Source organism: Aldersonia sp. NBC_00410 (assembly GCF_026342035.1).
GTDB lineage: Bacteria > Actinomycetota > Actinomycetes > Mycobacteriales > Mycobacteriaceae > Aldersonia.
This window is the reverse complement of the sequence record NZ_JAPENM010000003.1, coordinates 572,835-628,585: the sequence shown is the minus strand read 5'-3', so window position 1 is coordinate 628,585 and position 55,751 is coordinate 572,835. Positions and strand designations below refer to the sequence as shown.

58 protein-coding genes, 4 tRNA genes and 2 pseudogenes (2 of these 64 cut by a window edge) are annotated in these 55,751 nt (G+C 66.0%); 28 read left to right on the top strand and 36 right to left on the bottom strand.

Annotated elements, in window-relative coordinates:
* Positions 1-486, top strand: partial view of an MFS transporter gene (locus OG921_RS10000; RefSeq protein WP_266112231.1) — the end only. 1,122 nt of this gene lie to the left of the window's left edge; only the last 486 of its 1,608 coding nucleotides appear in the window; its start codon lies beyond the left edge, outside the window; it ends in the stop codon at positions 484-486.
* A gap of 5 nt (positions 487-491) precedes the next feature.
* Here OG921_RS10000 and OG921_RS09995 read toward each other — a convergent pair whose 3' ends face one another.
* From OG921_RS09995 to OG921_RS09975, 5 genes are all read right to left on the bottom strand, one after another.
* A complete protein-coding gene (locus tag OG921_RS09995; protein WP_266112230.1) occupies positions 492-1,079 on the bottom strand; it encodes an AAA family ATPase in 588 nt (195 codons plus the stop codon).
* Complete coding sequence (locus tag OG921_RS09990; protein ID WP_266112229.1) at positions 1,076-1,459, bottom strand: hypothetical protein; 384 nt, start codon at positions 1,457-1,459, stop codon at positions 1,076-1,078. Before OG921_RS09990 ends, OG921_RS09995 begins: the two co-directional genes overlap by 4 nt.
* Before the next feature lie 106 nt (positions 1,460-1,565).
* Positions 1,566-2,807, bottom strand: a complete 1,242-nt coding sequence (locus OG921_RS09985) for a sodium:proton antiporter (RefSeq protein ID WP_266112228.1) — start codon at positions 2,805-2,807, stop codon at positions 1,566-1,568.
* Between the two features lie 148 nt (positions 2,808-2,955).
* Entirely contained in the window at positions 2,956-3,522 is a 567-nt protein-coding gene (locus tag OG921_RS09980; RefSeq protein WP_266112226.1) for a hypothetical protein, read from the bottom strand.
* Between the two features lie 178 nt (positions 3,523-3,700).
* Entirely contained in the window at positions 3,701-4,345 is a 645-nt protein-coding gene (locus OG921_RS09975) for a TetR/AcrR family transcriptional regulator (RefSeq protein ID WP_266112225.1), read from the bottom strand.
* 71 nt (positions 4,346-4,416) lie between these two features.
* Here OG921_RS09975 and OG921_RS09970 point away from each other — a divergent pair, with 71 nt between their 5' ends.
* The 4 genes and pseudogenes from OG921_RS09970 (at position 4,417) to OG921_RS09955 (ending at position 6,456) form a co-directional block, all read left to right on the top strand.
* On the top strand, positions 4,417-4,872 hold the full coding sequence (locus tag OG921_RS09970) for a nuclear transport factor 2 family protein (protein ID WP_266112224.1): 456 nt from the start codon (positions 4,417-4,419) through the stop codon (positions 4,870-4,872).
* Positions 4,869-5,756, top strand: coding sequence for an SDR family oxidoreductase (locus OG921_RS09965; protein ID WP_266112223.1), 888 nt, complete (start codon positions 4,869-4,871; stop codon positions 5,754-5,756). The genes OG921_RS09970 and OG921_RS09965 overlap by 4 nt, the downstream gene beginning before the upstream one ends.
* Positions 5,749-5,883, top strand: a pseudogene (locus OG921_RS09960) (amidohydrolase); the annotation flags it as partial. The gene OG921_RS09965 and the pseudogene OG921_RS09960, both read left to right, overlap by 8 nt.
* A 96-nt stretch (positions 5,884-5,979) precedes the next feature.
* The gene (locus OG921_RS09955) at positions 5,980-6,456 is read left to right on the top strand and encodes a hypothetical protein (RefSeq protein WP_266112222.1); all 477 of its coding nucleotides are present in this window, start codon (positions 5,980-5,982) and stop codon (positions 6,454-6,456) included.
* Positions 6,457-6,644: 188 nt separating this feature from the next.
* Here OG921_RS09955 and OG921_RS09950 read toward each other — a convergent pair whose 3' ends face one another.
* On the bottom strand, positions 6,645-7,127 hold the full coding sequence (locus OG921_RS09950; protein ID WP_266112221.1) for a hypothetical protein: 483 nt from the start codon (positions 7,125-7,127) through the stop codon (positions 6,645-6,647).
* Between the two features lie 303 nt (positions 7,128-7,430).
* Here OG921_RS09950 and OG921_RS09945 point away from each other — a divergent pair, with 303 nt between their 5' ends.
* A complete protein-coding gene (locus OG921_RS09945; protein WP_266112220.1) occupies positions 7,431-9,014 on the top strand; it encodes a rhodanese-like domain-containing protein in 1,584 nt (527 codons plus the stop codon).
* 49 nt (positions 9,015-9,063) lie between these two features.
* Complete coding sequence (locus OG921_RS09940; protein ID WP_266112219.1) at positions 9,064-10,260, top strand: acyl-CoA dehydrogenase family protein; 1,197 nt, start codon at positions 9,064-9,066, stop codon at positions 10,258-10,260.
* Between the two features lie 19 nt (positions 10,261-10,279).
* Here the strand turns inward: OG921_RS09940 and OG921_RS09935 are convergent, their stop codons facing one another.
* Positions 10,280-10,834, bottom strand: coding sequence for a DUF1772 domain-containing protein (locus OG921_RS09935; protein WP_266112218.1), 555 nt, complete (start codon positions 10,832-10,834; stop codon positions 10,280-10,282).
* A 126-nt stretch (positions 10,835-10,960) separates the two neighbouring features.
* On the opposite strand from OG921_RS09935, the gene OG921_RS09930 reads away from it, so the two are divergent.
* Positions 10,961-11,896 carry an AraC family transcriptional regulator gene (locus OG921_RS09930; RefSeq protein WP_266112217.1) on the top strand — a complete coding sequence of 312 codons (936 nt, stop codon included), beginning with the start codon at positions 10,961-10,963 and terminating at the stop codon, positions 11,894-11,896.
* 22 nt (positions 11,897-11,918) lie between these two features.
* On the opposite strand, the gene OG921_RS09925 is transcribed toward OG921_RS09930, so the two are convergent.
* Positions 11,919-12,410, bottom strand: a complete 492-nt coding sequence (locus OG921_RS09925; RefSeq protein WP_266112216.1) for a MarR family winged helix-turn-helix transcriptional regulator — start codon at positions 12,408-12,410, stop codon at positions 11,919-11,921.
* Between the two features lie 89 nt (positions 12,411-12,499).
* Between OG921_RS09925 and OG921_RS09920 the strand changes: the two genes are divergently transcribed.
* Positions 12,500-13,075 (top strand): NADPH-dependent F420 reductase, encoded by a 576-nt coding sequence (locus OG921_RS09920; RefSeq protein ID WP_266112215.1) that lies wholly within the window; start codon positions 12,500-12,502, stop codon positions 13,073-13,075.
* A 72-nt stretch (positions 13,076-13,147) separates the two neighbouring features.
* Positions 13,148-13,585, top strand: a complete 438-nt coding sequence (locus OG921_RS09915; RefSeq protein WP_266112214.1) for a DoxX family protein — start codon at positions 13,148-13,150, stop codon at positions 13,583-13,585.
* A 230-nt stretch (positions 13,586-13,815) separates the two neighbouring features.
* Here OG921_RS09915 and OG921_RS09910 read toward each other — a convergent pair whose 3' ends face one another.
* Positions 13,816-14,166: a hypothetical protein gene (locus tag OG921_RS09910; RefSeq protein ID WP_266112213.1), complete on the bottom strand. Its 351-nt coding sequence runs from the start codon at positions 14,164-14,166 to the stop codon at positions 13,816-13,818.
* Between the two features lie 1,301 nt (positions 14,167-15,467).
* On the opposite strand from OG921_RS09910, the gene OG921_RS09905 reads away from it, so the two are divergent.
* Genes OG921_RS09905 through OG921_RS09895 form a run of 3 tightly spaced genes read left to right on the top strand, consistent with a single transcriptional unit; the run spans position 15,468 to position 17,874 of the window.
* Positions 15,468-17,048: an HD domain-containing phosphohydrolase gene (locus OG921_RS09905; RefSeq protein ID WP_266112212.1), complete on the top strand. Its 1,581-nt coding sequence runs from the start codon at positions 15,468-15,470 to the stop codon at positions 17,046-17,048.
* A gap of 29 nt (positions 17,049-17,077) precedes the next feature.
* Positions 17,078-17,506 carry a nuclear transport factor 2 family protein gene (locus OG921_RS09900; RefSeq protein WP_266112211.1) on the top strand — a complete coding sequence of 143 codons (429 nt, stop codon included), beginning with the start codon at positions 17,078-17,080 and terminating at the stop codon, positions 17,504-17,506.
* Positions 17,506-17,874 carry a DsrE family protein gene (locus tag OG921_RS09895; protein ID WP_266112210.1) on the top strand — a complete coding sequence of 123 codons (369 nt, stop codon included), beginning with the start codon at positions 17,506-17,508 and terminating at the stop codon, positions 17,872-17,874. The genes OG921_RS09900 and OG921_RS09895 overlap by 1 nt, the downstream gene beginning before the upstream one ends.
* Positions 17,875-18,180: 306 nt before the next feature.
* Here OG921_RS09895 and OG921_RS09890 read toward each other — a convergent pair whose 3' ends face one another.
* Positions 18,181-19,185, bottom strand: a complete 1,005-nt coding sequence (locus tag OG921_RS09890) for an alpha/beta hydrolase family protein (RefSeq protein ID WP_266112209.1) — start codon at positions 19,183-19,185, stop codon at positions 18,181-18,183.
* Positions 19,186-19,897: 712 nt separating this feature from the next.
* On the opposite strand from OG921_RS09890, the gene OG921_RS09885 reads away from it, so the two are divergent.
* Both OG921_RS09885 and OG921_RS09880 read left to right on the top strand, forming a co-directional pair.
* Positions 19,898-20,374: a DUF2231 domain-containing protein gene (locus tag OG921_RS09885; RefSeq protein ID WP_266112208.1), complete on the top strand. Its 477-nt coding sequence runs from the start codon at positions 19,898-19,900 to the stop codon at positions 20,372-20,374.
* Positions 20,375-20,488: 114 nt separating this feature from the next.
* Entirely contained in the window at positions 20,489-21,019 is a 531-nt protein-coding gene (locus OG921_RS09880) for a hypothetical protein (RefSeq protein WP_266112207.1), read from the top strand.
* Here OG921_RS09880 and OG921_RS09875 read toward each other — a convergent pair.
* The 11 genes from OG921_RS09875 to OG921_RS09825 form a co-directional block, all read right to left on the bottom strand.
* Positions 20,980-21,777, bottom strand: a complete 798-nt coding sequence (locus tag OG921_RS09875; RefSeq protein WP_266112206.1) for an SDR family NAD(P)-dependent oxidoreductase — start codon at positions 21,775-21,777, stop codon at positions 20,980-20,982. The genes OG921_RS09880 and OG921_RS09875 overlap by 40 nt on opposite strands.
* A gap of 151 nt (positions 21,778-21,928) precedes the next feature.
* Complete coding sequence (locus OG921_RS09870; RefSeq protein WP_266112205.1) at positions 21,929-22,819, bottom strand: sugar phosphate isomerase/epimerase; 891 nt, start codon at positions 22,817-22,819, stop codon at positions 21,929-21,931.
* Positions 22,816-23,907, bottom strand: a complete 1,092-nt coding sequence (locus tag OG921_RS09865) for a zinc-binding dehydrogenase (RefSeq protein WP_266112204.1) — start codon at positions 23,905-23,907, stop codon at positions 22,816-22,818. Before OG921_RS09865 ends, OG921_RS09870 begins: the two co-directional genes overlap by 4 nt.
* A gap of 1 nt (position 23,908) precedes the next feature.
* The gene (locus tag OG921_RS09860) at positions 23,909-24,976 is read right to left on the bottom strand and encodes a maleylacetate reductase (RefSeq protein WP_323182725.1); all 1,068 of its coding nucleotides are present in this window, start codon (positions 24,974-24,976) and stop codon (positions 23,909-23,911) included.
* Positions 24,976-25,857, bottom strand: coding sequence for a dioxygenase (locus OG921_RS09855; RefSeq protein ID WP_266112203.1), 882 nt, complete (start codon positions 25,855-25,857; stop codon positions 24,976-24,978). Before OG921_RS09855 ends, OG921_RS09860 begins: the two co-directional genes overlap by 1 nt.
* The gene (locus OG921_RS09850) at positions 25,854-26,258 is read right to left on the bottom strand and encodes a nuclear transport factor 2 family protein (protein ID WP_266112202.1); all 405 of its coding nucleotides are present in this window, start codon (positions 26,256-26,258) and stop codon (positions 25,854-25,856) included. Before OG921_RS09850 ends, OG921_RS09855 begins: the two co-directional genes overlap by 4 nt.
* Positions 26,259-26,317: 59 nt before the next feature.
* The gene (locus OG921_RS09845) at positions 26,318-27,097 is read right to left on the bottom strand and encodes an SDR family NAD(P)-dependent oxidoreductase (protein ID WP_266112201.1); all 780 of its coding nucleotides are present in this window, start codon (positions 27,095-27,097) and stop codon (positions 26,318-26,320) included.
* An 11-nt stretch (positions 27,098-27,108) separates the two neighbouring features.
* Positions 27,109-28,107, bottom strand: coding sequence for a sugar ABC transporter substrate-binding protein (locus tag OG921_RS09840; RefSeq protein ID WP_266112200.1), 999 nt, complete (start codon positions 28,105-28,107; stop codon positions 27,109-27,111).
* A complete protein-coding gene (locus OG921_RS09835; RefSeq protein ID WP_266112300.1) occupies positions 28,094-28,978 on the bottom strand; it encodes an ABC transporter permease in 885 nt (294 codons plus the stop codon). Before OG921_RS09835 ends, OG921_RS09840 begins: the two co-directional genes overlap by 14 nt.
* A 115-nt stretch (positions 28,979-29,093) precedes the next feature.
* Positions 29,094-30,107 (bottom strand): ABC transporter permease, encoded by a 1,014-nt coding sequence (locus tag OG921_RS09830; protein WP_266112199.1) that lies wholly within the window; start codon positions 30,105-30,107, stop codon positions 29,094-29,096.
* Entirely contained in the window at positions 30,104-31,600 is a 1,497-nt protein-coding gene (locus tag OG921_RS09825) for a sugar ABC transporter ATP-binding protein (protein WP_266112198.1), read from the bottom strand. The genes OG921_RS09830 and OG921_RS09825 overlap by 4 nt, the downstream gene beginning before the upstream one ends.
* A 250-nt stretch (positions 31,601-31,850) precedes the next feature.
* Here OG921_RS09825 and OG921_RS09820 point away from each other — a divergent pair, with 250 nt between their 5' ends.
* Positions 31,851-32,903 (top strand): LacI family DNA-binding transcriptional regulator, encoded by a 1,053-nt coding sequence (locus OG921_RS09820; protein WP_266112197.1) that lies wholly within the window; start codon positions 31,851-31,853, stop codon positions 32,901-32,903.
* Here the strand turns inward: OG921_RS09820 and OG921_RS09815 are convergent.
* The 6 genes and pseudogenes from OG921_RS09815 to OG921_RS09790 all read right to left on the bottom strand — a co-directional run.
* Positions 32,890-33,033: pseudogene (locus tag OG921_RS09815) on the bottom strand (VOC family protein); the annotation flags it as partial. The gene OG921_RS09820 and the pseudogene OG921_RS09815 overlap by 14 nt on opposite strands.
* Positions 33,034-33,217: 184 nt before the next feature.
* Positions 33,218-33,294 (bottom strand) — tRNA-Phe (locus tag OG921_RS09810).
* A 62-nt stretch (positions 33,295-33,356) separates the two neighbouring features.
* Positions 33,357-33,430 (bottom strand) — tRNA-Asp (locus OG921_RS09805).
* Between the two features lie 57 nt (positions 33,431-33,487).
* Positions 33,488-33,560 (bottom strand) — tRNA-Glu (locus OG921_RS09800).
* Positions 33,561-33,674: 114 nt separating this feature from the next.
* On the bottom strand, positions 33,675-34,331 hold the full coding sequence (locus OG921_RS09795) for a TetR/AcrR family transcriptional regulator (protein WP_266112196.1): 657 nt from the start codon (positions 34,329-34,331) through the stop codon (positions 33,675-33,677).
* Between the two features lie 232 nt (positions 34,332-34,563).
* Positions 34,564-35,607: a magnesium transporter CorA family protein gene (locus OG921_RS09790; RefSeq protein WP_266112195.1), complete on the bottom strand. Its 1,044-nt coding sequence runs from the start codon at positions 35,605-35,607 to the stop codon at positions 34,564-34,566.
* Positions 35,608-35,750: 143 nt separating this feature from the next.
* Here OG921_RS09790 and OG921_RS09785 point away from each other — a divergent pair.
* Positions 35,751-35,826: transfer RNA gene (locus OG921_RS09785), tRNA-Lys, on the top strand.
* Between the two features lie 16 nt (positions 35,827-35,842).
* On the opposite strand, the gene OG921_RS09780 is transcribed toward OG921_RS09785, so the two are convergent.
* The gene (locus OG921_RS09780) at positions 35,843-36,214 is read right to left on the bottom strand and encodes an MmcQ/YjbR family DNA-binding protein (RefSeq protein ID WP_266112194.1); all 372 of its coding nucleotides are present in this window, start codon (positions 36,212-36,214) and stop codon (positions 35,843-35,845) included.
* A gap of 232 nt (positions 36,215-36,446) precedes the next feature.
* Here OG921_RS09780 and OG921_RS09775 point away from each other — a divergent pair, with 232 nt between their 5' ends.
* The 4 genes from OG921_RS09775 to phoU all read left to right on the top strand — a co-directional run bounded on the left by OG921_RS09775 (position 36,447) and on the right by phoU (position 41,657).
* Entirely contained in the window at positions 36,447-37,403 is a 957-nt protein-coding gene (locus OG921_RS09775) for an acyl-ACP desaturase (protein WP_266112193.1), read from the top strand.
* A gap of 94 nt (positions 37,404-37,497) precedes the next feature.
* Positions 37,498-38,637: a tRNA dihydrouridine synthase DusB gene (dusB, locus tag OG921_RS09770; protein WP_266112192.1), complete on the top strand. Its 1,140-nt coding sequence runs from the start codon at positions 37,498-37,500 to the stop codon at positions 38,635-38,637.
* 139 nt (positions 38,638-38,776) lie between these two features.
* Positions 38,777-40,882 carry an LCP family protein gene (locus tag OG921_RS09765; protein ID WP_266112191.1) on the top strand — a complete coding sequence of 702 codons (2,106 nt, stop codon included), beginning with the start codon at positions 38,777-38,779 and terminating at the stop codon, positions 40,880-40,882.
* A 97-nt stretch (positions 40,883-40,979) separates the two neighbouring features.
* Positions 40,980-41,657 carry a phosphate signaling complex protein PhoU gene (phoU, locus tag OG921_RS09760; protein ID WP_266112190.1) on the top strand — a complete coding sequence of 226 codons (678 nt, stop codon included), beginning with the start codon at positions 40,980-40,982 and terminating at the stop codon, positions 41,655-41,657.
* A gap of 66 nt (positions 41,658-41,723) precedes the next feature.
* Here phoU and pstB read toward each other — a convergent pair whose 3' ends face one another.
* The 6 genes from pstB to OG921_RS09730 form a co-directional block, all read right to left on the bottom strand.
* The gene (gene pstB / locus OG921_RS09755; protein WP_266112189.1) at positions 41,724-42,500 is read right to left on the bottom strand and encodes a phosphate ABC transporter ATP-binding protein PstB; all 777 of its coding nucleotides are present in this window, start codon (positions 42,498-42,500) and stop codon (positions 41,724-41,726) included.
* Between the two features lie 43 nt (positions 42,501-42,543).
* A complete protein-coding gene (pstA, locus tag OG921_RS09750) occupies positions 42,544-43,455 on the bottom strand; it encodes a phosphate ABC transporter permease PstA (protein WP_266112188.1) in 912 nt (303 codons plus the stop codon).
* The gene (gene pstC / locus OG921_RS09745; RefSeq protein WP_266112187.1) at positions 43,452-44,510 is read right to left on the bottom strand and encodes a phosphate ABC transporter permease subunit PstC; all 1,059 of its coding nucleotides are present in this window, start codon (positions 44,508-44,510) and stop codon (positions 43,452-43,454) included. Before pstC ends, pstA begins: the two co-directional genes overlap by 4 nt.
* Before the next feature lie 89 nt (positions 44,511-44,599).
* Positions 44,600-45,721: a phosphate ABC transporter substrate-binding protein PstS gene (gene pstS, locus OG921_RS09740; protein WP_266112186.1), complete on the bottom strand. Its 1,122-nt coding sequence runs from the start codon at positions 45,719-45,721 to the stop codon at positions 44,600-44,602.
* A gap of 181 nt (positions 45,722-45,902) precedes the next feature.
* Positions 45,903-46,844 (bottom strand): mycothiol synthase, encoded by a 942-nt coding sequence (gene mshD, locus OG921_RS09735; protein WP_266112185.1) that lies wholly within the window; start codon positions 46,842-46,844, stop codon positions 45,903-45,905.
* A gap of 2 nt (positions 46,845-46,846) precedes the next feature.
* Positions 46,847-47,665: a response regulator transcription factor gene (locus OG921_RS09730; protein ID WP_266112184.1), complete on the bottom strand. Its 819-nt coding sequence runs from the start codon at positions 47,663-47,665 to the stop codon at positions 46,847-46,849.
* A gap of 218 nt (positions 47,666-47,883) precedes the next feature.
* On the opposite strand from OG921_RS09730, the gene OG921_RS09725 reads away from it, so the two are divergent.
* From OG921_RS09725 to OG921_RS09705, 5 genes are all read left to right on the top strand, one after another.
* Positions 47,884-48,666 (top strand): LmeA family phospholipid-binding protein, encoded by a 783-nt coding sequence (locus OG921_RS09725; RefSeq protein ID WP_266112183.1) that lies wholly within the window; start codon positions 47,884-47,886, stop codon positions 48,664-48,666.
* Positions 48,663-49,100: a thioredoxin family protein gene (locus OG921_RS09720; RefSeq protein WP_266112182.1), complete on the top strand. Its 438-nt coding sequence runs from the start codon at positions 48,663-48,665 to the stop codon at positions 49,098-49,100. Before OG921_RS09725 ends, OG921_RS09720 begins: the two co-directional genes overlap by 4 nt.
* A gap of 311 nt (positions 49,101-49,411) precedes the next feature.
* Entirely contained in the window at positions 49,412-49,888 is a 477-nt protein-coding gene (locus OG921_RS09715; RefSeq protein ID WP_266112181.1) for a DUF4395 domain-containing protein, read from the top strand.
* A 48-nt stretch (positions 49,889-49,936) separates the two neighbouring features.
* Positions 49,937-50,770, top strand: coding sequence for a sulfurtransferase (locus tag OG921_RS09710; RefSeq protein ID WP_266112180.1), 834 nt, complete (start codon positions 49,937-49,939; stop codon positions 50,768-50,770).
* A 3-nt stretch (positions 50,771-50,773) separates the two neighbouring features.
* The gene (locus OG921_RS09705) at positions 50,774-51,079 is read left to right on the top strand and encodes a DUF1416 domain-containing protein (protein ID WP_266112179.1); all 306 of its coding nucleotides are present in this window, start codon (positions 50,774-50,776) and stop codon (positions 51,077-51,079) included.
* Between the two features lie 78 nt (positions 51,080-51,157).
* Here OG921_RS09705 and OG921_RS09700 read toward each other — a convergent pair whose 3' ends face one another.
* On the bottom strand, positions 51,158-52,306 hold the full coding sequence (locus OG921_RS09700) for a cutinase family protein (RefSeq protein ID WP_266112178.1): 1,149 nt from the start codon (positions 52,304-52,306) through the stop codon (positions 51,158-51,160).
* 325 nt (positions 52,307-52,631) lie between these two features.
* Here OG921_RS09700 and OG921_RS09695 point away from each other — a divergent pair, with 325 nt between their 5' ends.
* Both OG921_RS09695 and rox read left to right on the top strand, forming a co-directional pair.
* The gene (locus tag OG921_RS09695; RefSeq protein WP_266112177.1) at positions 52,632-53,297 is read left to right on the top strand and encodes an FABP family protein; all 666 of its coding nucleotides are present in this window, start codon (positions 52,632-52,634) and stop codon (positions 53,295-53,297) included.
* A gap of 85 nt (positions 53,298-53,382) precedes the next feature.
* On the top strand, positions 53,383-54,816 hold the full coding sequence (gene rox, locus OG921_RS09690) for a rifampin monooxygenase (RefSeq protein WP_266112176.1): 1,434 nt from the start codon (positions 53,383-53,385) through the stop codon (positions 54,814-54,816).
* A gap of 286 nt (positions 54,817-55,102) precedes the next feature.
* Here rox and cydC read toward each other — a convergent pair whose 3' ends face one another.
* Positions 55,103-55,751, bottom strand: the 3' end of a protein-coding gene (cydC, locus tag OG921_RS09685) for a thiol reductant ABC exporter subunit CydC (protein WP_266112175.1). 1,043 nt of this gene lie beyond the right edge of the window; 649 of the gene's 1,692 nt are visible here — the last part of the coding sequence; the start codon falls outside the window, past its right edge; it ends in the stop codon at positions 55,103-55,105.

Here is a 55,751-nt window from a genome sequence, read left to right as displayed (position 1 = left end):
GGCATCGCCACAGCACCATCGACGACGGCGATCCTGGTCAACACACCGCAGGACAGGCAGGGCATCGGTTCCGCCATCAACGACACGGCCCGCGAACTCGGCGGCGCGATCGGCATCGCCCTGGCCGGCAGCATTGTCGCGGCCGGCTACAGCGATCGCATCGCGGCGACCGCCGATGCCGCGCGCAATCAGGTCATGCACGCGACCGCACCACTGGCCGGAACCGAGCAGAGCGCGCAGATCGCCGCACAGGCAGATCAACTGCACGAGCATGTCTCCCGCTCGCTCGCCGAGGCGATGGCGGTCGCGGAACAAGTCGGGGCACAGCAGCAACCCGCGCTCGCCGCCCGCATCGCCGAGGGTGCCGAGCACGCGTTCGTCACGCCGATGAACAACGCCATGATCCTGCTCGGCGCGATCATGCTGGTCGGCGCGGCGGTCCTGGCCTGGCGCACGCCGAAGACACTGGTCCCGGAAGCCGACTGACTTCTCTACTCGATCGCCTCGCGCCATGGCGCCCGCAGATCGGGTGGCGTCCACGCGGGCCAGACGGCCGCACCCACGACGTCACCGTCGTTGAACTGCGCGACGATCCGCGGCCCGGTCGCCGAACTGTTGTCGTAGACGGTGGCGCAGTCGCAGCACAAAATCGCGTTCGCGACGAGCGCCCACAAACGGTGGTACCGCTGCCGAATCTTGTCCTCCGGCACCGGATGTCCGCCCGCTTGCACCCGGTAGCGGACGCGCTCGACCGCCAGATCCTCCGGGACGATCAGCGCATGCAGCGCGACCGTGTAACCATGCTCGTGCGCCTGGGCGACGAGTTCGAGTTTCGACGGATGCGAGAAGACGGTTTCGGCGATGAACGACCTACCCGACCCGATCAGCCGTATCCGGGTCTCGGCCGCGATCCGGGCGGCGTCGTAGGAATGTGCTGCCGTGTCGGTTGGCCATCGCTTCTTGGCAATCTCGTCGGCATTCACGAACGCGCAGCCCGGTAACAGCGGCGCGAGGGTGAGCGCGACGAAGGTGGACTTTCCGGCTCCGTTGCAGCCGACGACCAGATCGAGACGCTTCACGTGGGCAGAACGCGGCTGGTCCCGTCGGGTCGGTGCTCGACCATGTTGCCGGCGTCATCGAGTGCCACCGTGGTGACGCCTTGGGCGGCGAGTTCGATGCCGTAGTGGCTGCCGGCGAGCCGCTCCTCGATCGCCGCGGTGATCTCGGCGTTGAAGACCGCGCCTTCCTCCGGGCCGAGTTCCGCCAACGGCAGCCGACCCGAAAGCGCCGATTCCACGCGCCGCCGCGCCGCGGTGTGCGTTCCCGATACCGCCCGGCCGACCCGCGCCCAATGTTCGAGTTGCTGACGCCCGGTCCGGTTCTGTCGCCGCCCCTCGGTCATCGCACTCGCCACCAAATCGGCAGCAAAGCGCGTCACCTTGTCCGGCGTATCGGGCATGAAGATCACCTCTTCGGCGCGCGCAGCTGATTGCTACCGATTGTAGCTACCTGCTACAGGATGCGCCGCCCATTGATCTGCGGTCGCGCAACCTGCTCGGGCATCGTCATCCTCCTGTGTTCGGTGCCTGCCGGTCCTCGAGGTGGGGATGACGCTGGAACCAGCCGGCGTAGCGGTCGGCCAGTGGCGCGGCGCTGAGCCCGTGCGCCAGGACCGAAATCGCGATGGTGATGATCGCGGTGGTCAGCAGCAACCCTTCATGCGGTAGCTCGCCCGGTTCTTCGACAATGAGGATGACGAAGACGATTGTGGCCAGCCCGCGCGGGCCGAACCAGCCGACGAATGCGACGGTCGGCGCGCGCGCATGCGTCCCGATCAGCGACAGCGCGACGGGAAGCATCCGGACCACGGTCAGGCTCAGCACCGCGTAGCCGGCTATCGCCCAGGACAGATTGTCGAGAGCGGGACCGAGCAGGACGGCACCGAAGACGATGAACGTCATGGCGCTGAACACCCCGCCTGCCGCGTCCAGCACGTCGGCCTCGTCCGCATCGTTGTCGCCGGCGCGGCGGCGGATCGCGCCGAAGGTCAGTCCGCCGAAGAACGCGGCGATGAACCCGGAGCCGCCGAGCGGTACGGCGGCGGTATAGGCGAGCAGTGCCGCCGCCACGGGAATTATCCGCGCCCACAACGGGTCGACGAACTGGCTTCGGCCGCCGGTGATCAGGATCGCGGCGCCGATCCCCCCGGCGACGAGTCCGGTGAGGATCCCATACCCGATCTGTTCGATGAGCAGGCGAGCGCCACCTCCGGCGACGCCGGCTTCGGCCTGCGCGATCTCGAGCACGATGAGGAACAGTGGCACGCAGATTCCGTCGTTGAGCCCGCTTTCGACGTTCAATCCCTGTCGCACCCGGGACGGCAGGATCGGGAGCGTTACCACGGCCTGCCCGAGGGCGGCGTCGGTGGGGGCGAGTATTACCGCGAGCAGCAACGCCTCGGGCCAGGTGAGGTCGAGTACGAGCAGCGCGGCACCGAATCCCGCCGCGATCGTCAAGGGCAGTCCGATTCCGAGTAACCGGGCGGGAAGCGCGATCTCGGTACGTAGGGCGGACAGGTCGACCTGGGAGGCATCGGCGAACAGCACCAGCGTGAGGGTCACCTCGGCGAGCAGTTTCACCGCCTCCGCGGAGGCGTGCACGTCGATCAGTCCAACCGCGGTTGCCCCCAGGACGAGGCCCGCGACGGTGAAGATGATCGGGGCGGTGATCGGTGTGCCCGCGCTGCGCCTCGAGATTGCCGAGTAGGCCAGCAACACTGCGGCGATCGCGGGTAGCGCCCACGTCATGTCGCCACCGCCTCATAGTCGGATTGCTGCGCCCCTAGCGATGCCCACGCGACCACACGTGTCGAGGAACGATCGCCGCGCCGACGATCGTCCGAGTCTAGGACTCGCTGTTGGAGGGTCTGCAGCAACTCTGCGTTGCCTGGTCGGCTCAGTTCGGTGCCGGCTGCTGCCCGGCCTGGTAGTGATTGAACATCACCATGCCGGACCCCACCGCCGCGCCGGTACCCGTGCCGACCAATCCGCCGACCGGGCCGCCCACGGTGCCGCCCAAACCCGCACCGGCACCGGCACCGGCCAGGGCGCCCGTGATGCAGGCGCTGGGGGTGAAGACCAACCGGTCGACCGGCGGGAGCGGTACGGAAGGGATCCCCGGGATGGTTACCCCGGGGACGACCTGGATGGGTACGCCGGGGACGATCGGCAGGGTCACGCCGGAGAGCAGACCGGCAGCGGCGCATCCGCCGGCCCCACCGACTCCTGCGCCGACGACCGCACCGACTCCGTTTCCTACGCCCGACCCCACCGTCGTTCCGACCCCGGTCGCCCCATTGATTACTCCGGTATCTCGTTGCTGCTGCACCTCGACGGGGACGTCCGTGGCGGCAGGTTGGGCAACGGCCGCACTTGCGCCCGTCAACTCCACGACTGCGACAGCAAGCCCGGTGAACAATCCCGGCACGACAACCCGACGAAAGATCTCCGTCCGTTCAGCCACGATCCGCACCTTTCCGTCTCACTTCACCCTCGAACGCGCACGACCCCAGCGCGTTGCCGTACCGGACAGCGCGGTTGCAGCAAGCTAAGCATGTGATTGTTACGGATGTGAAGCCTGTTGCTGAAGTGAATAGCGATTGCGGCCCCTGCCGCATGCGGCGTGCGGGCATGAGTCGCGCCTACTTCGGTGAGAGGAGCGCGGCCGCGAGTGCGTCGCCGAGGAAACGTTCGAACCGCGACAGCGTCCAGTTCTGGCGCAGGACGAGCATCTCGTAGAGGCCCGGATCGGTGTACGCCCACATGACGTCACGAGCTTCAATCTCGGTGACGTCGGGGCGCAGATACCCCCGCTCCTGCAGGAAGCGCGCCTGGTGCGCCATGCGAGCCAGTCGATCGGCGTCGAGTTCGGCGCGAAGGTCGGCGATCTCCGGCGAAGTGCCGACGACAGATTGGATCAGCAGGATGACCGGACCGATCCGCGGGGTGACCTCGGACGCGAACTGTGCCCAGTTGCGGACAATGCGGTGCGGGTCGGTCTCGCGGGCCGCCATCTCGTCGGATCGTCGCATAGTGGGGATGGGCCCGGGCCCGGCCATGGCCTCTTCGGCCATGGCGCGAAGGAGTCCCGTCTTGTTGCCGAAGGACTTGTAAACGGTCTCCACCGAGACGCCCGACGCCGCCGCGATCGACCCGATCGTCGTTGCCGCATAGCCCTCGGCGAGGAACATCCGCCGGGCCTCTCGCAGGATCAATTCCCGGCCCTGACTTGCCAGTTCGCGTCGTCGGGTCGAGTCATAGCGGCGGGGAGTCTTTACACTGGCCATAATTCGATATATGCTCCTGTATCTATTACAGGTGACTGTACCACTACCCCTTCCGATTGGAGGTGGGCGAAATGGACGAGCACCGGCCGCTCACTGACTCCCCCACCGTCGTCGAGCGAATCCGCGAGGCGACCAACAACCATGATCTCGACGCGCTAACGGACTGCTTCACCAGCGATTACGAGAGCATCTGGCCGTTACACCCGGCACGTTCGTTCGCCGGGGCCGAGCAAGTACGGCGAAATTGGCAGGAGATCTTCCGCTCGGTTCCCGATGTCCGCACCGAGGTGCTCGATTCGGTCGTCACGGGCGCGACCGAGTGGAGCGAATGGGAGTTCGCCGGCCACCGCCTCGACGCCCAACCGTTCCTCATGCGGGGAGTGATCATCCTGCAGGTCCGGGGCGATCGAGCCGCCTCGGCTCGGTTTTACCTCGAGCCGGTCGAAACCGACACTGCCGACGCCGACGCCGCGGTTCGCCGCCTCGTCGGTTCCCCGGCCGGAAACACAGAGGCTGTGCCGCAATGATTCTCGTGGCCGGTGGCACCGGCACGCTCGGGACGCGCATTGTCCGCGCCCTCGCTACAAGTGGCACACCCGTCCGGATTCTGACGCGCGCTCCATCGCGGGCCGGCCATCTCACCGGCCCGGGAGTCGAGGTCCACCTTGGCGACGTCCGTGATCCCGAGGCGGTTGCCGCGGCCATGAAGGGCGTCACCGCGGTTGTCTCCGCCGTGCAGGGCTTCGCCGGTACAGACCCGGCGGGCGCACAGGCCGTCGATCTCGACGGAAACAGCAACCTCGTGAATGCCGCCATAGACGCAGGGGCGCGCCGTTTCGTCCTGATATCGGCCACGGGCGCCGCATCCGACAGCCCGCTATCGCTCAGGCGCATCAAGTTTCAGGCCGAGCAGGCCCTGATACACAGCGACCTGGAGTGGACCATCATCCGACCCACTGTGTATCTGGAGACGTGGATCGGGCTGCTCGGCGACATGATCACCGCCAAGGGCTCGGTGACACTGTTCGGTCGCGGTCGCAACCCGATCAACTTCGTTGGCGCAGACGATGTTGCGGCACTCGTCGCACATACAGTCGGGGCGCCGGACTTGGTTGGGGAAACACTCGCGATCGGTGGCCCAGAGAACCTCACGCTCAACGACGTGGCGGGGAAACTGCTTGTCCTGCAAGGCCAAAACGAGAGGATCAGGCACGTCGCAATTCCAGTCCTTCGGGTCGTCTCGACGGTGCTGCGTCCGATCAAACCGACAGTGGCAACCCTCGCCGAGTTCGGCATCATCATGGACACCACCGACATGACATTGCCGCGAGACACCGCACGAGCCCGGGTGCCGGGGCTGCCCACGACACGACTCGCCGACCTTCTCGCCCGGGTGAAATACGCTGCGTGACGTGGACATCGTCGATGCTCATCAGCACTTCATCAACTCGACCGACCTCGTCTATCCGTGGATCGCGAATCGCCAACCCGTGCTGACGGCCTTGCTGCCGAACTATTACGACGCCGCGCACCGATACCTCGACTTGCCCTCGAATGGGCATGCCGATTTCTTCGGTGAAACTGCACGTCGGGTGTACGGCCTGCCAACCGGCGGGTAGGGCACAATCCATCCCATGCGGCTGTTCGGCTACTCGGCACCAGAGGTAGACGTCAGCGCCGTGCCCGGGCTCGGCGGGGTGCTCAGCTGGACCGAAGCCACCGTGCGGCAAACCGCGCGCCGCGCCGTCGCATTGGCGTCGCTGATCGACCGGGCCGGCTCCGCGTTGGACGACGTGGCCGAACTGAGGCACGCGGCCGAGATCATCGCCGGCAATCTGTCCGTGCTCAGTGCCAGCGCCGCGGGGATCGACCGGAACGCCGGCAAGATCGCCGAAGAGATTTCCGGCCTGAGCACGGCGGCGCAGGGCATCCACACCCACGCCGAGAACCTGGCGACCGGGATCGATGAACTCGTCGCGATCCTGCCCACCCTGCAGCGACTCACCGAGATCGTCGATCCGCTCGACAACACCGTCGTGCGGCTCGGTCGCTTCGTCGATCGAATCCCGGGCGCAGGCCGCCGCCGCATTCCGCCGTCCGATCTCGCGTAGGCGGTTGTAGCGGCGAAAGATCTTTCGCCGCGAATACGAGGCGACGATGCTGCGTGGAAACCTGGGCCTGCCCGTCGGCCGACGACCGAGGATTTGCCGAACAGGCCGTTGCCAACTTTTTCCGGTCAGGAGCTTTCGGATCACCCAACTCTGCGCCGCCGACCGTGCCATCGACGGACTCGCTGCGGCTAGTGTGCCGTCTTTGCGACCTGTAACCCGCGGCTGCGCAGGTGTACTTCGACGGTACCGAAGACCTCGTCGATCAACACCGGGTCGATACGCGCTGCGAGTTCAGTGGCACCGGCCTCGGCGAGCAACTCGGGAAGCTTGGTGCGCACCCGGTCCGCGATCCATGTGATGAACTCGCCGTCCGCGACGGAATCGAAACCGACCCAGTGATTCTGCACGCCCGGGGTGAGGTAATGATAGTGCTCCTCGCCCGGAAAGGCGTCGAATCTCAAGTGTTCCGAACCAGTTTCGGTCTCGAAGACATGCAGTGTCGGACCGCCCGCCCACGGCGCCTCGTCACCGTCCGCGTACAGAGCACGTCCTTCGACCCCGAACGTAATGGCCCCTGCCGGGTAGTACGTGGTTGCCTCGACGACCACAGGGAGGGGATCCCCCTCGTACAGACGCCCGATTCGTGTCGCCCGATACGTGAAAGTTGTCATTGTTCTTCCCTTCTGGGTCCTCGTCGCACGACCACCGTTGGATGCCCAGAGATTAGGTGCGTCGGGAGCGGACAGCACTGGTTGGAATCGCCTCGACGCAATCCCCCGGCGCGTTATCGGCAACTTCGAATCTCGGTGATCGAAAGGCGGTCTCGGGACAGCTCCTCGAATCACCACGATCGCAAACCTGGATTCATCTGGCGTCCACGAGTCATCGTCTAGACGTATCTGTGTCACCTCGCGTGACAGTCGCTCCGACCCCGCACCGACCGGGAGCGCCCACATTCCTCGTTCAGGAGCCACATGCCCACGCACATCGCCGGCCACACGTTGCTCGCGCTCGACTCCACCCCTCGGACCGAGCTCGCCATCCTGGATCTCCGCAGTCCACTCGAGCGGACCACCGGCCAGATAGCTGTCAGCACGGGGGTTCCGTATCATGATCTCGAACAACGTATCTCCGAACTCGTCCCCCATCTGGACACCACCATCGTGTTGGCCGGAACCCCAGACCTCGACGAGGTCGGCGCCGCAATCCTCGAGCAGTTGGGCTATACCGACGTTCGCGTCGTGGACGACGGGATCCGGGGTTGGACGGCTGCCGGTGGCCGCACGTATACGGGAACCAATGTTCGGAGCAAGACCCTCGGCGAGTGGATCGAGCACACATTCGCCACCCCGACCGTCGACAGCGACACCGTCCAGTCTTGGCTCGACAACGAGGAAGACATCGTCATTCTCGACAGCCGCCCCTCCGGCGAATATCTCCACCACCACATCCCGGGCGGATACAACACCGGTGGCGGTGCCGAAATCGACTACCGCGCCGGGCAGGTCGTCACCACCCCGCACACCAAGGTCGTCATCAATTGCGCGGGCCGTACGCGCGGCATCGTCGGCGCTCAGTCGCTGATCAATACCGGCATACCCAATCAGGTCTTCTCCTTGTACAACGGGACACCGGCCTGGGAACAATCAGGGCGCCCGCTGGCATTCGGGCGCGGAGCGGATCTCGATGCTCCACAGCAGGTCTCGGCCGAGCTCGTCGATTGGGTCGAGAGCACTCTGGCACAGGCCGGCGCCCGTATCGTCGGCGCCGAAGAGGTGCGGCACCAGCTGGACAATCGTTCGGTGACGACATACGTCTTCGACGTACGGTCCCCCGCCGAATTCCGCCAAGGACATCTCGACGCTGCGATCTCTGTTCCCGGCGGGCAACTCGTCCAGACCATCGATGAGCATGTTGCTGTCCACGGTGCCCACATCGTCCTGGTCGACACCGGCGAGTTCGTCCGTGCAGCCAGCACCGTGCAGTGGTTGCGCTACTTGCATTCCGGTCCGATCACCGTGGTTGCTGCGTCAGAAGCAGAGGTCCGACGCGCCGAGGGAAGATTCCCGATTCCCGAGGTTGCGCATGTCACCGTCGCGGATATCGCAGCGTGGCGGTCCGCAGGCAGGGACGTCCGGATCCTCGATCTACGTTCGTCTACGCGCTATGCCGCCGGACACATTGCAGAATCCATTCATGCTCGCCGCGAACATATTCCGCAGATAGTCGAGGGGGCACCCGATGCAACGGTGGTCCTCGTCGGTGATGAGACGTACGCGCCCGAGTACGCCGCGGCGGCCGGCCCGGGAAACATCGCGGTGCTCTCCGGTGGGATCGACGCGGTGGCGGACTCCCTGACCACGGAGGCACCCCGCTACGCCGCCGGTATCGAGGACCACACCGGCCCGCCGCCATTCGGGCCCGATCGCGACCGTTGGTACGCAGCATATTTCGAATGGGAGCTGTCCCTGCTCGACGATACGGCCGGTGATCCGCATTTCGACTTCGAGCAGATCGCGTCGTCGAAGCTCGACCTTCCCTCCAGCGCAACCAGTTAGTTCGCCGCGAGCGCGATTCGCGTGTGAACTTCGACCAAGAGGAGTTGGGATGACCGATCTTGCCGAGGCGGCCGATGCGGTCACTGTCGGGTCACCGAAGTTGCGGGATTTGATTGCCGACATCGGTGCCGGTGCGATCGGGCGTGACGAGCGAGATGAATTGCCCTTCAAGGTGATCGATGCAGTGAAACGTGCCCGGCTGGGCGCGTTGCGACTGCCGGTCGAGCATGGCGGCGGTGGCGCCACCCTGGTCGAGCTGTATGAGGTGTTCATCGAGTTGTCCGCGGCGGACAGCAATGTGGCACATATCTTGCGTAGCCATTTCGGGATTGTGGAGAGCCTGCTCTTGGCCGACCGGCCGGAGGACCAACGCTGGCTCGATTTGGTCGCGCGCGGCGACCTCATCGGCGGCGTCGCGGCCGAGCCGGAAAGCAAGGCGGGGGCCATCGCCGAATCGTTTTCCACCGCGATCACCGAGACGCCGGAAGGGCTGCGCCTGAACGGGACCAAGCACTACACCACCGGTGCCCTGTATATGGATTGGCTGACCGTCGGGGCCACCGATGTCGACGGATCGAAAGCTCGGTTGATCATTCCGACAGACCGCGACGGCCTGGTTCGGCACAATGACTGGGATGGTTTCGGTCAACGCTTCACGGCCAGTGGCACAACCACTTTCGACAACGTTGCGGTCTACCCCGGCGACTATGTTCCGGCCCCGGTGACGCCGAGGTACCCCAGCACGTTCTTTCACATCCAGCTCAGTGCGATGATCGCCGGGATCCTGCGTCGCGTCACCTCCGACGCCGTCGATCAGGTCCGGAACAAGAAGCGGGCTTTTTATCACGCCACCGCCGAAGTTCCAGCCGACGATCCGATCCTGCATTACAGCGTCGGACTGCTGGCCAGTCAGGCATTTGCCGCCGAGGCGATGGTCGGCGCAGCGGCCGCGGCGCTGCAGGAGGCATACGCGGCACACGGCACACCCGAGGAGGACGAACTGTCGTTGCGGGCGTCGCTGCTCAACGCCAAAGCAAAGGTCGTCATCGACGAACTCGCCAACCGTGCGGCCTCTGAGATATTCGACGTCGGCGGAGGATCCCTCACCCACCGCAGCGCTCACCTCGACCGGCATTGGCGCAACATCCGAACGATCGCCGCACACAACCCCAAAACTCTCAAAGCCGTCGCAGTGGGCAATTACCACGTCAACGGAACACCGCTCCCCAATCAGGGCTTTTTCTGAGGGTGCGCATGACCCTGGCTCAGCCCAGATCGGCCGTCGCCGCGACGTGGCCGGACACGCCAACTGCCGTCAGGTCAGCAGTGTGACGCCCGGCCTGGTACAACGCCCAGCACATCACCCCGAACGCCGCGGTGTGCACCCCTGCGCGGACGATGTTCCACCGCACCCAACTGCTTTCGAAATCCTGCCGGGCCGCGGCGAGCGTTGCCGCACTCTCGGTCGGGTCGACCCGGGCAAGGCGATCGTTCAACGGGACGTTGATCCCCATCGTGATAGCAAGGGCGACAACATAGAACGCTCCGGCAACCGCAACCCATAGCAGCACCGTCCGGTGGTCCGCGCCGAGGTGGGTGAGGGCCGCGATGATCGCGAACACCAATCCGCCGCCGAAACAGAACGCGAACCACGGGTTGAGGATCGCAATATTTATCTTGTTGAACACGTCCACGAACGTTCGGTCGTCCACGCTCGCAAGCGCGTTCATCACCGAGTACGCGAATGCCCAGAACAAACCCGCGGTCAGTCCCATGGTGACGATGGCTCCGATCAGGGAACCGGTACGCAGCGCCGACATGGCAGCTCCTCGCTTTCGGCGGTGGATTCTTCGACTCCAGTCAAGCCCGTCCGCGCGAGACGAAACATAGTCCAGCTGCTCATTCACATACGCAAGCGTCTATTTTTTGGGGGTAGTGTCCCAGACATGGATGCGCTGGTCAGCCTGCTCAACGGTCCCCGCGCGCAGGGCGCCTTTCTGCTGCGCTCGATCATGGATGCGCCGTGGTCGATGCGGATCCAGGACGAAGCGCCGCTCACCGTCGTGGCGATCGTGACCGGCAGCGCGTGGATCCGCCCGGACGGCCGCGGCGCCGAACACCTGCAACCGGGCGACGTGGCGGTCGCCCTCGGCCCCACGCCGTACCTGGTGGCCGACGACCCGGACACGCCCGCGCAGGTGATCATCCACCCCGGACAGCGATGCACGACGATTTACGGCGCGGACCTGGCCCAGGAGATGAGCCTGGGCGTGCGCACCTGGGGCAATTCCCCGCACGGCGAGACGACCATGCTCACCGGCACCTACCAGATGGCCGGTGCGGTGAGCCGCCGGATGCTCAGTGCGTTGCCGACGCTGGCGGTGCTGCGGGCGCAGGATTGGGACTGTCCGCTGATCCCATTGCTCGCGGACGAGATCGTCAAGGACGAGCCCGGGCAGGAAGCGGTGCTGGACCGGCTGCTGGATCTGCTGCTTATCGCGGTGCTGCGGTCCTGGTTCGCCCGGCCGGAGGGCGAGGCGCCGGGCTGGTACCGGGCGAACAGCGACCCGGTGACGGGCCGCGCCCTGCGGCTGATCCACAACAACCCGGCGCAGGCATGGACGGTTGCCTCGCTGGCCGCCCAATCCGGCGTCTCCCGAGCGGCACTGGCCCGGCGCTTCACCGAGATGGTCGGGGAACCGCCGATGTCCTATCTCACCGGCTGGCGACTGGCCCTCGCGGCGGACCTGCTGCACGAGCCGGACTCCACCGTCGACTCGGTGGCGCGAAAGGTGGGTTACAGCAACGGGTTTGCGCTCAGTGCGGCGTTCAAGCGGGTGCGCGGGGTGAGTCCGCGCGAGCATCGTAGGCTGGCCGGCTAATGGCCCGAGACAAGCGCACGGACTATTCGTCGTATCGGGTGTAAGTCGCCGCCATCGTCCTGGCGGGATCGAGGTTGGCCAGGATCGCGCCACAGATTTCGGCGAGTTGGTCGACCTGTTCGTCGGTGAGCGCGTCGATGACGTGTTTCCGCACGTTGGCCACATGGCCGGGCGCTGCTTGCGCCACCTTGTTCCACCCCGTTTCGGTGAGCCGGGCATTGGTCGCTCGGCCGTCCTCGGGGCAGCGCTCGCGCTCGACGAGGTCCCGCCCTTCGAGGCGGTGCACCACGTTCGAGAGCCGAGGCAGGGTGGCGTTCGTCTGTCGCGCCAGCTCGGTCATCCGCAGCGTCCGATCGGGCGCCTCGGACAACATCGCCAGCACGTAGTACTCGAATTCGATCAGGTCGGCATCTCGACGCAGCTGCGTGTCCAACACTCCCGGGAGCAACTCGAGCACCGCGACGAGTCGGATCCAGGCGCGCAGCTGCGGCCGTGCCAGCCACTGAGTGGGCATGGTCACCTCCTCTTGCAAAATAGTTGTATCTAAAACTACCATCGCCAATGTCAGTTCAAGAAAAAACTATATTATCCAGGAGCACCACCATGGCACACGTGAGCATCATCGGCACCGGCAACATGGGCCAGGCCATCGCCGCCGTCCTCGGCAAGGGCGGCAACACCGTCGACCTGCTCGGGCGCGCCGACGCGGATACACCGCTCACCGGCGACGTCGTCGTCTTGGCGGTCCCTTACGGCGCGGTCGCCGACATCCTCGCCGAGCGCGCAGCGCAATTCGCCGGCAAGGTCGTCGTCGACATTTCCAACCCGGTCGACTTCGACACCTTCGACTCCCTGGTCGTACCGGCCGACGGTTCCGCCGCTGCCGAGATCGCTGCGGCGCTACCGCAGTCGCGCGTCGTCAAGGCGTTCAACACCACCTTCGCCACCACCTTGTCCACCGGCACGGTCGGCGCGAATCCGACGACGGTGCTGATCGCCGGTGACGATACCGACGCCAAGACACTGCTCGCGTCGATCCTCACCACCGCCGGTCTGCGGGCTCTCGACGCCGGCTCGCTGCGGCGGGCCCGCGAACTCGAAGCGCTCGGCTTCCTGCAGATAAGCCTGGCCGCCGGCGAAAAGATTGCGTGGACCGGCGGATTCGCCGTCGTCGCCTGACGATCGACACAATTCCTCGTCCCGTCAGAGCGCGTCCCCACACCCTCCCCCAACCCAATGACAGGACCTCCCATGACCATTCCCGCTCCCGCCCGTGACCTCGCAGTCCTGATTGCCCGCGTCGCCATCGGCATCGTGTTCTTCGCGCACGGATGGCAGAAGCTGTTCACCAACGGCATCGACGGCACCGCCTCGTTTTTCGACCAGTCCGGTGTGCCCGCCGCATCGGCGTCCGCCTGGTTCGCGGCCGTGATCGAGCTCGCGGGCGGCGCCGCCCTCATCCTCGGACTCGCCGTCCCCCTCGCCGGGCTGCTCCTCCTGATCGACATGATCGGGGCCTTCGTTTTCGTCCACGCCGGCGCCGGAATCTTCGTCGCCGAGGGTGGCTACGAACTCGTCCTCGTACTCGGCGCAGCCGCACTGCTGCTGGTTATCATCGGCGCGGGTCGCTACAGCGTCGACCAGCTGCTCATCAGTCGCCGCCGAACAGCCCAGCGCGTGGACATCTGACTCGACGTGCGCGGGCCTGCCGCACACCTGCTACAACGACCTCGGCGCACTGCCCGTTCGCGGCAATCTCGTTGCGTTGCCGTCGGTCCTGTCACGTTCTTGCGACCGACGCGGTCGGTTGGTGCCGCGGCGGGGACGACCGACTGCGCTGTGCGCTGCGGCTGGGCGGCGACGAACGGCAGCGAGACTCACTCTGCGACATTCATCGGCGCCGATTCTCGGAAGTCGTCTCAACGCTGGAATGTGGCAAAGTTGCCCTGCCACACCAGCGACCCGATGGTGAACACCGCCGGGTTCAACTCGCTCTTGGGCACCTTGTACGCGTACTTGATGGTTTGCCGCGCGCCCGGTGGAATGGACCCCTGCACGCCCCCACCAAAGCCCTCGCTGAGCGACACCGTGTTCTCCGCCGGTGTGCCCGCCGGCCCGTAAACCAGCGTCGGGGTAGGGAAGTTGGAGCCTTCGAACACCGCGTCGCTGTTGTTGACCAACTGAATGCTGAATACCGTCACCGGCCCGTAGTCGGACTCGGCGTCTTCCACGGACAGAATCAGTGCCTCGACGTTGTATGTCTTCGACACCCCCGGCTCCGTCGGCGCCAGCACACCCGACGACTTGCCAGTCGTTGTCGGTGCAGTTGTTGATGGGGACACGGGGGTCGCCGTGCCTGACGAATCACCACCGCCGTCGCTACAACCCGCGACGGCCAACATCGCCGTCGCGGCTGCGGCCATCAAAAGGTTGCGAGTTGCCGCCATCGTTGCTCACCTCTCTGATCTGACAAGAAATCGGGCAATGTGCAGCACGACCCCTGCTCAACAGCCCGGTGACGATGCGGTCGCGATCGCCTCGCAGGCCACTTAAGACTTACATGAACTGCCCGACAGGTGTGCCGGATTCTTCCGCACGGGATGGTTTAAGGCCAGCGATCCCTCGGTGACGCAGCCGGACGGGCGCTGGTGCGGCAGATACCTCTGTCACCGATAGCCGGGAGCCTGCTCGTGGCGTGGCCCGGAACTACCGACGCCGATGCGGAAGTCATCGAGTCCGATCTCATCGCGCAGTTTGTCGCGGACTGGGCAACCGCCCTGCGTCGCAGCGCGGGCGAATCGATACGGTCCGGATCGCCGTCCCGGACCTGCTGACGTGCAATCCGTACCGCGACTCGACGGGACGCACACCGAACCACCTTCGCGCCAACCGATCCCGCGCGCCGTGGGAACCCAACGAATGCGCCTGCGCTTGTGGTCGATCGCGGGCAGCGTCACCCCCACGCCCGGCCGCACGCGGCTACGCCTCTACAGCAACGCACCCAGCCCAGTCGAGTATCGAAAGATCTACCGGGACCATGGATCCGGCGCGGCCCGACCGCGTCGCGCGCATCACCGTTCGCCGACCACCGAGCCGGCCCACGACACCCTCCGAACCCGATCAGGCCAGCACGTCAGCTCCAAGAAGGCTCACATTGGCGACGACGATCAACACGCGCCGACTGATCCGGCCACCATTCGTAGCCGGTGATGATCAGGCGTCCGCTTCCCGGATCGAACGGGAGTACCCGCAACGAACCGGAGTTCGGGTCCACTTCGTCGTCATCACCGAACTCGATCCCAGACCAGATGCCCACGACGCAAAGGTGGTGCGACACAGACGGTACGGGGTGTTCCGATGTGCTGTCCGAGATCGTCGACCGACGGGGCCCGATCCCCCGCGCCCGAAACACCTGCAGCCTCGTGGCCTCGGCCAGCAGTGGGAACACCTCGACTACCAGCGCTGCCTTTGTCGTCGAGCGCCGCCGACGTTCAGCATTGTCTATGGCCACGCATACAGATGGCTGGATGCCCGTCCATAGTCCTCAGGCGTATTCTTGGGTGTGCCGTCCATGCCGTCGCCGCCGGTGCGCCTGTCGGAGCTCGTGGCTTCACTGGCGCTGGCCACCGACCTAGGCCTGGGTCTGCCCGAGGAGCACGTGTTGCGGCAGACCATCATCGCGGACCGGGTCGCCGCCGCCGCGGGCATGACCGACCACATGCGGGCGGCGACGTTCTACGTGTCGCTGCTCGCCTGGGTGGGTTGTATCGCCGACTCGCACGAGCTTGCGCATTGGTTCGGTGACGACACGCAACTTCGGGCGGACAGCTATCGACTGGACCGGATCGGCACACCGATGTTGCGCTTCCTGCTCGAAAACGTCGCCGCCGGTGAGCCACCGCTACGCCGGTTGACGATGATCGGCCGCTTTCTGGCGACCGGTGTGCGCGAAGCGCAAGCGCTGTTCCTCGGGCATTGCCAGACGGCCGGGATCATCGCCGAGCGGCTCGGGGTCGGTGCGGAGGTGCGCGCCGCGTTGCCGCAGGCGTTCGAGCGCTGGGACGGTCGCGGCGTACCGGGCGCGCTGCAGGGGGGGCAGATCGACCTCGCGATGCGGGTGGTGCAACTGGCCAACGAGGCCGAGCCGGCCCACCGTGTCGGCGGCGTCACCGCCGCGGTCACCCTCCTCCGCGACCGCCGGGGCGGTGAACTGGACCCGACACTGGTCGAGCTGTGTTGTGCGCACGCCGAGGCGATTTTCGACGGGATCGACAGCGTCGACACGTGGACGTCCGTGATCGACGGATGCGCCGTGCTGGACCGGGAACTGCCCGAGCCCGAACTCACCAGCGTTCTGGAGGTGCTCGCGGACTACGCCGACCTGAAGTCGCCGTGGTTCCTCGGTCAATCCCGCGCGGCCGCCGCGCTCGCCACCGCGGCCGGGCACGCCGCCGGCCTGCCCACCGCCGACTTGACGATGCTTTCCCGCGCCGCGCTGATCTGCCGAATCGGCCGGGTCGGCGTTTCCACCGGCATCTGGGACAAGCCTGGACCACTTTCGGCGTTCGAACGGGAACGCGTGCGTACGGTCCCGTATCTCACCGAACGGATCCTCTGCCGCCAACCCCGGCTGGCGGAGATCGCGATGATCGCGGGGATGTGCTACGAGCGGATGGACGGCTCCGGCTACCCGCGCGGGCTGGCGGGCTCGGCGATCCCGATGTCGGGCCGGCTGCTCGCCGCCGCCGACGTGTACCAGGCTGCGGGCGAGGACCGCCCGCACCGGCCGGCGTTGACATGGCCCGAGCGCAAGGCGCTGCTGCAGGGCGAGGTCGCGGCCGGACGGCTCGACGCGGACGCGGTGCGCGCCGTGCTCGGCGCCGCCGGGCACCATGTCGGTCGCCGATCCACGCAGGTTGCCGGGCTGACGGCCCGCGAGGTCGAGGTACTGGCGCTGCTCGTGCGCGGCTGGTCGAACCGGCAGATCGCCGCGCACCTGCATATCAGCCGTCGCACCGCGGGCAGTCATATCGAGCACATCTTCGCCAAGACCGGCGTCGCCACCCGCGGCGCGGCGGCCATGTTCGCGATGCGGCACGGGCTCGTCGGCCCTGAGCCACCCGAGGAAAGATCGGGTGAACGACCGATGTGACCGGCCGCCGGACGCCGTAGAACTAGGTCATGACTACCAATTCGCTCAGCCCCAAGGGCATCTCGGATGCCGGGCACACAATGGGATGGTCGATCGCGGGAGACTTCCTTGCCGCGTTCTCGCGCCGCGACTTCGCCGCACTCACCGCCAGCCTCGACCCGGACGTCGCTTTTCGGGCGCTGCTGCCGCACGGTCCGCTCGCCACCACCGGGGCCGATGAGGTGGTGAACCGCCTGAACACCTGGTTCGGCGGCGACGACGACTTCGAAATCCTCGACGCGTCGATCGGCCAAGTGGGCCAGCGGATGTATCTGCGCTGGCGGATCCGGATGCACTCGGCCGACTCGGGGGCGCGGATCGCCGAGCAGCACGTGTTCACCCGCGGCGAGGACCGGATCGTGTCGCTCGATCTGCTCTGCTCCGGCTTCCAATCCGAGTCGGCGAAGGAGGTGGCGTGATGGCCCTGAACAAGGCCGCGATCAGCCTCACGACCGGGCTCGAGGATCCCGAAAAGGTGACCGTCGCGCTGCTCGTCGCGGTCGGGGCCGCAGAGCAGGGGCGCCCGACCCTGATGTTCATGACAAAGGAGGCGGTGCGGCTGGTCCAGTCCGGTGTCGCCGTCGGCGTCGCGTGCGAAGGGTGCCCCTCAATACCGGATCTGATGGCGCGCTACGCGGCGGCAGGAGGTGAGATGCTGGTGTGCCCGATCTGCTTTCACGCGAAACAACTCGACGCGGACCACCTGGTTCTCAACGCCGGCCTGGGCGGGACGGTACAGCTGTGGGAGTGGATCGGCGACGGACCCGCAGTGACCTTCAGCTACTGACAGCTGTCGACCAGAGCCACCGACACAGACCACTCGGCTGCGCGTCGGGTGCGAATCATCGGCATGGTTGCGTTCACCTGTGGCTCAGAAGGGCCGCAAGTTTTGGGACCAGCGCCAACACCGGCCGAGGCCCGAGCTGACCGATGAGTTCGAGGCCGGCGGTGATCGCGAAGTCTTCGCCGATCGGGCCATCCTGGAATCGGCTGACGACTATCACCGAGCCCATCACGTCGCCCCTCGCCCCCATCGCTGCAGAGCCCCGGTGTCACCCGATGCACCGCGTGCGAGGCCGAACCCGGTGGTCGCTCATGCGCCGATTGCCGCGCCTAGCGTCGGCCACGCGGCGTGCAGGTCGTCCTGCCAATACGGCCATGCATGGGTGCCGACCGGAGACAATGCAAAGGTCGCGGGCACGCCCGCGGCGCGGACGCTGTCGACAAGGACTTGGGTGCACTGCCGCACGACCGCTTCCATCGGGCCGCCGATCACGGCTCGGTTCAGGGCGGCGCCGGCACCGTCGGGGGCTGCGAGGCTTTCGTAAGGTCCGGGCTGGCCGGTACCGGCAGCGAGATAGACGGCGGTGCCGCGGAGTCGGTCTGCGTGCAGGGTGGGGTCGTGCTCAGCCCACGCCGGATCACCGGGCAGGCCCCACATGTTGGTCGCGTTGCCGCCGAACGTCGCCACTTGTGAATAGACGTAGGCCTGGCCGGCCGGGTCGCTGGTTCTGGTGCAGCCGCTGAAGGCGCCGACGGCCTGGAAAACGCCGGGCGCGTGGATCGCCAGATCGAGGGCCGAGCCGGCCGACATCGACACACCGACGACGCCGGTGCGCCCGGTGGTGTGGAATTGCGCGTTCAGCAGCGGTGGTAGCTCACGGGTAAGGAACGTCGCCCACTGGTTGCGCCCGAGGATCGGATCGTCGTTTTCCCAGTCGGTGTAGAAGCTGGCCCGCCCGGTCAATGGGACGACGACGTCGACGTTTTTGCCGGCAAAGAAGTTGGCGACATCGGTTCGGCCGGTCCAGGCCGCGCCGTCGGCGCCGCCGTCGACCCCGTTGAGCAGATACAGCACGGGGTGTGCCGACGAGGTGTCGGCCGCGCGTGAAACCCACAGCGGTATCTCATGATTCATCGCAGCCGAGTACACCGAGAGCGCGTACTGCTGGCCCCCGAGGTGCCTTACACCGGTGATCGACGACCATGGCGCGGCGTGGGCGACGGTCGGCGAGACGACGATCGTGCCCGTCACGGCCACCGCGAGCGCTATTGCCCTGGCGGCGGATCGAATCGAGGTGCCGAGTGTGCGAACCATGGAGTAGTTCCAATCTGCTCGTGCCTGCCTTCACGTGGTCTGAGATGCCGTGCGTGCGGTGCTCGGGATGCACACGCAGTGGCGTCGCCCGCGACGACATCCGCAGCCGGAGTGACTCCAACTCACGAGCAGTCTCCCGCGCTACTCACCGCCTCCCTAATCGACCGAATTCACACCCAGCACGCCCATAACACCGGCAGTTGGCTGTGGTCGGACAGTACCCAGGATCGGTCGGACAGTACCCAGGTTGAACAAACCCGAAACGCCGCTCGGGTCAAGGCGTTCGTGCGCGGTGCACCGGCCCGGAATCGACAACGGTCTCGATTCAGGGATCGCTCCCCGGAGTGCGAAATGCTCAGCCTGGTTCCATTCGGGCCGGGCCAACGCCAGGCCCGCAAGGAGTCCAGTGCCCGGCAGAGCACGTGCCGCCGCAGGCCAATGATCACCGCCAGGCGTGCGTACTCGAGGTCGCCGCCGGGACGTAGCGGAAGTCCTCCCCCACGGGTAACCCTTACCCAGTCGTCGGCACAGAACCGCCACACCACCCCGACAGCCGGTCGACGTCACATCCGGCCGGACCGCGGTCCGACCCGTGATTCGAACATGACTGGCTGCTCCCGCCGCCGCACACCGCCGGCGCGATCGGCTCGCTCGGGCTCTCGGCGTCCCTGGGACTCAGCGTTTTCTCAGCGGGCGTCCGAATACTGGCGCCATGTCCACTGTCAACGGCCTGCCCGCCCACGTACTCCTCGTGCACTTCATCGTGGTCCTTGCTCCACTCACAGCCATCCTGGTCGTCCTGTGCAGCGTGTGGCCCGCCGCCCGACGTCGACTCGTCTGGCCCACACTCGTGCTGGCCGTCGTGACCACAGTCTTGACCCCGCTGACCACCGACGCCGGGGAATGGCTCGAGAAGCACACCGGTCGCTCGGCCGCCATTCACACCCATACAGCTCTGGGCGACACCATGATCTACTTCTCCCTCGCCCTGCTCGTGGCCGCACTCGCCGTCACCGCGATCCATCTTCGTGAACGGCAAAAGGGCCCGTCGCGTGCGCTCACGCTGATCGTCGCCGTCCTGGCGCTCGCCGTGGCAACGGGAACCATCGTCCAGGTCTACCGAATCGGCGAATCCGGTTCGCGCGCGACATGGAGCGACGTCATCACCAGCACCGACTCGGCCAAGTAGCCCTATCGGAATGCAGGACCGTCAGTGTTGGCATTCTGGCTCTCGACTGTAATTCGACGCACGTGTCACAGGCGGGGCTCGCCGCGTCCCGCATCCAGCTCGCCCTCGGACGCGTTGCAGCGCCTCGCCGAAACGTTCTGCCACGCAACACAACTGGTCGAGTGGATCGAAACCCCGTCGTGGAACGCGTCCTACGAATACGCCCGCAACCACGCCGACCTGTTCACCGATCCCCGTACCCTCGCTCTGCTCGAGACCCGAGCCGACGAACCCGTCATCGCACAGCACGCCGCGATCGTCGCGCTCACCCGGACCATGACCCTCACCGACACCTACCGGATCGTTACCGACCCGCAGTTCGTCGCCCAAACCGTCCGCACTAGCGATGATTCCACCGCCGAGCTGCGCCGCGCCGCCTCACCACAACTGCGGCGAGCCACCGCCGGCCGAGTTGCGGAAGACCAGAAAGTGCAGTCGAACCCGGTTGATCGAAGCCGGACCATCTGGTGTGGTTGGTGCTCGGATGGCTGCCCTGCGCGCAGCGAAAAGCCCTGCCGCACCTCGACTTCGGCCGCGCCGAACGCGAAGCGAGTTCGGGCCTCGCCTCAAACTATGCTGCCGATGGAGCCGCCGTCGACACCGTAGACGCTGGAGGTGACGTAGGAGGCGAGGTCGGAGGCGAGGAACACGACTACGTTGGCCACTTCGTGCGGTTGGCCGATGCGGGCCAGCGGAAGATTGCGGGCCTTCATCTCGGCTTCGATGGATTCTTCGCGGGGAACTCCATGAATTGCGGCGAAGGTGTCGGCAAGTCCGCCGGGCATCGACCACATCGGCGACATGGTCGCGCCGGCGGCGACCGCATTAACCCGTATATAGGGGCCTTCGGACTTGGCCAGCGAGGTAGTGAACGACAGGATCGCAGCTTTTGACGCGGCATAGTCGGGCCCACCAACGATCGGTTGGCGGCCCAGGTCGGAGGCGTTGTTGACGATGACGCCGGATTTCGCGGCGCGCATCCGGGGCAGCAGGTGGGTGGCCGCACGCACCTGGCTGAGGAAGTTCAACTGCAGCGTGTCGATCCAGTCTTGGTCGGTCAACGTGTCGAACAGCCCGAGGCTACCTGCTCCGACGTTGTTGAACAGCACGTCGACGTGCCCGTCGTGGGCGGCGAGCGCTTCATCGAGTCCGGTCGTCACGCCGTGCAGGATGCTCAAATCGGCCACCGCGTAGCTGATTGTGGTCGCGGAGAGTTCGTCGGCGAGCGCTTTCAGCCCCGCTTCGTCACGGTCGACGAGGGCGAGTTTGGCGCCTTCGGCTGCGAATGCGCGGGCGCTGGCGGCGCCGATACCGGAGGCCGCGCCGGTGATGGCGACGACTTTGCCGTCGAGTCCGGTGTTCATCGAAGTTCTGCCTTTCGTGCGTCGGTCTGGCGGTCGGTTGGTTGGGGTCGGTTGGTAGGCAAGCAGTTCCAACCGTCTGTGGTGATCGCCCACACCGCTGGGCAGCGGTTGGCGGGCTGCTTGTGGGTGCCGCCGGCGGTGATGTCGGCTGTCAGGCGAGGTTCTGTTCGGCGCGGTCGAGGACGGCGCGCGTCGCTGTCGCGGTGCGTTCGACGGCCTCGTCGATCGGCAGTTGGCGTTGGGTCTCGGCGATGATCTCCACTCCCCAGTGCCCGGTCCAGCCTGCTCGGACCATTTCTTCGACGAACCGCACGGTGTCGAGGTCGCCTTCGCCGGGGTTTTGCCGGCGATCACAGGTGTCGTCCCACAGCGTGCCGACGGGTTCGGCTGGGGCGTCGTCGAGTTCGGCGACGAACACGTGTTCCATCGGGAGGATTTCTGGTAGGCGGGCGTAGTCGGTTCCGCCGCGGGCGACGTGCCAGGTGTCGACGACGAGTCCACCGTACGGGTTGCCGACGGTCGTGACGAAGTCGGCGCCGGCTTCGATGGTCTTGATGTTCGACATGGGCATGGGTTCCAGCGCGACGCGCACGCCGTGAGTGCCAGCGGTGGTCGCGAGGTGGTCGAACTTTTCGGCGAACACGTCCAGCGACACGGTGCCGGTGTCGGCGCCGAAGGACTGCAGTTCCGCACCGGTCTTGATGGTGCGTGCGCCGAGGATGGCTGCAGCGTCGAGCAATTCGTCGCGGACGCGGTCGGACTCTCGTTTCATTTCGCCGTCGGTCCACCAGTTGGTGATGAACTCCAGCTCGACGATCGTGATGCCGTTCGCCTCGAGCATCTCGCTGAGTTTTTCCAGGCCGATTTCGGATCGGATCTTGGCGAGGTCGGCGTGCACGATGCCAACTCCCTGCCAGCCGGCGGCCGCGACGGCTTCGATGCGGTGGCCGATCTCGACCGGGCTGGTTTCGTCTCCGCGCGCGGGGGCGGCGTCACCGGCCCAGGTCCAGCAGGTCGCGAGAATATTCTTGTTGATGGTCACGGTTTCGGTTCTCCTTTACCGGGTGGTGTCGACGGCTTGTCGAATGAGGTGGTGGAATCGTCGGGGGCGAGCATCACTTTCACCTGTGACGTCGAGTCTTGCGCTGCCGCCAGCGCTTCGACGCCTTGCGACAGGGGGAAGACGCGCGACACGATCGCTGACAGGTCGATGCCGCTGTTGCGGACGTAGCGAATGGCGGCGGGCCAGATTGGCGCCGGCGCACCGACCGAGGTGCGCACCACGAGGTCGCGCTCCTGGATCAGGCCAAGCCGGGCAGGTACCGCCTGGGGGCGGGACACCCCCATGAGCAACACTCGGCCTCCCGCGCCGGCGCCTTCGAGTGCATTGGCCTGTGCTAGCGGGTTGCCGGACGCCTCGATGACGAGGTCGGCGTGCGGGCGGCCGTCGATGGTGGTGGCGAGGTCGGAGATTTCGCCGGTCAGCGGGTCCAGAGCGCCCGCGGCGCCCAGGTCGCGCGCTCGCTGCCGGCGTACCGGGCTGGGATCGAAGACGATCACCTGTGCACCGGCGTGGCGGCACTGCATGAGTGCGTTGAGACCGATCGCGCCAAGTCCGTGGATGTGCACGGTGTCGGCGGCACTGACCCCGCCCGCGGTGGTCAACGCCTGCAATACACAGGCGAACGGCTCGATCACCGCGGCGCTGAGCAGTGTCGTGTTGTCGGGTACGTGGAAGCACAGCGAGGCCGGCACGGTGAACACTTCGGCCGCGGCGCCGTCGTGGGTTACGCCGAACCAGTCGTTGCCGCCGAGATGTCCGTGCCCGAGGATCCGATCACCGGGCCGGAACGCGGTGACGTCGCGACCGACGGCCTCGACCACTCCGGACCACTCGTGACCGAGTGAGTGCGGATAGTTGATGTGGAAAGTGTCGGGCATGCGGCCATGCAGGATTTCGGCATCGGTACCGCAGATACCGACGAACGCCAGTCGCACCGTGATGTCGGCAGACCCCATTGGTGCCGGTGCCCGCTTGTGCACGAACGGGGTCACCGTTCCCTCGACGCTGTCGACGCTGAGCGTCACTGCGGCGGTCTGCTCCTCGCGTGGGCGTTCGATCGTGCTCATCTCAGTACTCCTCATCGGGATCCGATCCCGTGTAGGCGGCCGTCAGCAGATCGGTCAGATCTGTTTCGGTGACCGTCCGCGGATTGCTGTAGGGCGCGTCGACGGCTTGCCGGATCACTTCGGAGAGACCGTCGTCGGGCATTCCGATCTCGGCCAGCGAGGCAGGGATGCCGAGTTGCAGCCCGAGGTTGCGCACACTGGTCGCCGGTGTGGCTGATCCAGTGGCTCGCTGGAGGACTGCTCGCGCAGTCGGTGTGGCGCGCAAGTTGAACGCCATCACATACGGCAACACGATCGCGTGGGTGTCTGCATGTGGGAGATCGAAGGTTCCCCCGAGAATGTGGCACAGCTTGTGGTGCAGGCCCATGGTGGTGGCACCCAACACGGCGCCGCACAGCCATGCCGCATACAGCGCATCCGAGCGCCCGTCGGACGAGGTGGGCTCGGTGGTGATGGCCGGTAATGCGCTGAGCATCTTGGTGATCCCTTCCGCGGCCATCAGGGAAATGATCGGTGATGCGTCCGGTGCGTAGAGCCCCTCGACGGCGTGAGCCACCGCGTTCAGTCCGCTGGTCACCGACACCTTGACCGGCAGCCCGACGGTCAAGGTCGGGTCGTAGATCACGGCGCGAGGCAGGACGCGGGGATCGCGGCCGGTGCGTTTGACCGACTGGTCGGTGACACCCCAGATGGGGGTCATCTCGGATCCGGCATATGTGGTCGGTACCGCGATGATGGGGATATCGCTATGCAGCGCTATGGCTTTCCCGAGGCCGGTCGTCGATCCGCCGCCCACAGATATCACGGTGTCGGCGCCTACCTCGGCGACGTGGTCGCGGGCAGCGTGCGCCGTGGACAGCGGCACATGCATCGCAGCACGGGGATACACCCCTCGCCCCGCGGCGCCGAGGATGCTGTTGACGTGCTCGCCGAGCTCTGCCTGTTCGGGGGTGGTCAGCACCACGGCGTTCGTGCCGCCGAGTGCCTCGAGTTCCTCGGGGAGCTGTTCGAGGGCGTGGTCACCGAAGCGGACCCGCATCGGTAGTGCTTCATAGACGAAGTTGTGCATCAGCTTTCGTCACCGCCTTCCTTGTGCAAGCTGATGTCGATCTGCGCCTCCACGAACGGCTCCTTCACCCCGCACGGATTGGCGGTGCCGGCGGCGCGCGGAACAAAATCACGAATGAGCGACTGCTTGACCGCGAACACCGCATCGCAATCCAGGTATTCGCTGTCGTTGACGAAGATGTGCGTGATCAGTTCCCGGAAACCTGGTGCGGCGACGATGAAGTGGATATGCGCTGGGCGGTAGGCGTGGCGGCCGGTGGCCGACAGGAGCTCACCCACGGGCCCGTCGGTGGGTATCGGATAGTGGGCCGGGACGATCGACTGGAAGTAGAAGCGGCCGTGCTCGTCGGCAGTGAACAGTCCACGCCCGTCACCCTGCGGCTTGGTGTCGGGTTGCTGCACGTCGTAGAAACCATGGGCATCGGCCTGCCACACGTCGACCACTGCGTGCGGTACCGCCTGCCCCTGCTCGTCGCGGACGGTTCCGTGGACCACGCATGTCCGGCCGACACTCGACGGTGAGATGTTCGCGCCGAGAACACGTGTCGGCGAGTCCACCATATGGAACGGCCCGAGGACCGTCGAGTCGGTGGCGTCGGGTGTCTCGATGCCGTTGAGCGTTTCCACCAACATCGACACCCCCAACACGTCCGATAGCAGGATGAACTCCTGGCGGACGTCGTCGCACTTGTGGCCGGTGCGGGTGAGAAAATCGATGGCGGTCTCCCACTCCTCGAACGTCAGACCCACTTCCCCGACGAAATCGTGCAGATGCCGGGTGAGGCTGTGCAGGATTTCCTTGAGCCGTGGGTCTGCGGTTTCCTCGAAGCTGGCGACGACTTCTTGTGCGAGTGCGGCAGGACCCAGCATCTCGGTGGTCATTTCGTATCTCCGATACGCGGCGTGGGTTGATATGCGAGCAACAGCCACCGGTCATCGTTTCGGACCCACACTGCGATGCAGGTGTTGTCGATCGTCTTGTCCCGCCCTGCGACGGTCAGTTCCGATCGCATTCGCCCGATCACGACGGCGGTGTCTCCGGTGATCACCACATCGGTGATCGGATGATCGATGGTGTGGTAGTCCAGAGTGCGGCTGGTCAGTTTGGCCAGGTACTCGTCGAGGGTGTCTCGGCTTCCGTCGGAGTGGGCATACGTCAGATCCCGATGGGCGATCCGGCGGAAGGCGTCGGCGTCCGCCGCCAGCGCGGCCGCATACCGCGCGTCCTCGCTGGCGACCAGGCTGTCGTAGTCGGTGCCGCGGTTGGTGATGGTGTTGCTCATGTCTCTGTTCTCCTGTCGAAACGGCATGCCGGGCGGTCGGTCGGTGCGTCGTAACCCCGTCAGGCCGACGATCCCTCGGCGCCGGTACGGAAATCGAAACCAGTCGTCAAGCCACCGTCGGCGGTCACCGTGGTTCCCAACAGCGCCGAGGAAGCCGGGCTGAGTAGGAACAGCGCCGCACGTGCTACTTCGTCGACCCCGGTGATCCGGCCGCGGGGCTGGCGGGCTTCGCGGGTGGCCAGGAACTTTTTCGGATTGTCGGCCGATGCGAGATGGCGTTCGAACAACCCCGCCCGCATCGGTCCGGGAGCCAGCACATTGAACTGAACGCCGGTGCGGGCGTAGTCGAGTGCCAGCGTGCGCATCGCTGCGCTTATCGCCGCCTTGCTCGACGCGTAGGCGGCCAGTTGCTGTTCACCGAAGTCGGCATCGATGCTGCTGACCGCGACCACGGACGCTTGCGGCGCCTCGACCATCACCGGCAACAATGTGCGCAGTGCGAGGACGTTGCCGAGGACGTTGACTTCCCAGCTGTCGCGCCAGATGCTGAGGTCCTCGTCGAGGAGCGTACCGACCTTGAGTACCGCCGCGGAACCGACGTAGCCGAGGCTGCGTGACAGGTCGAGTGCGGTGCGCACCTTCTCCCACGTTTCGGGGGTATTGACGCTGCCTTGCACGTGTTGATAGCCGTCATGCGAATCAAGTTCCGGTGCACCGAGATCCACGCCGACGACATCAACCTCGCATTCGAGGAGTTGCCGGCTGATCTCGAGTCCGAGCCCGCTGGCGGCGCCGCTGACTACCACGGTGTCGGGCAGGTCGATTGTCCACTTGCTCATGGCGGTGAGGCTCACTTCCCGACTGCTTGGTTGCAGTCACTGACGTTGTCCTTGGTGATCGGCCGCGGAACCAGGTACTGCACGTTCTCGACGTCCTTGCCGGCGAGGATGTCCTCGGTGGCGTGTGCAGCCAGGTCGGCGTCCTCGATGGGGCTTTGCAGCACCGACGCGTACTGGGCGCCCGCGTTGATGTTCGTGTATCCCTCGATCGAGCAGTTGTGCCCGACCATCACCAGCTTCGAGGGATCGATACCCTGTCGCTGTGCGGCCACGAGGGCGCCGGCCATCATGTTGTCCGCTTCGGAGTACATGCCTTTGATGTCGTCGTCGCGAGTCTGGGTGAACAGCGTCGCCGCCGCCGACGTGGAGATGGTCTGATCCCAGTTCCCCGGCTGGCTACCGACGACCTTGATGCCCGGAGCCAGCTTGGCCATCTCGTCCTCGAAGCCCTTCAGCCGGTCGATGGTTGGTGGTGCGCCGGGCGGTCCGACGAGCGCGACGATGTTGCCCGAGTCGCCGTATCCTTTGCCCGCGAACCCGGCGACCATCGCGCGGGCGGCGGCTTGACCGTTGGCGATGTCGTTCGGGCCGGTGTATGCCTTCCACAGACTGGTGTCCTCGGTCTGCGGATAGGAGTTGGTGACGACTGCCGGAATCCCCGCCCGCTTGATGCGGACAAGTGACGGGATGATCGCGCGGGAGTCGGCCGGCCACACCACGATCGCATCAGGCTTGGTGCTGATCGCCTGGGTCACCTGCTGGGCCTGGTCGGCGGCGTTGAACTCGTTGACCACCACGCGCAAATCGACCCCGGCCTCGGCCATCGCGGCCTTCAACGTTGCGGTGTGCTTGGCGCAGTAGTCGCAGGTCTGTGAAACGGTCAGCAGCACAACCTGTTTGCGGGTGCCCTTCGCGGCGTCGGCATCGTTGCTGCACCCAACGGCGATGGTCGCGACCAACGCCAGGCACACCAGTGCCAGCAGAGAACGCATCTTGTTAAACAAGTACATGATCATCCTTCTCGATCGTGGTGGAGACTCGTTCCAGCGCGCGGCCGACCAGTCGGTCCAGCGGCACGTCGAGCAGCAGGATGGCCAGCAAGATCACGCCGGATACCAGCTGGATGGCGGCCGTGGCGGCGCCGTGATAGCTCATGGCATTGCTCAAGACCGCGAGCAGCAGTGCTCCCGACACCACGCCGCCGAGTCGTCCCTTGCCGCCGGTGAGCGCAACTCCGCCGATGATGGCAGCGGTCACGGCTTGCAGGAGGAAGTTCAGGCTGTTCCCGGGCTGTCCTGCTGCCAGCGACAGCGCCTGCAGGGAGCCGGCGATCCCGGTGAACACGGCGCTGATAACGAATACGCTGATAAGCGCACGTCCCGTCGGTAGCCCGGAGAAGCGGGCGCGGTTGATGTCACTGCCGACCGCGCGGACAGTGACGCCGAACCAGGTTCGGTTCATCAGCACAAGGATCAGAACGATCAGGACCAGGGCGACGATGCTGCGCGGTGACAAGACGCCTGCCACGGCGTTATCGAGCCATAGGCCGAACTGGTAGTTGGGCATGGTGACCACGTCACCACCCGCGACCCAATAACTGAGACCCGTTGTCGCTACCAGCGTGCCGACGGTCACCGCCAGTGACGGCACCGAGAACCGCCAAGTCAAGTACCCGTTGAGCGCCCCGATCAGTGCCGAGACGATCAGCGCAGCAATGATTCCCACCGGTATCCCCGCGCTTTGGCCAAGCTTCACAGTGATCAGTCCAGCGAGTGGCAGCACGCCGGCGATCGATAGGTCGAACTCGCCGGCGATCATCACGACGGCCAGCCCACACGCCACCAGCGCCAGAGTGGAAAAGCTCTGTACGAGGGCGAACATGTTGCCTGTGTTGGTGTATCCCGGTGTGACCGCGATTGTGACCAGCAGCGCTATCAGGGCTGCACCCAGCGCGATCCAAGTCCGAATGTTCCAGTAGATGTTCACCATGGTGAGTTCACCGCTTTCCGGCAGTTACGGACTTCGTGGTGGCGCCGGTGACGACCACCGCGATCAGCACCAAGATGCCCTGGAAGATGAGTTGGTCTTCGTATGAAAGACCCATGAGGACAAGCATGTTGGCCAGCAATCCGACGAGAAATGCGCCCACCGCGGCGTTGAGCGGATTGCCGCGGCCACCCTTGACACTGATACCGCCGACGACGACCGCAATGATGGCGTCGAAACCGTAGCTCGCGCCGAGGGTGAGATTGCCCTGCCCGGACTCCGAGGCCAACAACGCTCCGGCGAGCGCGGCCAGAACGCCCGAGACAAGGAAGGCGCCGAGGACGCGGGGCCACGCACGCAGCCCGGCCACCGCGGCGGCCTTCTCGTTGAGACCGATCAGTGCCATCCCGCGGCCGGCGGTCGTGTAGCGATGCAGTGCCGCCGACACGCCGGCCACCACGACGAAGACGACCGCCTCGAGGGGAATGGCACCGAAGATCATGGTCGCGAACACCGAGGCGTCGCCGGCGCCGATGACGTTGAGTCCACCGGTGATCAGCTGTGCGATCCCCAAGATGATGGCGGACGCGGCGATCGTCGTGACGATCGGGTTGGTGCGAGCAATGCCCACCAGTACGCCTTGGGCCAGGCCTGTCGCCGCACCGAACGCCAGCGCCAGCAGCATCGCCGGCCACGGGCCCAGATGCAGTGATGCCGCGAAGATGATTGCCGATGTGGCCACCACCGCGCTCAGTGACAGCGAGAACATTCTTCCGACGATCGTGACCATGCTCAGTCCGACTGCGACGATCCCGACCAACGACACCGACAGCAGCAACGCCCGAAGATTGTTGGCGGTCGCGAAACCGGAGACGAAAATGCACGCGAAGACGAACAGCAGTGCCGTCACCGCGGTGATGGCACTCGGCCCAGTCAACGACGGCAGGGCGCGCAGTCGCGACCGCGAAGAGGTCGATGTGGGCGCGACACCCGCAGTCTGAGCCAGATTGAGTTGAGAAGTCATGCTGCCACTCCATGGAGGATTTCGGACAGGAGCTGCGCATCATCGACGCTCCTGGTGGGACGGTCGCCGACGATGCCGCCACGGAACATGGTGATCACTCGATCACCGAGCTCACGCAACTCGACAATGTCGCTCGAATAGACGATGACAGCGACGTTCTGGTGCGCGAGCGACCGGATCACTTTGTAGATCTCGGCCCGGGCCCCGATGTCGACGCCTCGCGTGGGTTCGTTGAGTACCAATACCTTTGGGGATGTCGCCAACGCCCGGGCGATCGCAATCTTCTGCTGATTACCGCCGCTGAGCGCACCGACAGGTGTGTTGATGCGCTTGGCATCGAAGGCGACCAGCGTGGAGTACTGCTTCGCGAGCGTCCGCTCCCGCCGGGCGCTGAGTAATCCCCGAGTCGAGATCCGCTCCAGCGCACCGGAACTGATGTTGCCCGATACTGGGTAGTCGAGGAACACGCCTTCCACGGTCCGGTCGGCGGAGACATACGCGACGCCGTCGGCCTGCGATGCCGGCCGGGAGTTCAGATGTACCCGATCCAAATCGATGTGTACCGATCCCGACGACACATGGGCAAGACCGGCGAGCGCACGGATGACCTGGTCGGCACCCGAGCCGATCTGGCCGAACACGGTCAACACCTCGCCGGCACGCACGGAGAACGACACATCGCTGAACTGATGAGCCGCCGCCAATCCCGTGACCGTGACCTGCCGTCGCTCCAATTCCGGCGGCAGACCTTCCACCGGTTCGGCCGCCTCGGCGGTGTGTTCGTGGCCGAGCATCATGGTCACGACCTCATCCATCGTGAACCTCGAGGTCAGACCTGACGCCACCACCTCGCCCGACCGCATGATCGTGATCCGGTCGGCAAGGGTGAACACCTCACCGAGCCGGTGGGTGATGTACACGATGCCGTGTCCCTGCCGGACCAGACTGCGGACGACCGAATGGACCCGCTCGATCTCGACATCGGACAACGTGGCGGTGGGCTCATCGAGGATCAGCACCTTGGCATCCGCATACAGACCGCGAGCGATTTCCAACAGCTGCCGCTGCGCCAGCGGCAGGGCCTCCACCGGCATGTCCAGGTCCAGATCGCCCAGACCGGCCGCATCGAGCGCAGACCGCAGTCCCGGTTCGAGCGCCTTGTGGTTGACGAACAGACGCCTGTTGTCGAACCGACTCATCTCCATGTTCTCGCGCACCGACATCTCCGGCACGACCGAAAGCTCCTGGAAGACCATCGCGACATCGAGCTCGCCCGCACGGGAACCGATCAGCTCACCCTCGTCGGCCGAGTGCACGCCGGCGATGATCTTCATCAACGTGCTCTTCCCTGCACCGTTCTCACCCAACAGTGCATGCACTTCGCCCCCATGGAACGCCATGGAGACGTTCTGGAGAGCTTTGGTGCCGCCGAAGGTCTTGCTGACCCCCACGACCCGCATCAGTGGGGCGTCGCCGACAACTGTCCGTGACACTTCAATCTCCTCGGTCGATGGTGTGTCTTGCATCACTGCAAGCGCTCGCATACAGAGTGGCTCTGCAAGCGCTTGCTGTCAAGGCGTTCCTAGAAACGATTGGCGAATGCCAGCTAGAGGGCTATATTTTCCCGACCGAGACCCGAGGTGCCGCGCCGATTAAGGGCGGACTTGTGCATGCGCTCGCATTCTTGATGCAGTTTGTCTAGTGTGCTTGTTAGCCGGTGTGAACCATGACTGAGGGAGCTGCATGCGCGCGCGATTAGAAGACGTGGCAAAGCTCGCGAATGTCCATCCGGCGACGGCTTCGCGTGCGCTCAACGAACACAGCCGCAAACTGGTCAGCCAGGACACCCTGCACCGGGTCATGAGCGCCGCCGAACAACTCAACTACCTGCCCAACAGCATGGCCCGGAGCCTCGCCAGTGCTCGCAGTTTCACCATCGGCGTGATCGTCGGCGACCTGACCGTCCCGGTGTTCGCGCAGTTGCTTCGAGGCATCGACGATGTGGCCTTGGCGGCGGGGTACTCCACGCTCATCGTCGACACCAACAACAACCGCCAACGGGAGCTCACCCACCTCCGCAACCTCGAGGCGCGTCGGGTGGACGGACTCATCGTGACAACCTCGACCGTCGGTGACCCCGACGGCTCGGCACGCTTCACCAAAGTCGCGCCGATAGTGAATCTGCTTCGCGCATCCGAAGATCCGTCCGAACCCGAGGTGATCAGCAACGACGAACTCGGCATGCGCTTGATCATCGACCACCTTGTCGGACTGGGCCATTCACGCATCGCAACGATCGTCGGACCACCGACGATCAGCACCGCGCTTGCGCGCGTGCGCGGCTACCGGACGGCCATGCACGAACACGGACTCGCTGTCGACGACAACCTGATCACCACCATCGACCACATCGACGCTGAACACGGCCGGACCGCGACCGCGCAACTCGTCCAGAATACGAACTGCACGGCGATCATCGGATTCAACGACCTCGTCACCTTCGGCGTCCTGAAAGAACTCCGGGAGCGCGGTATCGACTGCCCCGACGAGATCAGCGTCGTCGGCTACAGCGATGTGCCCACCGCAGCTTTGGTCTACCCACCGTTGACTACCGTGGCGGTCGACCACTACGAGATGGGTGCGGAGGCAGCGCGAATGCTTCTGGACATTCTCGGCGACCCCGGCCGCCACGTGGCACGATCCGTGCAATTGCCAGTCGAACTAGTCGTCCGTGAGTCGACTTCCGCGGCACGGCCCGCGCAGTCGAAACGAGTTCGTCGCCGCGCAGGCGATTGATCTCGGCGTCGAGGTCGTCGACGACGAGGCCGATACGGTTGCGGCCGGCTTCGCTGCTTGTCGGTCGGGTGGCGCGAGCGCCCGAACTGGCCGGTCCGAACAGTAAGAGCTGCAACGAGCCACGGACCACACAGCGGACGACGGCGCGGTCATGACGTTCCGCTCGCTAACAGCGAGTCAGACACCAGGCCAGCGACCTATCGGCACCCAATCATCCGCGATCTGTCCGCCAATATACGGCGGATATTTCGCGGTTTCGACACCGAGTCGGCTCGATCAAGATCACAGAAATAGGGCTTGACCTGCATGAATAGTGGTGGCCAGGGCCGGGATCGAACCGGCGACCTTCCGCTTTTCAGGCGGACGCTCGTACCAACTGAGCTACCTGGCCAGCTCCGCGAAGCGACAAAATACTTCTGGCACCCATGTATTGGGTGCCAGTCGCATCGCTTGCGACCCTGACGGGACTCGAACCCGCGACCTCCGCCGTGACAGGGCGGCGCGCTAACCAACTGCGCCACAGGGCCTTGCTGTACTGCCTATTACTTCTCTACTGCGTCGTACTGCCACTGGTCTTGCAACCGTACCCCCTACGGGATTCGAACCCGCGCTACCGCCTTGAAAGGGCGGCGTCCTAGGCCGCTAGACGAAGGGGGCCCGCCGGATTACTCCGACCAGTTCCCCCCAACGGCTGTCCGTTGGGAGCGAGGATAGCTTAGGACAGACGTTCAACTATTCCCAAATCGCCTGGCCAGGCTCATAAACGATGCGTCAGCGGAGGTCTTCTTCGTGCGCAGAATCCTGCCATCCGCAGCGCTTGAAGTTCGCCCACCACTGCGGGGTCGCACTCGCTTCGACGATCATCTCGAGCGTCTCCTCGAAGAGCTCCCTGATGTCTTCGGGACGAGCGAGCAGATCGCTCATGTAGCGCTGGCCCGCCAACGCCGCTCCGAGCACTCGAGTGAATTTCGCCACATCCACGTCGGGCCGGAGGTCGCCGCGCTCCTTGGCGCGCTCGGCGAGGACATTGCCGACCTGCCCCCAGCCCGACGCCGCGCCCGACTGCACATCCGCATAGAAGTCCGGTTCCACAATGAGTCGGTACTCGGCCCGCAGCACAGCTTCGAGCTGGAAGCGCAGCCCGATCTCGTCCACGATGCCGTGCAGAATCTCGAGCGGTTCGAGATCGGTGCGAGCCAACCAGCGGTCGGTGGTCTGCTTGTAACGGATCATCGCGTCGCGCATCACCGCACGTGCCAGGTCTTCCTTCGAACCGAAGTGAAAGTACATCGCGCCTTTGGTGGCGTTCGACCGTTCGAGGATCTGATTGAGCGATGCAGCGGTGTATCCACTTCTCGCGAATTCGACCGCCGCCGATTCGACTATTGCCGCGCGCGTGCGCCGCGCGCGTTCCTGCTGCCCTGACATGGCCCCTCTTGCCTCTCATGGCCCCCGAGCATGGATTCTGTATCAGAATCGCGAAGTCGGCCACGCCGTGTGACATTCCGCGCTCCCTGCAGGACTCATGCGGGAACGGAATTGACTGGCGCGCAAGAACACACCGTTTGGTATGCTTCGCCAATCTCGGGTGCGCCTCAGGGGTGCGCACCCGAGATCCTTACTCTCTTCGAGTCGGCTTCGCTGCCCCATCGCAGGGGCGTCAGAGCCAGTCGCGCCGCCGGAACATGATGTACAGCCCACCGCCGAGCGCAAGGAGCAGCGCGGCGGAAAGCCAGAATCCGAACTTGTCGCCGTACCCCGGGAACGGGACGTTCTGCCCGAAGTAACCGGTGATTCCGGTGGGGATCGCGATGATCGCGGCCCAAGCGGTGAGCTTTTTCATGATCTCGTTGAGCGAGTTGCCCTGCATCGACAGGCTCGTTGCCAGGATCGACTCGATCGAGTCGCGCTGCCCGTCGATCCGCTCCGAGGCGCGGATCGCATGCTCGTACACATCCTGCAAATAGGTCTGTATCTCCGGCGCCGCCTGATGCGCACCGCCGCGCCCGATGACGGCGAGCACCTCCGAGGTGGGCAGCACGACCCGGGCCAGCGCCGCCACCGCCCGGCGCAGCGTGAAGGTGTTCACCTGCACCTCACGTCCGGGTCCCGAACCGTCGAGCAGGTCGTCCTCGACCGCGAGGATCTGCTCGTCGAGATCGTCGAGCGCATCGAGATAGCCCTCGACCATCTGGTCGAGGAGGGTGAACAGCAGGAACGGGACACCATGCCCGGCGAGCTCGGGGTTGTCGTCACATTCGTCGAGCACCTCGGCGATCGGGAAGCCGGGACCCGAACGAATCGTCACCAGCTCCCGCTCGAACAGCAGGACCGCGACGTCGGTGGTGGAAAGTCGCCGGGTCGCGGCGTCGAACGACGCGGCGCGCAGGTGCACGATGCGGTGGTCGGCGAACCGCATGAGCCGCGGCCGACCTCGATTGGACATGGCACTTTCGAGCGCAATGCGGTTCACCTCGACGTCACCGCCGATCGCCGGGGCGATCGCGGCGAACTCGGTCGGCGTCGGGGCCAGCAGATCGAGCCAGACCACGGCATCGGTGTCGCGGCGGTAGCGCTCGAGCTCGGCCACGGGCAGGTTCTCGGCGACGAGCGCGCCGTGCCGGTAGACCCGACTGTGCACGACGGCGCCGGCGTCGGGGTCTTTACCGGACGCTCCGGTCGTCACCGGATCCTGCGTCACCACACCCACTCCCTCCGTCGTCGGGTCGTTTCGCCATACCCGGCACCGTCGATCGTCACACGGACGGAGCCTCGCTCGGCGATTTCACAGCACACCGGGAGTCGGTGTCCCGAGCGCGAAATCGGCCGTTACACTCAAGCGTCCACGCCCCTATAGCTCAGTTGGTAGAGCTACGGACTTTTAATCCGCAGGTCCCAGGTTCGAGCCCTGGTGGGGGCACCAGCAAGCGCACGCGCCGCTATTCGGCGTCCTCTTCTTCGATGATCCGGGCAAGTTTGCGCGGCGCCACGAGGGTGTACGACGTCCTGATCCATTCCCGGATCTGCACCCACCGTTGCTCGGATGCGTTCGACGCGATCTTCAGATTGACCCAGCCGTGCCGGCCCAGTCCGTAGGCGGTCGGGTCGGCGTCCGACTCGGTGGCAACAACGGCCTCGGCTTCGGATTTGCCCAATTTGAACGACAGCGACGTGGCCGACCGATCGGCGAATACGAAGTTCTTTCCGCGCACCCGGAATGTCGGGTGACCGTCCCATGCCTCGACGTCGACGCGCTGCGCCTCGGGCAATTCGGCGGCGATTAGTTCGAGACGACTCATGTTGTCGCTCACCTGCGAAAATCCTCTCCAACCGGCGTGTGCGGAGGACCTGGGCGGCACCCTCTCGTACAATTGTTGGCCGTAACGCTTTAGGCGCACGAGCGATGTTGCCCGAGTGGCGCGGAATGCTCGAAGTACCCGCGGATGCGGATAAGGTCGCTTACTCGGAAACCTACTCTGACGTAGGCTGACCACGAGCCAGCCCATGTACGGACGAGAATTGGAAGATCGAGGGGCTTGATAAATGGTGCGAGATCTCACACAACTAGAGCTGCTCACCGAGCTGGCGCCGGTTGCGGAGGAGAACGTCAACCGGCACATCTCGATGGCAAAGGAATGGCACCCACACGACTACGTCCCGTGGGACGAGGGCCGCAACTTCGCGGCAATGGGTGGCGCTGACTGGGATCCGGAGCAGTCCCGGCTCAACGAGGTCGCCAAGGCCGCGATGATCACCAACCTGCTTACCGAGGACAACCTGCCGTCCTATCACCGCGAGATCGCGGAGAACTTCTCCCGCGACGGCGCGTGGGGTACCTGGGTCGGCCGCTGGACCGCCGAGGAGAACCGGCACGGCATCGTGATGCGTGACTACCTGGTGGTCACCCGCGGCGTCGATCCCGTCGCGCTCGAGCAGGCCCGCATGGAGCACATGACCAACGGCTTCGCCTCGCCCGCCGGCGTGGATGCGGCCTTCCTGCACTCCGTGGCGTACGTGACCTTCCAGGAACTCGCCACTCGCGTCAGCCACCGCAACACCGGCAAGGTCTGCGAGGACCCGATCGCGGATCGAATGTTGCAGCGCATCGCGGCCGACGAGAACCTGCACATGATCTTCTACCGCAACATGTGCGCAGCGGCGCTGGACCTGGTGCCCGACCAGGCCCTGGAGGCGATCGACCTGATCGTGGAGAATTTCCAGATGCCCGGCGCCGGGATGCCGAACTTCCGACGCAACGGTGTGCTGATGGCCAAGCACGGCATCTACGACTTGCGCCAGCACCTCGAAGAGGTCGTGATGCCGGTGCTGCGCAAGTGGCGGATCTTCGAGCGCGAGGACTTCACCGCCCGTGGCGAGCAGACCCGCGAGCGGCTGGGCAACTTCCTGGGCAAGCTTGAGAAGGACGTCATCAAGTTCGAGGAACAGCGCGACCGGATGCTGGCGCGCGAAGCCAAGAAGCGCGAGCAGCAGGCTTCCTGAGTTCATCGACGCGAGAGCCCCGCACAGTCATCATCGTGCGGGGCTCTCGCGTTGTCCGAGGCAACTGCCGCGACCACGTAAAATCTCCATCGTTATGACTCTTCGCATCGGCTCGCTCGAACTCGCCAGCCCCGTCGTCCTCGCGCCGATGGCCGGCGTCACCAACGTCGCGTTCCGCACTCTGTGTCGTGAACTCGAGGTCGCACGGGCCGGTAGCGTGTCCGGCCTGTACGTCTGCGAGATGGTCACCGCTCGCGCGCTCGTCGAGCGCCAGCCCGCGACGCTGCACATGACGACCTTCGCACCGGACGAGACACCGCGGTCGCTGCAGCTGTACACCGTGGACCCACAGACCACCTACGACGCGGCGAAGATGATCGTCGACGAAAACATGGCCGACCACATCGACATGAACTTCGGCTGCCCGGTCCCGAAGGTCACCCGCAAGGGCGGTGGGGCGGCGCTGCCGTACAAACGCACGCTGTTCGGCCAGATCGTCGGAGCCGCGGTGAAGGCGACCCAGGGCACGTCCGTCCCGGTGACGGTGAAGTTCCGCGTCGGGATCGACGACGAGCACCAGACCCACCTCGACGCCGGCCGGATCGCCGCCGGCGAAGGCGCCGCCGCCGTCGCGCTGCATGCGCGTACGGCCGCGCAGCGCTACTCCGGAACCGCGGATTGGTCGCAGATCGCCCGGCTGAAGGAACATGTGACGGATATCCCCGTACTCGGCAATGGGGACATCTTCGCCGCCGAGGACGCGGTGCGGATGATGCGCAAAACCGGGTGCGACGGGGTCGTCGTCGGCCGCGGTTGCCTGGGCCGACCTTGGCTGTTCGCCGAGCTCGCCGCGACCATGCGCGGCGAACCGGTGCCGACGCCGCCAAACCTCGGCGAGGTCAGCTGCATCATCCGTCGTCACGCCGAACTCCTCGCCGATCACCACGGCGAGGACAAAGGCATGCGTGAGCTGCGCAAACACGTCGCCTGGTACTTGCGCGGATTCCCCGCCGGATCGGATCTGCGCAGTGCCATGGCACTGGTGTCCACGCTCACCGAACTCGACGCATTGCTCGCGCAATTCGACCCGACCGTGCCGTTCCCGCCCGACGCTGAAGGACCACGTGGCCGGCAGGGTTCACCGGCGAAAGTCGCGCTGCCCGACGGCTGGCTCGACGACCCGGAGGACTGCCTCGTGCCCGCCGGTGCGCACCTCATGCATTCGGGCGGCTGAGCCGCAGACCGCACCTCTCCGGCGATTCCAAAATGGAGCGCCGAGTTGAAATCGTTATCATTGCTCCGGGCCCCTGGACCGCGGATACGCGTTCGATGGGGGGCAGGACGCGGATTCGGCGAGAGGCAAGGTTCCAACGGTGGGTGACGACAACCCCTCGCCCCCGTCGGGGCAGGACAGCCCCGCCCCTTGGGAGCGCTATTTCAACGAGTCCACCGCCGACGACACGACTACTCCCGTAGCGGGCAGTAGCGGATCCGACGACCACGGCCCACCGCCGGATCGCGAGGAACCGCCGGCCGAATCCCCTCGCGAACGTTTGCGCCGACGACTGCGGCCACCGCGCCGAGCCCGTGGCGGCGGTCCCTCCACCACCGAGCGTCTCTCGGTTGCCGAGATCGTCGAGAAGGTTGCCGAGGAGAGCGGCACCGTCGACGTTCGTCCCGGAGATCGCACGCACTCCTCGACTCCGCAGCATGCGGCCAACACCGCTACCCCCAGTGCGGCCGCCACCCACAGCGAGACCGCTGCCCAGTCCGAGGCAGCCAACGCAGCTGCCGATACGGTGCTGTTTCCGCAGTCCGCCGACCTCGCCTCCGCCGAGACCGAGCAGCTGCCCAGGCCGTCCGCACCGCCGCTCGCCCAGCCCCAGGTGGTCGGCGCTCCGGACGCCGCGGACCGGCCCCGACTGACCCGCCTGACCCTGAACCGGCAGCGCCGCCGTCGGCGTGCGACCGCGGCCGGCCGTGTCGTCATGGCGCTCGTGGCGATTGTGACGCTCACCGCCACCGGCATTGTCTGGGGCTATCTACGCTCCACGGACAACGGGTTCGAACAGGTCGCCGCGCTCGACGAACAGTCGGCCGACGTCGTCGATCCGATCGGTCAGACCGGTGACGAGACCTATCTGATTGTCGGCACCGACACCCGTGCCGGGGTGAACGCGGAAATCGGCGCCGGTACCACCGACGACGCCGCGGGCGCCCGCTCCGACACTGTCATGCTGGTCAACATCCCCGCGGATCGCAGCCGCGTGGTCGCGGTCTCGTTCCCGCGCGACCTCGACGTCAGCCGCCCGTCCTGCGAGGGCTGGGACAACGACACCGGTACCTACACCGGCGAGATGTACCCGTCCGCGGACAACGAGAAGCTGAACGGCACGTATGCGCTCGGCGGGCCGAAGTGTCTGGTGAAGGTGATCCAGAAGATCTCGGGCCTGAAGATCGGGCACTTCGTCGGCATGGACTTCTCCGGATTCGAGTCGATGGTGAACGAGGTCGGCGGCGTGCAGGTGTGCACCCAGACCCCACTGGAGGACGGCGAACTCGGCACCGTGCTACCGATCCCGGGCAACCAAACCGTGGACGGCAGGACGGCGCTGAACTATGTGCGGGCGCGGCACGTCGAGTCGGAGGGCAATGGCGACTACGGCCGGATCAAGCGTCAGCAGCGGTTCCTGTCGTCGTTGTTGCGTTCGGTGCTGTCGAACAAGGTGTTGCTCGATCCGGGCAAGCTCAACGGCTTCATCAACGCGTTCACCAGGGACACTTTCGTCGAGAAGGTCACCACCAAGGATCTGCTGATGCTCGGCAAGTCGTTGCGCAACGTCGATGCCGGCGCGGTCACCTTCCTCACCGTCCCGACCGGGGGCACCACCGACTGGGGCAACGAGATCCCCCGCACCGACGACATCCATGCGATTTTCACCGCGATCATCGACGACGAGCCGCTGCCCGGCGAGGAACGCGCACCCGCGGTGACATCGAGTACGACTTCGAGCTCGACCGCTTCGCCCACGCCCGAGCCGAAGCGGCTCGCGGTCGACCCGGAGTCGGTGTCGGTGCAGGTGTCGAACGGGTCTGGCGTCGCGGGTACCGCCACGACGGCGGCAAACGATCTCGGCTCGTACGGTTTCGGCATCTACAGCGTCGGCAACTATTCGTCCGGCACCCGCAGCACTACCCAGGTGTACTACTCGGCGGGACACGAAAGCGAAGCGGCCACGGTGGCCTCGGCGATTCCGGGTGCGGTTGCGGTGCCGAAGGCCGGCCTCGGCAGCATCGTCGAACTGGTGCTCGGTTCGGACTACTCCGGCACGACGATGGCACCGACCCCGGCCGGGGACGAACTGCCGTCCTCGACCACCCGATCTGCCACCTCGACGTCGGATGACTCGACGCCGACGACCACCCAGCTGCCGTCGGACTTGGACGTCACCAATGGCGCCGACGACAAATGTGCCTGATTTGCCCGGTAGTAGCCCACGATCGACGGCAGGGGTTCATTCGCTATTCATCCTGCCAAGGTGAAGAGCGTGACACCCATCGGTAAGCTGTCGTATCATGCGCGTCGCTTATAACGAGAACATGAGCCAGCTCGCGGCGGTGCTCGGCCAGATGGCCGACATCGCGGGCGTGGCCATGGACAAGGCCACACAGGCACTCCTCCAGGCCGATCTGTCTCTGGCCGAGCAGGTGATCACGGACTACGACGAGATCTCGGCACTCACCCAGCAGGCCGAGGAGCGCGCTTTCGCCCTGCTGGCCCTGCAGGCGCCGGTGGCGGGCGACCTGCGGGCGATCGTCAGTGGGATTCAGATCGTGGCGGACGTGGACCGAATGGGCGCGCTCGCGCTACACATCGCCAATATCGCCCGCAGGCGCCATCCGAACCATGTCCTGCCCGAAGAGGTGAACGGATACTTCGCCGAGATGGGTCGGATCGCGGTCGCCCTCGGCGCGGCGGCCAAGGAAGTCATCGAAACGCGCGACCCCGAGCGCGCCGCCCGCATCGCGGTCGAGGACGAGGCAATGGACGACCTGCACCGGCACCTGTTCACCGTGCTGATGGACCGGGAATGGCGCCACGGGGTAGCCAGCGCCGTCGACATCACCCTGCTGGGGCGGTTCTACGAGCGCTTCGCCGACCACGCCGTCGAGGTCGGTCGCCGAGTCATCTTCCTCGCCACCGGCGAATTGCCTTCCGAGGCCGACGAAGCGAAGGGCCTCACCCCGCGCTGACCGGTCCAGCCACCAGACACAAAAAAAGGCGCCCCGCATTCGCGGGGCGCCTTTTTTGTCGCTCGATCAGCCGAAGCGGCCGGAGATGTAATCCTCGGTCGCACGCTTGGACGGGTTGGAGAACATCTTCTCGGTGTCGTCGATCTCGATGAGCCGGCCCGGCTTACCGGTGGCCTCGAGATTGAAGAATCCGGTCTGGTCGCTGACCCGGGCCGCCTGCTGCATGTTGTGGGTGACGATGACGATCGTGTATTCCTTCTTGAGTTCCTGCATCAGGTCCTCGATCGCCAGCGTCGAGATCGGATCGAGCGCCGAGCACGGCTCGTCCATCAGCAGCACGTCCGGCGACACCGCAATGGCACGCGCGATGCACAGCCGCTGCTGCTGCCCACCGGACAGGCCACCACCTGGCTTGTCCAAGCGGTCCTTGACCTCGTTCCACAGGTTGGCGCCACGCAGCGAGCGCTCGGCGAGCTCGTCGAGCGTGCCCTTGTTCCGCACACCCTGCAGTTTCAAGCCGGCCACCACGTTGTCGCGAATCGACATGGTGGGGAAGGGATTCGGGCGCTGGAACACCATGCCGATGGTGCGCCGCACGCCGACCGGGTCGACGTTCGAGGCATAGATGTCCTCGCCGTCGAGCAGCACCGCACCCTCGGCACGCGCCCCCGGCGTCACCTCGTGCATGCGGTTGAGCGTGCGCAGCACCGTCGACTTACCGCAGCCGGACGGACCGATGAATGCGGTGATGCTGCGCGGGGGCACCGACAGCCCGACGTCGGCGACGGCGTGGAAATCGCCGTAGTAAATATTGACGTCCTTGAGATCGAGACGCTTTGCCATCAGTGCTCCAAAGAATGTGCGAGGTTGACGAAAGAAGTGGCTATCATTTGCGCACCGTGGAATAGTGCCCGATGACTTTCGCGATGATATTGAGAATTGCCATCAATAGAATCAATGTCAGCGCCGCTCCCCAGGTGCGGGCCTCACCGGCCGCGGTGGGGTTGTTCATCTCCGCCACCATCACACCCGGCAGCGTGCCCATCTCACCCGACATCATGTCGAAATTGATGAAGGGCGCGTACCCGACCAGGATCAGCAGCGGCGCGGTCTCACCGAGCACACGGGCGACGGCGAGCATGACGCCGGTGATGATGCCCGGCAGCGCGGTGGGCAGCACGATTCGGACGATCGTCTTCCACTTGGGCACACCCAACGCGTAGGACGCCTCCCGCAGATCCTGCGGCACGATCCGCAGCATCTCCTCGGTGCTGCGGATCACCACCGGCACCATGAGCAGCACCAGTGCGAGCGATACAGCGAAGGCGGACTTGGGGAATCCGAACGTCGCGATCCACAGCGCGTAGATGAACAGCGCCGCGACGATGGACGGCACGCCGGAGAGGATGTCCACCATGAACGTCGTGGTCCGCGCCATCCGTCCGCGCCGGCCGTACTCGACGAGGAAGATCGCGACGAAGATACCCAGCGGGATGGCAATGATCGAGCAGACCAGCCCCTGCAGGATGGTGCCGATCAGGGCGTGGTAGATGCCGCCGCCCTCGGCGGAGGCCGACATTCCGCTGAACGAGTTCGTGAACCAGGTCGGGCTCAGCAGCGACGGCAGGCCCTTCACGATCACGGTGCCGATCACCCAGATCAGCGGGATCAGCGCGATCACGACGGAGATGGTGATGAGTCCGGTCGCCAGCCAGTTCGACGTGCGCCGACGGCCGCCGACCCCCTGGAAGGTCGACCTCTTGATCGGTCGCTGAAGCTCGAGGTCGCTCGTGGTCATCCGTCCGCCTTCCGCGACACCACGGCCCGCGCGGAAGCGTTGACCAGGAACGTGAGCAGGAACAGCACCAGACCAGCCGCGATGTAGGCACCGGCCTGGATGTCGTTGTTGAACTCGGCGTAACCGAGCGCGATCTTCGACGCGATCGTCGAGCCACCGTCGAACAGCGACCAGCTGAACGCCTGCGAGGTGGTGCGCAGGATCATGTAGAGCGCCATCGTCTCGCCGAGCGCGCGGCCGAGGCCGAGCATCGAGCCGCTGATATAGCCGGATCGACCGAACGGCAGCACCGTCATTTTCATGACTTCCCACCTGGTCGCACCGAGCGCGAGCGCCGCCTCGATATGGAAGACCGGAGTCTGCGAAAACACCTCGCGGGACACGGCGGTGATGATCGGCAGGATCATCACGGCGAGCACGATGCCGGCGGTGAAGATTGTGCCGCCGCCGGCGACCGAACTCGACCCGTCGGCGAAGAACGGGATCCAGGAGAGGTTCTCGTTGAGCCACACCGCGAACGGGGCGATCGCCGGCGCGAAAACGAGGAGACCCCACAGGCCGTAGACGATCGACGGCACCGCGGCGAGCAGGTCGATGGTGTACGCGAGCGGTCTGCGCACCCGGGCCGGCGCGTAGTGGCTCAGGTACAGCGCGATGCCGAGCGACACCGGCATGGCAAGCAGGAGCGCGAACGCCGAGACGAACACGGTGACCTGGAACAGGTCCAGCACACCGAAGGCCATCTCGTTGATATTGGTGGTGTTCCACTCACGGCTGGTGAGGAAGCTCACCTGGTTGCGCTGCAGCGCCGGGATCGCCCGCCAGATCAGGAACACGCCGATCGCAGCGATGATCGCGGTGATCAGCGCTGCCGATCCGGTCGCGAGCCCGCTGAAGATCCGATCGCCCGGCCGGACTACCCGCCCCGAGGTCTTTGTCGCGATCGTGGCCCCCTTGGGTTCGCGGCCGGGTGAGTCGGGTGCCCCATGGGCGCCGCCTCCGCCCTCGTCGGAGGCGGCGCTCGAGGACACCCGCTTGGATGGCGCGTCAGTCATGCGCTCACGGTTCCTGTCGTTGGTAAATGGTATGGCGAGAATGCGGAACGGGCACGGTCAGTCGCCGCATTCCGCACCCTCATCGTGACCTACTGGCCGAGCGACGAAATGGAGGCGTTGACCGTCTCCTTGAACGAATCCGGCAGCGGCACGTAGCCGAGGCTCTCGAGATCCTGTTGTCCCTCGTTCGCCGCGCTGGTCAGGAACGACTGCACTGCGGCGGTGGTCGCCTCGTCGTAGCCCTTCGAGCAGACGATCTCGTAGGTCGCCAGGATCAGCGGGTAGGCACCGGCCTCGGTCGTGGCGTAGGTGGTCTTCAGGTCGAGCGCGAGATCCTTGCTCCCCGGGGTCTTGAACGGGGTCTTCTCGATCGCCTTGCTCGCGGTCTCGGTGGACACCTCGACCGGTCCGCTACCGGTGTCGATCTGGGCGGAGTCCAGCTTGTTCTGGTCGGCGAAGGACTTCTCGACGTAGGTGATCGAACCCGGGGTCGTGGCCACCCCCTGCGCGACACCGGCCGAGCCCTTGGCGCCCTGTCCAATACCGCCCTTGAAGTCGGAGCCGGCGCCCGTTGTCCAAGCGCCATTCGAGGCCGCCGTCAGGTACTGCTGGAAGTTGTCGGTGGTACCCGAGGAGTCGGACCGGAAGAACACCACGATGTCGGTGTCCGGCAGGGTGGTGCCGCTGTTCAGCGCAGCGATGGCCGGGTCGTTCCACTTCTTGATCGTGCCGTTGAAGATCTTCGCAGCGACGTCACCGTTGAGCACCAGATTGTCGACGCCGTCGATGTTGTAGGCCAGCGACACCGGTCCGAAGACGAGCGGCAGGTTCCACGCGTCATTGCCGGCGCAGCGCTGCTTCGCGGCCGCGGCCTGATCGTCCTTGATCGCCGAGTCGGAACCCGCGAAGTCGATCTGGTTGGCGATGAACTGAGTGCGGCCGTCACCGGAACCGCTCGGGTTATACGCGACGTTGACCGTCTTGCCCTTGCCGCTGCACACCGCGATGTAGACGGAGGTGAACGCGTCCATCGCGTTCTTCTGCGCGGAGGATCCGGCGCCGGACAGTTTGTCCTTGCCTTCGCACGTCGCCGTCGAGCTCGACGTGTCCGATGTGTTCGACGCGCTGTTGTTGTCACTGCCACAGCCTGCAAGCGCGATCGCGCTGAGCGCGATCGCGCCGATGAGGGCGCCGCTGCGCTGGAATTTCACCGATGTCCTCCGAATTGTCTCTTACTCGTTGGCTCGCCTGGCAAATTGTCGAGCCCCGGATATTCGACCCACGACCGAATACCGGGCGGCGTCGCCGCCCAGGTCAAGGTATGGGGGCTCGGTGGACGAATAGCCCCTTAGTGGTGAACGCGAAATGAACAAACCTGGCCGGTCTGTCCAATCAGACTGGGCGGTCCGCCGCAGCGTTTATAACCGCATCGCTCGGCGCGGCGTATGCCATGTCGACGGCGTGGCGGACGAACCCGAGCCGGTCGTAGGTGTGCAGCGCGGCGAGGTTGTCGCCTTCGGTGTAGAGCAGCACCGTCGTGAGCCCACGCACCCGAAGATGGTGCAGGCCGGCGAGCGTGAGCAGGCGGCCGAGCCCCCTGCCCTGAGCGGCCGGGTCGATGCCGACCACGTACACCTCGCCGAGCGGCTCCGCACCGGTGTGCACCTTTGTCCAGTGAAAACCGAGCATCGAACCGGGCGTGCCCTGCTCGGCAGCGGGGTCCTCGGCGATGAACAGGCCGAGCGGGTCGAACCAGGACTCGGCCCGGCGCGCGGCCACGTCCGCCTCGGTCCAGCCGCCCTGTTCGGGATGCCAGTCGAAAGCGGCATTGTTGACCCGCAGCAACTCGGCATCGTCGGCCGGTCCGGCGTAGGTGCGCAGCCGCACACCCTCGGGGATGACGAGTTCGGGCAGTTCGCCGGCGGATTCGGTGCGGCGCAGTTGTAGCAGCTCACGGACGGGCGCGAGGCCGAGCTTGGCGGCCACCCGGCGGGCCGGGGGCAGGTCGCCATGAGCCCAGACACGGACTCCCGCTTCATCACCCGCATCCAGTGCCGCTGCGACGAGTTCGGTTCCGATGCCGCGTCCGCGCAGGTCCGGATGCACGGCGGCCTCGATCATCGCCGGATGCTCGCCGTGACCTGGAACAAAATTCGCGTACCCGGCGACACGGTCATCGACCAGGTGCACCAAATGCCGGGAGCCGGACCCGCCGGTGAGCGAAAGCACGACGGCCTCGGATACCGGCGCGACACCGTCGATTGCCGTCGCGTTCTCGATCAGACCGGTGATGTCCGCGGCGTCGGCAGTGGACAGCGCTTCGAACCAATCCACGCTCAGCCGGCCGTCCCGTTCGCATGGGACAGTTCGACGCCGTCGTCGTCCGTGTTCAGGTGCGCCGCGCCGGCCGAGCCGCCGTCCAGCGAATCCACCCCGTCGGCGTCCTCGCCCTCGAAAACGGGGGCGGGCGCGTCGACCTTGGCGCTGCGGCTCGGCCGCACGGCCTTGTAGCCCACGTTGCGGACCGTGCCGATCAGTGACTCGTACTCCGTGCCGAGCTTGGCGCGCAACCGCCGTACGTGCACGTCCACCGTGCGGGTGCCGCCGAAGAAGTCGTAGCCCCACACCTCCTGCAGCAGCTGCGCTCGGGTGAACACCCGGCCTGCGTGCTGGGCGAGGTATTTCAGCAGCTCGAATTCCTTGTAGGTGAGGTCGAGCGGCTTGCCGCGCAACCGCGCGGTGTAGGTGCCCTCGTCGATGACCAGCTCGCCGAGGGTGATCTTGCCGGTGTTCTCCGCGGCCGCCATGCCGCCGCTGCGGGCCACCAGCAGCCGCAACCGCGCATCGATCTCGGCAGGTCCGGTGCCGGGCAGCAGGATGTCGTCGACACCCCAGTCCGCATTCACTGCGACCAAGCCACCTTCGGTCAGCACCGCCACCACTGGCACAGCCGAACCGGTACTCCCGAGCAGACGACACAGGCCACGCGCGGCGGCAAGGTCGGTGCGGGCATCCACCAACGCCACGTCCGCGGCACCGGCCTCGAGCAGGGACGAGACCTCGCTCGGTGCCGGACGAACGTTGTGCGCCAGCAGGGTTAGGGAGGGCAGTACAGAATCAGGATTCGGGTCCGAAGTCAGCAGGAGCAGCTCCATGGCCTCTCCCATCTCGCCAGGTACGGCGCATCTGGTGGTGCGAGGCGCCACGCGCTTTCGCACGCCTCACATCGTCGTTACCGTGCGACGGCGGACAGGTAACACGTACTTACGCCCACAGATTAGCGTGCTACCCGCCGTCACACGCTGATCGGATGGGTGTCGTCACATAGATCGGATACACCGGGTCACGGGGCGACCCGGTAAGAATGGACGGCGTGCGCAGACTCGTCATCGCCCTCTTATGCCTCGCCGGCGTGGCGGTGATCGTCGATTTCGGCGCCGCGGCGTACGCCGAATACCGAGTATCGCGTGCGCTGCGGATCGGCGCAGACCTGTCCGCCGACCCGTCGGTGATCTTCCACGGTTTCCCGTTTCTCACCCAGGCCGCCCGGGGTGACTATCGCGACGTGGAGATCCGCGCGCAGGGGCGCAGGCCGGACGCCACCGGCGAGACCGTCGTCGAGGCATCGCTGGAGGGTGTCTCGATTCCGCCGCGCAGCCTCATCGACGGGGACGTCCGCGCGGTCCCGGTAGAGCGCCTGTCCGGCCGGATCCGGATCGAGGCCACCGAACTGGGGCAGCTCCTCGGCATCCCCGACCTGCAAATCTCCGCACCACCGGCGGATAAGTCGGACGGCACCGGCGGGTCGGGAGGCTCGGGTCGGACCACCAACGGTGCGACCGTATTGACCGGGACGGTGCCGGTGAACGGCGTGCCGACCCGGATCAGCGTGCGCGCCGACCTGGTCATCGATGGCAACCAGGTTCGGTTGGTGGCCGGCGACTATTACTACGGGCCCGACGACGATCGATCCGACCGGCTCGGCCTCGAAGTGGCCCGCCCGGCGGTGCTGCAACAATTCAGCCGGATACTGGACACCAGGCAGCTGCCGTTCGGTGTCGTGCCGACCAGGGTCGCCGCCGAGGGCTCGCAGATCGTCATCGAAGGCACCGGCGAACACATCACCATCGATTTGGACCAATTGCAGAAGCCATGACCGAACTGATCATTCTCCTCGTCGTACTCGTCGCGGCGCTCGCCGTCGGACTGTTCGTGCGCGCTCGCGCCGGGAAGGTCCGCGATGTGCGGCCGGACGGTGCGGCGCCCGCGCGCCGTGCCGAACTGCTTACGGAGGTCGGCGTCGCTCCCGGCGTCCCGACCGTGCTGCACTTCTCCGCCGACTGGTGCGGGCCGTGCGCCGCGGTGCGCCGGGTCGTCGGTAGCGCGATCGCGGACCTGTCGACTTCGGCGTCCCCGCCCGTCGAGGTCGAACTCGATATCGACCGCCACCCGGTGATCGCCAAGGAACTCGGCGTGCTGTCGCTGCCGACCACCTTCATCTTCGACGCGGACCTCACCGAGCGGTTCCGCATCTCGGGTGTCCCGGCCGCGAACGACCTGCGCTCCGCATTGGCCCCGCTGACCGTCTGAATCGACCACCCAAAAGCCTGTCGGCGTTACCGAGTTACAGCTCTGAGCTGGGCAAACAACACCGATAGTTATCTTCGCCGCATTTTTCGGTAGACTGCCCGACGTGCAACCCATCGAGCTCATGCTCACCCGACGCCGCACAGTGGATCTGTGCCGGCTCGGTGGTTGTTGTTGCCTCTGCCGCTGATCGCCTCGGCGTTCGATTCGGATCGCGCTCGCTGATTCCGAAGTTCACGAATGCGTCGGCGATTCGATGCGCGTCCTTCCGACGCAGTCCCCGGCCCATAGCCCATCCGCGCAGGAGCATCCACGTGTCCGTCACCTCAAACACCGACACCACCGTGTCGACCGAACAGGTCGATGTCCGCGGTCCACGGTTCGCGGCCTGGCTCACCACCGCCGTGCTCGTCGCCGTGCTGGTGACCGCAGCTTTCGCGCCGCCCGTCGCCGTGATCTTGCTCGCGATCCAGACCGTGGTGTTCGCCCTCGGCGCCTTCCTCGGCCCGCGCCGCAGCCCGTACGGCCGGATCTTCGCGACGGTCGTCGCACCGCGGATCGGCCCCGCGACCGAGCGCGAGCCGATCGCGCCACTGAAATTTGCCCAGCTCGTCGGCTTCGGCTTCGCCGCCGCCGGCCTGATCGCTTTCCTCGCCGGGGCGCCGACCGTCGGCGTGATTTTCGCCGGGTTCGCGTTGTTCGCCGCGTTCCTCAATGCCGCGTTCGGCATCTGCCTCGGCTGCCAGATCTACCCGCTCGTCGCGCGGTTCCGGACCCCCGCAACCGCGTAATAACTCGACAAACCCGCTATACCGCAGGAAAACACGAAAGGAACACCAATGGCTCGCTCCGACGTCCTGGTCTCCGCAGACTGGGCCGAGCAGAACCTGACCGCGCCGAAGACAGTTTTCGTCGAGGTCGACGAGGACACTTCGGCCTACGACGGCGGCCACATCGAGGGCGCCATCAAGCTCGATTGGAAGAAGGACCTGCAGGACCAGGTTCGCCGCGACTTCGTCGACCGTGAGCAGTTCTCCGACCTGCTGTCCTCGCGCGGCATCGCGAACGACGACACCGTCGTCCTCTACGGCGGCAACAACAACTGGTTCGCCGCGTACGCGTACTGGTACTTCAAGCTCTACGGCCACACCGATGTGAAGCTGCTCGACGGCGGCCGCAAGAAGTGGGAGCTCGACGGCCGCCCGCTGTCGCGCGACACTGTCAGCCGCCCGACCACGCAGTACAAGGCGTCCGAGCCCGACCTCTCGATCCGCGCCTTCCGCGACGAGGCGGTCGACGCCATCGGCAACAAGAACCTCGTCGACGTGCGTTCGCCCGATGAGTTCAGTGGCAAGATTCTCGCTCCGGCCCACCTGCCGCAGGAGCAGAGCCAGCGTCCCGGCCACATCCCGGGCGCCCTCAACGTGCCGTGGAGCAAGGCCGCGAACGAGGACGGCACGTTCAAGTCGGACGACGACTTGGCGAAGATCTACGCCGAGGCGGGGCTCGATGGCAGCAAGGACACCATCGCCTACTGCCGGATCGGCGAGCGTTCCTCGCACACCTGGTTCGTGCTGCAGGAACTGCTCGGCCACAAGAATGTCAAGAACTACGACGGCAGCTGGACCGAATACGGCTCGCTCGTCGGTGTACCGATCGAACTGGGAGAATAAGAAATGTGCGCAGCACCCACGCAGGGCCAGGCCATTCCGGCCGGCGTCGACGTCGAGAAGGAAACTGTCATCACCGGCCGCGTGCTGGCCGGTGACGGACAGCCGGTGGGCGGCGCGTTCGTACGCCTCCTGGACGGCAGCGGCGAGTTCACCGCCGAGGTAGTCGCCTCGGGTACCGGTGATTTCCGCTTCTTCGCCGCTCCGGGCGATTGGACCGTGCGGGCCCTGTCCTCCTCGGGCAACGGCACCGCCGAGATCCGGCCGGACGCGAACGGCATTCACAACATCGACGTGACCGTCGGCGTCTGATCTTTCGCAGTACCGCGAACGGGCGGCTGAGCAGAAGCACTTCGCTTCTGTGCAGCCGCCCGTTCTGCGTTACTCCGCTCAGGGGTGGGCGGGTACCGGTTCGTCGGCAGTCTTCGACGAGATCGCGAGGTCGGCCAGCCAGTTGACAATGTTGTCGGCATCGCTCGCGTTCGAGCCGACGGCGAACCAATACAACATGTGCTGCGCGAAGCCGAGGAAGATGTAGGGCTGGATGAGCAGCTCGAAGAAGTCCGCGTTGTCATCGACGAATCCGGCGCCCTCGGCGAGGAGCTTTTGCCGCACGATTGGCGCGCCCTTCCCGGTGGCCCAGTCGTAGAGCCCGGCGAGCTGCGCCGGCGTGGCCCGCGGGTCGGGCGCATCGGGATCGAGCACCTGCTCGGTGCGGTCCGCCTCGCGCCGCGCGATGTCGAGCAACGTCTCCTCCGAGTTCGCCCACCGTTGCGGGTCGCGCACGATGTGTTCCAGCGTCCGGCCGACGATGCCGCCGAGCACAGCATCGGTGTCGGTGAACGTCTGCAGCGGGTCGAGCACGGTGAAATGGATCTGACCGAGCACGTTGAGTAGCAGGTCGAGAACAGCGATCCGTTGCGGGGCATCGCACGCGATGTCCCAACGTCGGCATGCGGACACGATCTTGTCGGTCAATTCGCCGTAGTCGGCCCGTTCCGACGACATGAACCCGCCGCCGGGTGGCACCTTCCCGTCGTAGGAGGGCGTCCCGGCCGGCCGGTACGGATCGCCGACGAGCACCACACCGAGGACGTCGTCCGGGCTCACCGTCGCGGCCTCGGCGCGCGTACCGATCTCGCGGGAGACGCGTTCCATCACCTCGGCACCGACGCTGTAGCCGAGCAGCACGAACGACGTGGCAGACCCGCATTTGCGTTTCGTCTGCCCGAGTAGTTGGTGGGTCTTGGCCACGCCGAGCGCTGTCGACTCCTGGTATGTCGGGACTTCGTTCAGGCTCAGTCCGTAGGTCGACGGGTACGGGACGTAGAGCCACCCGATCGTGTCGGGCTCAGCGGCGAAGCGCTCGCCCGCCGGGTCGGTGATATTGCCCACCCAGTTGGACCATGCCCGGCGCTGCTCCTCCGCCATCGGGTCGCGATCGACAGTGGAGTCCGTTGCGCCGGACACCGCGATGATCATCACCTCGGGACAGTCGTTCGCGTAGTTGTCCGGATGCGGTTGGGCTGCGGCGGGCACCGCGAAAAGGGTTGCTGCCAGCACTGACACTGCTGCGCATCCAGCGGCTCGAAGGGCCGTGAGCGCCAAAGTTGCCTCCCGGGTAACTTAGCGATTCGGAGGATCGTAACTTCTGACACACCGGCTAGTCACTATGGCGCACATTACTTGCAAGTAATCGCCGCGGGCACTCTCACCCGATCCGGGCCACTGCGCGAGAATCGCTTCCGGGGCGCGGCTAGAATCTCCGCGTGGTCATATTTTTCGAGGTGCTGCTCGGTCTCGTTTCCTTGTTGATCCTGTGGTTCGCCGTCTACGTCGTATACCGACTGGTCACCGACGAGTCGTGACCGAGGAATCGGCACCGGCTCCGGACGACGTCACGGTCGCGGGTTCCACCAGCGACCCCGTCGCGGGCGCCGCCGAGCGGGCGAAGGCGACCGGTGGTCGTAACCTGCCGGTGCTGCCCGACCTCCCGCTACCCGAGGACACCGCGAACCTGCGGCTCGGACCGGACCTGCACCCCGGACTGCTGGCGTTGCTGCCGATGGTCGGCGTCTGGCGCGGCGAGGGCGAGGGCAACAACCCCGGCACCGGGGATTACCGCTTCGGCCAGCAGATCATCGTCGCGCACGACGGCGGCAGCTACCTGACCTGGGAGTCACGCTCCTGGGTGCTCGACGGCGACGGCGACTACCTCGGTCCCGACCTGCGCGAGAACGGTTTCTGGCGGGTCTCGACCGGCCCCGAGAACGCCGAAATTCTCGAACTGCTGCTGACGCACAGTTCCGGTGTGGTGGAGCTGTTCTACGGTCGCGCGCTCACTCAGTCCTCCTGGGAACTGGCCACCGACGTGGTGATCCGCAGCCAGTCCGCCGCGGTGGTCGGTGGCGCGAAGCGGCTCTACGGCATCGTCGAGGGCGGCGATCTGGCCTACGTCGAGGAGCGTGTCGTCGCGGATGGCCCACTCGAGCCGCGGCTGTCCGCGCGGCTGCAGCGCTACATCGGCTGACCCTCCGGCGCGCGATCGCATAGTTCTTCCGGCCGGCGGGGCACTTTCCGTGGGAACAACTATGCAGTCGGCGTGAGGGGTCTTGATGATTGACGTGATCATTGCCGGTGCGGGTCCGACCGGCTTGATGCTGGGTGCCGAGTTGCGGCTGCAGGGCGTGCAGGCCGTCGTGCTGGAGAAGGCGACGGAGCCGACCCCGGTGGTCCGCTCGCTGGGACTGCACGCGCGCAGCATCGAGGTGATGGACCAGCGTGGTCTGCTGGAGCGCTTCCTCGCGCTCGGGACCCAGTACCCGGTCGGTGGGTTCTTCGCCGCGATTCCCAAGCCGCCGCCCAAGCATCTCGACACCGCACACGCGTACGTGCTCGGCATCCGACAGACGATCACCGACCGCCTGTTGGCTGAGCATGCCGTCGAGGTCGGCGTCGAGATCAGGCGCGGAGGCGAACTGGTCGGGCTGCGCCAGGACGACGACGGGGTGACCGTGGAGGTGGGGAACGGCGAACAGTTGCGCTCGCGCTACCTCGTCGGCTGCGACGGCGGCCGGAGCACGGTGCGCAAGTTGCTCGGTGTCGGATTCCCGGGCGAGCCGAGCCGGGTCGAGACGCTGATCGGCGAGATGGAACTGACCGCGTCGCCGGAGCAGCTGAGTGCCGTCACCGCCGAAGTCAACAAGACCGGCGAGCGGCGGTTCGGTGCCATGCCGTTCGGCGACGGCGTGTTCCGCGTCGTCGTGCCGGCTGCGGGGGTGTCCGGCGACCGTACGGTCGCGCCGACGCTCGACGAGTTCAAGGAGCAGTTGGTGGCGATCAGCGGCACCGACTTCGGCGTGCACTCGCCGCGCTGGCTGTCCCGCTTCGGGGACGCCACCCGGCTGGCCGAGCAGTACCGGGTCGGCCGGGTGCTGCTGGCCGGCGACGCTGCGCACATCCATCCGCCGACCGGTGGGCAGGGACTCAACCTCGGCATCCAGGACGCGTTCAATCTCGGCTGGAAGTTGGCCGCCGCGATCAACGGCTGGGCGCCGGACGGCTTGCTGGACAGCTACGCCACAGAACGCCGACCCGTGGCTGCCGATGTGCTGGACAACACCCGCGCGCAGATGCAGCTGATGTCGCTCGATCCGGGCGCCCAGGCCGTACGCCGGCTGCTGTCGGAGCTGATGGATTTCGAGGACGTCAGCCGGTACCTGACCGAGAAGATCATCGCGATCGGGATCCGGTACGACTTCGGCGCTGGGGACGAGCTTGTCGGCCGGCGGCTTCGGGACGTGAAGCTGAACGAGCACGGGCGCCTGTACGAGCTGATGCGCGGCGGTCGCGGGCTGCTGCTCGACCGGACCGGGCGGCTTTCGGTGGCCGGCTGGGCCGACCGGGTCGACCATGTCGTCGATTCGAGCGAGGAACTCGATGCGCCGGCGGTATTGCTTCGGCCGGACGGTCACGTGGCGTGGGTCGGCGCTGACCAGCAGGATCTGGTCGACCACCTGCCCACCTGGTTCGGCGCTGGCACCGGCTGACTGCGCCAAGGATCCGCCACCGACATGGGACGACCCCCGAGCCGTACCGGATCACGCGGACGGGCCGTCCTGTTTTACACGGACGGGCCATCCTGGATCAGGTCCCGGTCTGGACCGACCGGGGGCTCGGGGGTCGGGTAGCTGCCTGGGATTCGCCGGCCGCGTCGCGCGGTGAGTGAATCCTTCCGTCAGCAGATGCGGCTAGCGGGCAGCCACCTCACGTGTCCAATAGCTATCCAACTTCAGACCACCTCCTTCCTCGTGTAATCACGAAAATACGTCGCAATTACGACCTCGGCAACGCATTTTCTCGACCGAGGCGCACGAGTTCGATCACCCGGTCCGCGCGGGTGTGCTCGGGCAGGCGATGTGCCACCACAATGACCGTGCGCTCGGGCGTGACGAGCCCCGACGCGCGGTCGAGCAGCTGGTGCAGCAACCGCGCCCCGGCATCCACGTCCAGGTTCTCGGTCGGCTCGTCGAGCAACAACACCCGCGCGGGCGAGACGAGCGCGCGGGCAAGCAAAATCCGGCGGCGTTGCCCCGACGACACCGCCCGCTCGCCCCCGCGCAGCACCGTCTCGACACCATCGTCGAGCCCGTCCAGCCAGGCGCCGAGACCGACCGAACGCAGCGCAGCGACGGCGCCCGCGGTGTCCAGATCGCCGCGCGCGACGCGCAGGTTCTCCAGCACGGACGTGTCGAACAGATGCCCGTCCTCGGCGAAGAACGTCACGTCGCGGCGGAGTTTGCGCGCATCGAGTTCGGCGACCGCGGCACCACCGAGGTGCACCGAACCGGTGACCGGCGGGATGAGCCCGGCCAGCGTCATCAGCAGCGTGGTCTTGCCGACGCCGCTACGCCCGACGATGGCAATCCGCGCGCCGGGCTCGGCAGTCAGATCGACAGGGTCGGTGGGCCGCGAATCGGGCCAC

Excerpts from the sequence above, each read along its gene's own strand:
- OG921_RS09990 (WP_266112229.1), bottom strand. The coding sequence starts at position 1,459 with ATGCCCGATACGCCGGACAAGGTGACGCGCTTTGCTGCCGATTTGGTG.
- OG921_RS09985 (WP_266112228.1), bottom strand. The coding sequence starts at position 2,807 with ATGACGTGGGCGCTACCCGCGATCGCCGCAGTGTTGCTGGCCTACTCG.
- OG921_RS09975 (WP_266112225.1), bottom strand. The coding sequence starts at position 4,345 with ATGGCCAGTGTAAAGACTCCCCGCCGCTATGACTCGACCCGACGACGC.
- OG921_RS09970 (WP_266112224.1), top strand. The coding sequence starts at position 4,417 with ATGGACGAGCACCGGCCGCTCACTGACTCCCCCACCGTCGTCGAGCGA.
- OG921_RS09965 (WP_266112223.1), top strand. The coding sequence starts at position 4,869 with ATGATTCTCGTGGCCGGTGGCACCGGCACGCTCGGGACGCGCATTGTC.
- OG921_RS09955 (WP_266112222.1), top strand. The coding sequence starts at position 5,980 with ATGCGGCTGTTCGGCTACTCGGCACCAGAGGTAGACGTCAGCGCCGTG.
- OG921_RS09950 (WP_266112221.1), bottom strand. The coding sequence starts at position 7,127 with ATGACAACTTTCACGTATCGGGCGACACGAATCGGGCGTCTGTACGAG.
- OG921_RS09945 (WP_266112220.1), top strand. The coding sequence starts at position 7,431 with ATGCCCACGCACATCGCCGGCCACACGTTGCTCGCGCTCGACTCCACC.
- OG921_RS09940 (WP_266112219.1), top strand. The coding sequence starts at position 9,064 with ATGACCGATCTTGCCGAGGCGGCCGATGCGGTCACTGTCGGGTCACCG.
- OG921_RS09935 (WP_266112218.1), bottom strand. The coding sequence starts at position 10,834 with ATGTCGGCGCTGCGTACCGGTTCCCTGATCGGAGCCATCGTCACCATG.
- OG921_RS09930 (WP_266112217.1), top strand. The coding sequence starts at position 10,961 with ATGGATGCGCTGGTCAGCCTGCTCAACGGTCCCCGCGCGCAGGGCGCC.
- OG921_RS09925 (WP_266112216.1), bottom strand. The coding sequence starts at position 12,410 with ATGCCCACTCAGTGGCTGGCACGGCCGCAGCTGCGCGCCTGGATCCGA.
- OG921_RS09920 (WP_266112215.1), top strand. The coding sequence starts at position 12,500 with ATGGCACACGTGAGCATCATCGGCACCGGCAACATGGGCCAGGCCATC.
- OG921_RS09915 (WP_266112214.1), top strand. The coding sequence starts at position 13,148 with ATGACCATTCCCGCTCCCGCCCGTGACCTCGCAGTCCTGATTGCCCGC.
- OG921_RS09905 (WP_266112212.1), top strand. The coding sequence starts at position 15,468 with ATGCCGTCGCCGCCGGTGCGCCTGTCGGAGCTCGTGGCTTCACTGGCG.
- OG921_RS09900 (WP_266112211.1), top strand. The coding sequence starts at position 17,078 with ATGACTACCAATTCGCTCAGCCCCAAGGGCATCTCGGATGCCGGGCAC.
- OG921_RS09895 (WP_266112210.1), top strand. The coding sequence starts at position 17,506 with ATGGCCCTGAACAAGGCCGCGATCAGCCTCACGACCGGGCTCGAGGAT.
- OG921_RS09890 (WP_266112209.1), bottom strand. The coding sequence starts at position 19,185 with ATGGTTCGCACACTCGGCACCTCGATTCGATCCGCCGCCAGGGCAATA.
- OG921_RS09885 (WP_266112208.1), top strand. The coding sequence starts at position 19,898 with ATGTCCACTGTCAACGGCCTGCCCGCCCACGTACTCCTCGTGCACTTC.
- OG921_RS09875 (WP_266112206.1), bottom strand. The coding sequence starts at position 21,777 with ATGAACACCGGACTCGACGGCAAAGTCGTCGCCATCACCGGCGCGGCC.
- OG921_RS09865 (WP_266112204.1), bottom strand. The coding sequence starts at position 23,907 with ATGAGCACGATCGAACGCCCACGCGAGGAGCAGACCGCCGCAGTGACG.
- OG921_RS09860 (WP_323182725.1), bottom strand. The coding sequence starts at position 24,976 with ATGCACAACTTCGTCTATGAAGCACTACCGATGCGGGTCCGCTTCGGT.
- OG921_RS09855 (WP_266112203.1), bottom strand. The coding sequence starts at position 25,857 with ATGACCACCGAGATGCTGGGTCCTGCCGCACTCGCACAAGAAGTCGTC.
- OG921_RS09850 (WP_266112202.1), bottom strand. The coding sequence starts at position 26,258 with ATGAGCAACACCATCACCAACCGCGGCACCGACTACGACAGCCTGGTC.
- OG921_RS09845 (WP_266112201.1), bottom strand. The coding sequence starts at position 27,097 with ATGAGCAAGTGGACAATCGACCTGCCCGACACCGTGGTAGTCAGCGGC.
- OG921_RS09840 (WP_266112200.1), bottom strand. The coding sequence starts at position 28,107 with ATGTACTTGTTTAACAAGATGCGTTCTCTGCTGGCACTGGTGTGCCTG.
- OG921_RS09835 (WP_266112300.1), bottom strand. The coding sequence starts at position 28,978 with ATGTTCGCCCTCGTACAGAGCTTTTCCACTCTGGCGCTGGTGGCGTGT.
- OG921_RS09830 (WP_266112199.1), bottom strand. The coding sequence starts at position 30,107 with ATGACTTCTCAACTCAATCTGGCTCAGACTGCGGGTGTCGCGCCCACA.
- OG921_RS09820 (WP_266112197.1), top strand. The coding sequence starts at position 31,851 with ATGCGCGCGCGATTAGAAGACGTGGCAAAGCTCGCGAATGTCCATCCG.
- OG921_RS09795 (WP_266112196.1), bottom strand. The coding sequence starts at position 34,331 with ATGTCAGGGCAGCAGGAACGCGCGCGGCGCACGCGCGCGGCAATAGTC.
- OG921_RS09775 (WP_266112193.1), top strand. The coding sequence starts at position 36,447 with ATGGTGCGAGATCTCACACAACTAGAGCTGCTCACCGAGCTGGCGCCG.
- dusB (WP_266112192.1), top strand. The coding sequence starts at position 37,498 with ATGACTCTTCGCATCGGCTCGCTCGAACTCGCCAGCCCCGTCGTCCTC.
- phoU (WP_266112190.1), top strand. The coding sequence starts at position 40,980 with ATGCGCGTCGCTTATAACGAGAACATGAGCCAGCTCGCGGCGGTGCTC.
- pstB (WP_266112189.1), bottom strand. The coding sequence starts at position 42,500 with ATGGCAAAGCGTCTCGATCTCAAGGACGTCAATATTTACTACGGCGAT.
- pstA (WP_266112188.1), bottom strand. The coding sequence starts at position 43,455 with ATGACCACGAGCGACCTCGAGCTTCAGCGACCGATCAAGAGGTCGACC.
- pstC (WP_266112187.1), bottom strand. The coding sequence starts at position 44,510 with ATGACTGACGCGCCATCCAAGCGGGTGTCCTCGAGCGCCGCCTCCGAC.
- OG921_RS09730 (WP_266112184.1), bottom strand. The coding sequence starts at position 47,665 with ATGGAGCTGCTCCTGCTGACTTCGGACCCGAATCCTGATTCTGTACTG.
- OG921_RS09720 (WP_266112182.1), top strand. The coding sequence starts at position 48,663 with ATGACCGAACTGATCATTCTCCTCGTCGTACTCGTCGCGGCGCTCGCC.
- OG921_RS09710 (WP_266112180.1), top strand. The coding sequence starts at position 49,937 with ATGGCTCGCTCCGACGTCCTGGTCTCCGCAGACTGGGCCGAGCAGAAC.
- OG921_RS09705 (WP_266112179.1), top strand. The coding sequence starts at position 50,774 with ATGTGCGCAGCACCCACGCAGGGCCAGGCCATTCCGGCCGGCGTCGAC.
- rox (WP_266112176.1), top strand. The coding sequence starts at position 53,383 with ATGATTGACGTGATCATTGCCGGTGCGGGTCCGACCGGCTTGATGCTG.